This is a genomic window from Tenacibaculum sp. MEBiC06402, from assembly GCF_049239625.1.
Classification (GTDB): domain Bacteria; phylum Bacteroidota; class Bacteroidia; order Flavobacteriales; family Flavobacteriaceae; genus Polaribacter.
The window spans coordinates 115344-173014 of the sequence record NZ_JBMKKT010000104.1; the positions used below are offsets into that span (position 1 = coordinate 115344).

Below are 57671 nucleotides of genomic sequence, written 5' to 3' on the forward strand. Positions count from 1 at the left end.
GGTTTTACTAAGTAATCATCGGCTCCTACAACCAAAGCTTTAAGCTTATAACTAATATCTGATAAAGCGGTAAGCATAAGAACAGGTATATTATAATAGTTTTTCGAGTTCTTTAGCTTTTCCAACAACGTAAATCCATCCATAGCTGGCATCATAATATCTGAAATAATTAATTTAATATTAGAGTTGCTTAACTTAGCAAGAGCTTCTTTACCATTATTTACAATTATTACCCTGTAATACTTCTCTAAAATCGAAGTAACATACTCCTGCATTCCTTTATGATCCTCCACAAGCATTAAAGTTTCCTTTGAATTAAATCCGTTTCTTTTATTTCCAAAAGCTATATCATCAAGTGAGACTGTATCTTTTATTATTGGAAAGTCCATATATTCTTTCTCCTCATTTTCAAGAGAATACTTAACAGGAAAACTTACAGTAAATTGAGTTCCATAATTCAATTTACTTTCTACCTTTATAGTTCCTTTCATAAACTCAACTAATTGTTTTACCAGGTTAAGACCAATACCAAAACCTCCTTCAAGCGGTTTATTCTCATCTTTACTTTGAAAATACTTTGAAAATATATGTGGTAGGTCTTCTTTAGAAATTCCAATTCCAGTATCTTTTATTTTTAACTTGAACATATCGTCGCTTGTAACCTCTCCAAAGACAGATATTGTTCCGTTTTCATTTGTGTTTTTTACAGCATTAGATATAAGATTTGTAAATATTTTTTCTAGCTTTTCTGCATCAATAGTAACAATATATTCTTTTAAATTTTCAAAATTATAAACAAAGACTATATTTTTTTGCTCCATTAATAATGTGAAATCCTGAATCATATTATTGAGGACTAAATAAAGTTGAATACTCTGATTTTTAAGTTTTATCCCACCATCTTTTAATTTAGCCAAATCTAAAATATCATTTACCAGTTTTCTCAATGAATTCGAATTTCTAATCGCCATTTGTAATTTTAAACGACTACTTTCATTTAAACTATCTCCATCGATTTCTAGTATTTGAGTTAATGGACCGTAAATTAAGGTTAACGGTGTTTGCAACTCATGAGTAATGTTTTCAAAGAAATTAGATTTGGTTTTATCTAATTGCTCTAGTTGTCTATTTTTTAGGGATATTTCATTTTTTAATTTGATTTTCTTTTTACGATCCTTATAGACGTGTATAGCAAATAATATTGTTAAAAGAAAAAAAACACTCGTAAACATTAATACTTGATTTATAAAATTCTTTTCCTTTTCTACCAAAATTATAGTTTCATTACTCTGTTTTAGTTCAGATAACATCTTTTCTTTAAATGCAGTGATATTGAACAGTTGACCTTCTAATGATTTAACAATCTCCAAAAAAGCTAAAGCTTTTTCAAATTGTTTATTTTTTTTATAGGCTTCGTATAATAATTTCGCAACCATAATATGTTGTGAATTAACTTGTTCTGAAACCAAAAGATTAAAAGCTTGTTTTGCATTTAAAATTTTTTCAATAGTATTATTTTTAGCATCGTATATAAGTGCTTTTATATAGTAATATTTAGATAGAAGTGAAGTATATCTGTCATATTGCTTTATAATATAGTATGCTTTTTCCAAAAACATATTTGCCCTTTCTAGTTCAGATAATTCAAGGTATAATTGAGCTAACTCCAAGTAAACAAGTGCTTCTCTAATAATTATTTTATTTCTCTTAGCAGTTAAAAGCGCTCTATCTAAATATTCTAAAGCAGTTTTAATATCGCCTTGTTTCCTAGTAAAATTCGCATACCTTAGGTAAACTATTGAAGATATTTTCGAAGGATTGATTTGTTTTTCTTTAACATATTCGAAAAATGAATCGTAAGTCTTTAATGCAAGCACCAAATCGTTTTGTTCATCATGAATTTTAGCTATATTCGTTGTAGCATTTTGTCTGATTAAAAAAAAGCTCTTTGGAATATAAGTTTTATCTGTAATGTCAATAATCTTATTGAAATAATCAAGAGCTGTAATATAGTCTCCTAAATTTTTATAAGCAGTTCCAATCGCAACGTTTGCCTGCAAAAATTCATATAAACCAGACTCAGCTTTTTCGTTTCTTGTCTTTAAGATAGCTCTATTACTAAAATTAATAATACTATCATAAAACGGGAACTTTAAATAATAACTAGATTCGTAGTATATTCTACTTATGGAGTTATAAACTCTAGCTGAATCAACATTATTACTCGCGATACTTAAAGATTTATATTGGTTATTTAATTCGCTTTTGTGTGACGGAAGTAAAAAGGTTCTTAGTTCTTTATTTTTCATTACAATAATGGAGTCCTGAGAGAGAACTGGGAAAGTATTATAAAATATGAAGATATAAACACCTAAATAAAATCGTCTTAACATGTTCTTTTGAAAGTTATTGTTTTTACTGATGGGAAGGTAATTTCAACTAAAAAAGAATAGTTAAAAATTTAAATAATAAATTAGCCTCAATAAAATTGAACAATATTATAATTTATCCAAACTCGTAATAATTGCACTAGAGGTTTTATCTAATTGTAATCCAAAGAATCCCGCACCTAATATTGATATTGGCATACTTATGAAATCAAACAAGAAAAGCCATTGAGGGATTTCATGGTAAAAACTAAGTAAAAAGAGTCCAGGAAAAAATAATAACCAACTAAAAATCTGTATTACAAAAAAAATATTAAAACAATTTAAAAGTATTCTTCGTGAGTAAATACTTCTGACTTTTTTTTCAGGAAATAATAATAGATAAACCCCAAAAATTATTAAAGGAAGACTTATTGCTATCGGTGTACCCTCTCCTGCTCCAAATAAAAAAATACCTGAGGAAAATACAGAAAATAACAATAAACCTTTAAAATTTAATGTAAAAAATCTAGCTGAAAACACAATCATTACTGTAGATATAAAAATAGCAAGAAGACCTAAAACATAATGAGGTATATCCGTAAGAATCGAATATACTGGTGCTCCTTTCATTAAATTATAAAATTCGAAATTGGGCCAATTATAAGGCAAAGCTTCAACAGAATTATACTTGATTAATTCCGAACCTTTGAGAAGTTCAGCACAACCATGAAGAATACCTACGATTCCCACAATGACACCAAATATCACAAAACACGATTTAATTTTACTATTCTTAAAGTTTTCCATAAAAGATTATATTTGTTACACTAAGTTACTATTTATAATTACTTTTAGTAACAATTAATTCAATTTAGATAAAAAAAGTAGTTACCTAACGGTAACAATAATCTTAAAATAAATATCATGAACATGACTAAATGCCCTTTAACAGCTGCTTTAAAGGTTGTAGGCGGAAAATGGAAACCTATTATCATTTTAAATTTACGAAAGTCCTCTAAACGCTTCGGACAACTTGATTTCGCTATTCCAGGTATTTCAAGAAAGGTTCTAACCTCTCATTTATCAGAATTAGTTCGTGATAATTTAGTTATTCGAGATTCCTATGCAGAAACTCCCCCCCGTGTTGAATATAGATTAACAAAGAAAGCTGAAGAACTAGTTCCTATTTTTCAAGAATTAGGTAAATGGGGCACATATTTAATTGAGATGGATCTAGATGAATAAGCAATTCGCTAGTAATAAAATTATTTAAAAACACAATATTAACCATTTCGTAAATGTGTTAAATCTATATTAGACAAGTTTAAAAAGCTCACCCTACATTTAATTTACTTTTTTAAATTTCACATATAAAAAAACCCTCTCGACTGAGAGGGTCTTGAAGGGTGAAAGACCGGGTTCGAACCGGCGACCTCCGGAACCACAATCCGGCGCTCTAACCAACTGAGCTACAATCACCATTTAACTAGCGGGTGCAAATATAATTCTTTTATCAAATATGACAAAACATTTTTTTATTTTAATTTACTTAAATTTTCTACCGCAACGTAACGTTCTGTAGTAAAGCCCTCTGCATACTCCACTCCTATTAGCCTCCCAAGATCTTTTGCTCGATATTCTATACTTTCAATAAAATTTTTGCTCGTAATAGGCGTTTCAGGCTCATTACTTTTAGGATCGAAAAACTGAGAACTGTATGCCATCACTGAGTCTATCTTTTTATCCATAAACCCCGTAACGTCCACCACAAAATCTGGCTCAATGTTTTTCCATTGAATGTAATGATACACAACTTTTGGTCTCCATTTTTCTTGTTTTTCACCATCAAGTTCTGTTTCAACCTTTATCAATCCACTTAAAAAACAAGCATCAGAAACTACCTTGCTTCCTTTTTGATGGTCGATATGACGATCATCAATAGCATTACACAACACAATTTCAGGTTTGTACTTACGAATCATTTTTATGATTTCTAACTGATGCTTTTTATCATTCACAAAGAAACCATCAGCAAAACCTAAATTTTCACGAACTGACACTCCCAAAATATTTGCTGCATTTGTAGCTTCTTTATCTCTTAGTTCAGCAGAACCACGAGTTCCAAGTTCTCCTCTTGTTAAATCTACAATCCCAACTTTTTTTCCTAAAAAAATTTCTTTCGCTATAGTTGCAGAACAACCTAATTCTACATCATCTGGATGTGCTCCAAATGCTAATATATCTAGCTTCATTGTTTACTTTTCTTTAATTTTATCCTTTTTTAATCATACTTCCTAAAAACATCATTTTTCCGTAAATCGTATGATTCTATTTTTAAAATTGTGTCGCGCAGAAATAACAATATAAACAGGATGCATTTCTCCCCTACCACGTGGTGTAATCCTTAATGAATCAACACCGAACCCTATTAATTTCTTCCGAACAATCGCTGCTCTTTTTTTTGTCAACTCCAAATTATACATTTCTCCACCCTCTGTGCATGTATGACTATCAACAAAGTAAGACTTATTATTTTTATTTATATAGGTTGCAACATCCTTAATTTTTTCTAATGAACCTTCCTCAAGAATAGTATCCTTGTATACAAAGAGAATATCATTCCCAAGATTATTTAAAACCCTATCATACTTAGATTGACCGATCATCTGATATATAGACAATACCGTTAGAGAAAGAAAAAATAATTTAGACCTCATATTATAAATTAGAAATAGCTTGTTCAATATCAGCAATTAAATCTTCTACTTCTTCGATTCCTACTGAAAAACGAATTAATCCATCTTTAATTCCTTGTTTTGCTCTTTCTTCTGGAGACAATAAAGCATGGGATGTTTGAGATGGGCTTAACAACGTGCTTTCAACTCCAGCCAAACTCATAGACGGTTTAATTAGTTCTAGATTACGTTGAAATTCCATAGAATCAATTCCTTCTTTTAATTCGAAAGACAACATACCTCCAAAACCTTTCATTTGCGCTTTCGCTAGTTCATGATTCTCATTAGAAGCTAAACCAGGATAATACACTTTATCAACATTCGGATTTTGCTCTAAATAGTTTGCCATTTTCAACGCGTTTTCATTTTGGCATTTCACACGCAAATTCATGGTTTTAATACTTCTTTCTAACATCCAAACTGTAAAGTCACTCAAACTTCCTCCAAAGTTCTTCGCTATATTCCAAATCTTATCAATATGCTCGTTAGATGCAGCAACTGCTCCAGCTAAAATATCTGAATGTCCTCCCATATATTTTGTAGCCGAATGAATCATAATATCAATCCCAAAATCAATTGGAGTTTGATTAATTGGAGAAGCGAACGTGTTATCAATCATGGTAATAATCCCATTTGCCTTTGCTAAATCTGCAACCGCCTTAATATCAACTAACTTCAATAAAGGATTCGATGGCGTTTCTATAAAAATCACCTTTGTATTTGAACGAATCGCTTTTTTGAAGTCTTCTATTTCTAAACTATCAGTGAATGTATATTCAATTCCGAATTTATCGAATTCTTCAACTACTAAATTATACGTTCCACCATATAAGGTTTCTTGCAACACTACATGATCTCCTTTATGTAAAAAAGCCATCAAACTTGTGCTAATCGCTGCCATTCCCGAACCAAAAATCAATGCATTTTCAGTTTTTTCTAGTGCAGCAATTTTCTTACAAAGTGCTTCTTGATTTGGCGTATTGAAATAACGCGGATACCTTTTTACATCAACATCATAAAACTGATAAGAAGAAGACAAATAAATTGGAGAAACAGCTCCTTTAAACTGTTCATCTTTTAATTCTCCAACATGGGTACAAATAGTATTTATTCCGTATTTATTTTTTGAATCCATAAACGGTTTTTAGGTTTGTAGATAAAGAAATGATTGGTAGCTAAATTACAAAAAGTCAACTATACCTGAACTGTTTTCCACCTTCCTTTTTTAAACTGCCAAATACCAATTACTGCTATTAAAACTTCTGCTACAGTAATTGCCCAAAATACGCCTTGCGGGCCAAAATCTAAGACTATTGCCATGATATAAGCAAAAGGCAATTGCACTAACCAAAAACAAACCAAATTTATAATGGTTGGTGTTTCTGTATCTCCTGAACCATTAAAAGATTGAATTACAACCATACCATATGCGTACGCTATATAACCAGCTGCCATAATTTGTAAACAAAGAGAACCGTATTTTATCACAGTAGCACTTTCAGAGAACCAAGACAAGAAAGTTGGCGCAAAAGCAATATAAATTATTGAAACTAGGCCCATGAAATACGCACAATATTTACCCGTAATCCAAACAGATTTTTCAGCTCTTTCAGGTTGATTAGCACCTAAATTTTGTCCGACTAAAGTTGCCGCAGCATTACTCATTCCCCAGGCAGGCATTAAGGTAAACATCATAATTCTAATGGCAATTGTGTATCCCGCTAACACTTCACTACCAAACTCAGACATGATTCGCATTAAGAACACCCAACTTGATGTTCCAATTAAAAACTGTCCTATTCCTCCTAAAGAGACTTTTATAATGTCAAAAATCAGTGCTAACTTTAAAACTAAATCCTTTAGCATTAATTTAATTTTTCCACTTCCATAAAATAAAACTAGTAATTGCGTTACCACTGCTGTACCTCTACCAATTGTAGTTGCTATTGCTGCTCCTTCTACTCCATAAGCTGGAATTGGTCCTAATCCGAAAATAAAAACTGGATCTAAAATAATGTTTAATCCATTTGATAAAATTAACGTCCACATTGCTATAGATGCATCACCAGCACCTCTAAATATGGCATTGATTAAAAACAGTAGCATTACCGTTATGTTTCCTCCTAGTAAAACTCTTGTATATCCGTAACCTTCCTCAATTAATGCTGGCTCTCCTCCCATTAATCCGAGAATTTCCTTTGGAAAAAGTATACCAACAACACTAATACCTACAGATATTAGAATTCCAAGAAATATTACTTGAACAGCAGTCTCTTTTGCTTTTTCTATATTCTTTTCTCCTACTCTTCTAGCGACCAAAGCTGTTGCCGCCATACTTAAACCAATGGCTAACGCATAGACTAAAGTTAATACGGATTCCGTTAATCCAACAGTTGCTACAGCATTAACACTTACTCGAGAGACGTAAATGATATCTACCAACGCAAATATTGATTCCATAAGCATTTCTAATATCATTGGAATCGAAAGCATGAAAACTGCTTTTTTAATACTTCCTTGAGTGAAATCTTGTTGCTTACCTAAAACAGCTTCTTTGAAGAGTTGAATTATATTTTGTTTTGAAGTTTGATTGTTTGTCATTGTAATTGTATTAATAAATGAATCCTCTAAAAGACTAAAGGATATTACTTAAATTATATGTCCTAAGGGTAGACTTAAACAATCATGTAACAAATATGCACAAAATTAACGAATAGCTTTCGATAAAATTCAATAAATTCGCTATCATGATATCTGTTGTATTACTTGGAGGAGGAAACGTTGCGCATCATTTGACTGAAGCTTTTTTAGCTTCTAAAGATGTTATTTTGAAACAATTATATGCGCGAAATGTTAAATCTATTAGCCATTTTCAAAATAGAATTTCTTTAACAGATGATTTAAACTTGTTAGAAGATGCAGATGTATACATTATTGCTATCTCAGATGATTCCATTAGTGAATTATCAAATAAATTACCTGGAAATAAATTAGTAACGCATACTTCTGGAAGTGTTTCTATGGATTCTTTAGAAAACGATGGTCGAAAAGGGATTTTTTATCCGCTTCAAAGTTTTTCGAAAACAAAACTTGTAGATTTTAGTAAAATTCCATTGTGTATTGAAGCTGAGAATACTAAAGACCTAATTTTATTAGAAAAACTTGCTCATTACATTTCTCCAAAAGTTTATAAAATATCATCTGAACAACGAAGTAAACTGCATGTTGCTGCAGTATTTGTAAATAATTTCACCAATCATATGTATAAAATTGGGAATGATATTTGCAACCAATACGATGTTCCTTTTGAAGTATTGCTGCCTTTAATAAAAGAAACAGCTTCGAAGATTGAAGAAGTTTCACCAAACGAAGCGCAGACTGGTCCTGCAAAACGTAATGACCAAGAAACGATAAAAAGACATTTAAATTTACTGGATATCAAACAAAAAGAAATATATCAACTCATAACAAAATCAATCCAAAATGGATAAAAGCTATAAACAACTTTTTAACGACGTAACAACATTTATTTTTGATGTTGATGGTGTACTTACCAATGGAATCGTAACTGTTTTTCCTAATGGAGAATTGGTTCGACAAATGAATATTAAAGACGGGTATGCTTTAAAAGCTGCAGTCAAATCAGGATACCGTGTTTGTATTATATCCGGAGGAAAAAACGAAGGAGTTCGTAAACGTTTAGAAGGTTTAGGAATTACCGATATTTACTTAGGAGCCCACACAAAAATAGATCAGTATAAAGAGTTAGTTGAAAAATACGATTTAAAAGCAGAAAACGTTTTGTACATGGGTGATGACATTCCAGATTTACCAGTAATGGAAAAAGTTGGAATTCCTTGTTGCCCTAATGACGCTGTCAGAGAATTACAAGCAATATCAGTTTATATTTCAGATAAAAAAGGTGGCGAAGGTTGTGCAAGAGACGTTATTGAACAAGTAATGCGTGTTCAAGAGAAATGGCAAGATAATTTTGACGCACAGTACGATTAATAAGAACAAATTAAATTTACATATATGAGAAAAGTAGTATTTACATTTTTATTAGTTGCATTTGCAACAACTGTAGGTGCGCAAAGCATTTTCGGAAAATGGGAAAATCGAGACGACGAAACTGGTAAAGTAGATAGTGTAATTGAAGTGTATGAAAAAGACGGAAAAGCATATGCTAAGATTATAGAGATAAAAGATCAGAACAGACAAGATGCTGTTTGTGATAAGTGTAGCGGAAAAAACAAAGACAAGAAAATATTGGGAATGAATATTTTAACTGGACTAGAAAAAGATGGCGATGAATGGTCTGGTGGAAAAATTTTAGATCCTAAAAATGGAAAAAAATACAAGTGCTACATTCAACTTATTGAAGCTGATAAATTAAAAATTAGAGGATATATTGGTTTCTCTTTACTTGGAAGAACTGCTTACTGGTTCAGAAAAAAATAAATATTCTTTGAAAGAATTATATTAGAGATTGTCGATTTTGGCAATCTCTTTTTGTTTTTAGTGAATTCGTATTCGTTATATTTGAGTTATGCGTTTCACTCAATATCAAATCTTTTCACTCTTTGTTTTACTATTTATTTTCTCCTGCTCTCAACAGAAAGAAAAACATACGAATAGTTTAATACATGAATCAAGTCCTTATTTATTGCAACACGCGCATAATCCAGTAAATTGGTTTCCGTGGGATACTAAATATTTAGAAAAAGCAAAAAGGGAGAACAAACTTGTTTTGCTATCTATAGGTTATTCTTCTTGCCATTGGTGTCATGTTATGGAAGAAGAAACTTTTGAAGATGAAGAAGTAGCAAAGTTCATGAATGAGAACTTTATTAATATTAAAATTGACAGAGAAGAACATCCTGATGTTGACAAGACTTACATGACTGCTGTTCAAATTATGACAGGTAATGGAGGATGGCCTCTAAACTGTGTAATTCTCCCTAATGGCAAACCTGTTTGGGGAGGAACTTATTTTGAAAAAGATGAATGGTTAGAAAACCTGAAAAACATACAATTATTTTATACTAATAATCCAGAAAAAACTGATGACTTTGCAGAAAAATTAGCTAATGATATGAAATCACTTCAAGTGGTTGACAAGAATAATTCAGAAACCAATTTCTCTAAAGAAACATTGGATAAAAACATGAATTTATGGTTTGAAAAATTGGACACAATTAATGGTGGCTTAATAGGTTCAAATCAATTCCCTCGACCAAATAACTATCAGTTCTTATTGCGTTACGCTTATCAAAACAATGATTCAAAGCTTCTTAATTTTGTGACTAAAACATGAGATAAAATGGCTCTTGGTGGTCTACATGATCATTTAGAAGGAGGATTTGCCAGATATACTGTTGATAACAAATGGCATATTCCACATTTCGAAAAAATGCTATACGATAATGCTCAACTTATCTCATTATATTCTATTGCTTATCAAATTACCAAGAAACCTTTATATAAAGAAATTGTATACAAGACTATTGAATTTATTGAGAAAGAATTCCATACAAATGGATTGTATTATTCTTCTTTAAATGCTGATAGTTTTAATGAAAATAATGAATTAGAAGAAGGAGCATATTACACTTGGACAAATGAAGAGTTAACAGCAATAATTACTCAAAACAAAGACCTTTTTGATTCATACTACGGAATTAATGAAATGGAAAAAGTTGAAGGTAAATCAGCATTGGTCAAAAGAGTTCCTGATTCTGAGTTTGCAAAAGCAAACGATATTTCAATTCAAGAGCTTAAAAACCTAGTTATGAATTGGAATAAACAACTTTTAGAAGCAAGACTCAAAAGACAAAAACCATCTTTAGACACGAAAATTCTAACTTCTTGGAATGCACTTTTATTACAAGGTTATGTGAATGCTTTCAAAGTTTTTGGAGAAGAAAAGTTTAAAGAAAAAGCCATTAAAAATGGAAAAGCACTACAAAATGAAGCTATTGATAAAGCTGGAAATGTTTTAAGAACAATTGGAAAAGGTAATAAAAGGATCGACGGTTACTTAGAAGACTACGCATTATTAATTAACGCATATATTTCATTGTATCAAATTACACTAAACGAAGATTGGCTAACTATTTCGAATACATTATCTAAAGCAAGTTTTGATAATTTCTTTGACGCAGAACAGGAGCTTTTTAAATATTCAACTAAAAAGAATTCTGGTTTAATAGTTAATAACTTTGAAATTGAAGATATCGTTATTCCTTCTTCTAATTCTGTAATGAGTAAAAACCTACTCTTTTTAAGTCATTATTTTGACTTTATATATTAAACCAAAAGAAAATCCTTTTACACATTGGGGGTGTAAAAGGATTTTTAATCAACCAAATAAATCTAAAAACCTTCAATTTTATGAAGTGGTTTTTCAAAAATGAAAAAACAAAACTTTGTACTTAAATGTATTTTAATATTTAAATACACTTCAAATATACTATCTACTCTGCTTACATCGTTTAAATTTCGTTAACCGTGCTTGGTACTATAGATTATTGGTTTCTATTTATCGATAAATAGAAATCTTAAAGGTAACCGAAATGTTTTTTGGGTATAAAACTAAAAAAAGAAAAAACCCAATTGCACAAAGAAGAGCGGCAAAAGGGTTCTTAATCAACCAAATAAATCTAAAAACCTTTAATTATTTTTTCTTTTTAATATGGTTAAAAATGAAAAAAAACTAAAACTTAACTACGCTTCAAATATACATCACAATTAAACCCAAAAAGTCTATTATTCGTTATATCTAAACAGTATCGTAGACCAATAGTTACAATAGGTCGATAAGCTGTAAAACTGAAATAAAAAGGGGAAATTAGGACAAAAATAAAACCCTTTCAATTTTGTAGAAGTGTATGAAAGGGTTTATATTAATCAACCAAATAAATCTAAAAACCTTCATTTTTTTTAAGTTGGGGAACTCAAAAAATGAAAAAAACTTTTTTCAAAGTGTACTTTATGTATTTAATACTTTCAATCTTAAATACACTACAAAGATAAGGTCAAATAAAGGTTTGATTTGAAAGTATTCGTTATACCTCCTTTTTGTATAGATTAAATGGTAATTTATATCGATAAATGGAAAAAGTAAAAATATATCTTATAAATGAGCAGCTACAATAAGTTTAATCTTTTCATAAGTTCAGACCTATTAGATCTACTCACAGGAACAACATCTTTGGCAATTAAAACACTATTATCCTCAATATCTATAATTCTCTTTAGATTGATGATATAAGACCTATGCACCTTTAAAAATAAATCTTTCGGCAGTTTTTCCTCAATTTTCTTTAATGTAGAATGAACAGTGTAATTTTTTGTATCTGTTTTTATTAAAATATAATCGCCTTTAGCTTCTACAAGATAAATACTTGGTATTTCAATCTTAATAAGTCTGCGATCAATGTTAATATACAATTGAGATTCCTCTTCTTTGCTTTCTCCATTGGAACTTGCAGCCGTCTCTTGATTTACCGGTTTTTTAATGGTAAATTTTTTCGCCTTCTCAATGGCTTTCTGAAATCTCGGTAATGTAATTGGTTTTACCAAATAGTCAACGATACACTCGTATTCAAAAGCATCTATAGCAAACTTCGCATCTGATGTTGTTAAAATTATTTTAGGAGGATTCTTTAAGGTTTGTATTAAATCAAAACCAGTAAAATCAGGCATATGTATATCGAGGAAGATTAAATCAACCTCATTTTGATTTAAATATTTAATCGCCTGTATTGCATTGGAAAACTGATCAATAACAGTTAAAGTTCCTTCGTTTTTACATAACTGCTCTACAATTGCTCTTGCAGCAGATTCATCATCAATAATTAAACAATTCATTTAAGATGTTTTTATTTATTTGGTCAAAAAATCAGACATTGTATTTAATATCTTCAAAAAATCTTCATGCTTACTTTTATTACCCTCAAGTAGTTCTTTTTCGTATTGAATTGTGAACTGATAAGATTTTTCCAAGCCTAAAATACTAATTTTATGTTTAATTTTATGAACGATTTCTGCAGTTTGTTGTAAATTATTGATTTTTAGTGTATTTAAATACGTTTCTATCTCGAAAGGAAGCTCCTTCTTCAAAATAGACATCATTTTTTCTTCAAATTCTATATCTCCACCTGACAACTGTTGAATGTAGTTTATATTTGGTTCTTCGTTCATGGATCTATTATTTTTTAAATTCTATAAAGAAAGTGGTTCCTTTTCCTTCTTCACTTTCCAACCAAATTTTCCCTTCATAAATATCAACAATTTTTTTAACGATGGACAAACCGATTCCAGTTGAATCTTTATGATCTCCTAGCGACTCAAACACTTTAAATATTTTATCGTGATACTCTTTCGCTATTCCAACTCCATTATCTTCAACAGAAAACAAGTGATGTTTCTTCTTCTCTTGATAATTGATATTAACATAACCCTGTTCTTTATCGGAATAATTAACAGCGTTACTTATTAGATTTTGAAACAGCTGCTGAATTCTAACTTTATCAGCTTTAATAACAGGTAAATTTTTATCAATATTTATCTTTATATGCTTAGGAACTAAAATTAGCTTTTCAATATCTTGAATAAGCTCATAAAGATCCACCTCTTCTAATTCTCCCGATTTTTCTTTAATGCTTGAATAGTTCAATATATCATTAATCAAAGCTTCCATCTTCTGAACCACCTCTTGAATCAAATTGATATTTTTTAAACCATCTTCCCCAATATTATCTCCATAATCTTCCTTCAGCCAACTGGTTAATGCAGAAATACTTCGTAAAGGAGATTTTAAATCATGAGAAACAATGTGAGCATATTCCTCTAGCTCTACATTTCTCATCTCCAAAGTTTTTAATAATTCTTCTTTTTGTGATTCTAATTTTTTGATATGAGTAATATCTAAAATGATTCCTATTGAACCGATCATTTCTCCTTTAATACTATAACTCGGAGCTGCACTAACTAAAAGAATCTTTTCTTCATTAAAATTGTTAATAAACTTCAGTTCGTAAGAACCTGTCTTCCCTTCTCTTTTACCTTTGTTTCTTTGTTGAATAAGATCTTTTATTCGCTCTTTTCTAAACAAACCTCTTAAACTCTTTCCTAGCAATTCTTCTTCTTCGAATCCCGTCATTTTAACAAAACTCTTGTTCGTTGAAAGAATTTTGCCCTCTCCACTTAATTCAACTAAGCCTAGTTTTAAATTCGCAATAATGTTACTGTATCTCTTTTTCTGCGTTTCCAGGTTTTTTCTATAATTTCGAGATAGCGTAACATCACGATAGGTCCATAAATGTCCTTTATACTCACTATCCTGTCCGATTGGGATATAATCTCTTTCTAAGATTCTTCCATCAATTAATCGAAGTTCATCACCTAGAATAACTTTTTTATCCTTTATTAGTTTATTAATTCTCGTTTCTAACTTATGTGGTTCTTCAAAATATGTTTTAGCTTCTTTTAAAAGCTTCACACAATCTTTTCCCACAAGCGCATCTGGAGAAATTGGTAAAGAGAAAATATCACAGAATTTCTTATTTACGATAGAGATTTCTCGTTTCTCGTTTTCCAATAGCACACCGCTATCTAAATTAGATATTAGAGAAGATAATCTATTTTCAGACTCAATTAACTTTTCTTTAGCCAGTTTGTTTTCTGTAATATCCTCAACAATCGCAACCTGAAACTTTACTTTCCCTTCTTTATCTTTTACAGAGTTCACGACAGTTTTAGCCCAGACAACTTCTCCATTTTTTTTGACATATCGTTTTTCTATGTTGTAATTATCTATTTTTCCTAAAGACAATCTATCACGATATCTCTGCGAAATTTTTCTATCATCGGGATGGGTGAATTGGTTAACTGTAACCTCTTTCATTTCCTCCATAGTATAACCAAGCATATCACCTATAGCCTTGTTTATAAGCAGAAAATCATCATCTCTTTCCTTAGAAAGTACAATTCCAACAGGTGAATTATCAAAAATTATATCTAATTGCTTTTTCTGCTGTTCTAATAGCTCCTGAACTTCAATTTCTTGCGTAACATCTCTAGCAATACCAAGTGCTCCAGTTATCTCTCCATTTTTATCCCGAACTAAACTACAATTAACTTCAAGTGTTTTGATTGAGTCATCTAAAGCTATTATTCTTGATCTATACTTTGAATAACGACCAGTTTTTAATAGTTTTTTAAAGGCCTCTAAAGTGTATTTGTAATCTTTAGGATGCACTAATTTCATCAAATTCAAGGTCTTACCATTGACCTCATAACCGAACATTTCCTCGGCTATTTTATTCATTTTTAGCACATAACCATTTAAGTCAATTAACACAAACGCATCATTGACATTCTCATAAATACCTTTAAATTCAGACTCTTTTTGAAGTAAACTTTCCTCTAGTTTAGCGTATTTCTGTTCAGCTAATTTTCTCGCAACACGTTCTTCTTCTAAAGCCTTTTTTAAACTCAAAATTTCATTCTCGTCCATAAACTTCAGTTTTAGAATTTGATTAAATTCTATTCTTAAAACACTTATGTTTTTGAAATGAAAAAATTAACAAGCTTAAATTCTGGCAATTAGCCACAAAGTTTGGTAGCGACTTTAGTGTTTAAACTGTAATCAATTCATTAACGCTCCAGTAAGATAATAATTTTATTAGTTTATTTTTATAATCTTCGTACTTTAATGGTTTAACTAAATAACCAGCTATACCAATTTTATAACATTCGAAGATATCTTTATAATTGTTTGATGTGGTTAAAACAATTGTAGGTATATATTTTAGCACATCGTCATTCTTTAAAATCTTTAAAAACTCAATACCGTTTACTTTAGGCATATTTAGATCTAAAAGAATAATACTTGGTAGATTTTCTTTTTTTAATAAGTAATTTAAAGCCTCTTCCCCATTATTAGCTTCAATCACATTATGATTCATTTCCATTTTGGATAAAATCCGATTGAATTTCATAACTTCAATCTGATCGTCTTCAATTAACATTATTGTTAATACGTTTTGCATTCCTAAAATAATTTAATCCCTAATTCGCAAGTTAGCTCATAATAATTTAATCATCAAATACTTTAGTTTAACATATGTTATTATCCGATAAAAGGTTTAAAAGTATAGACGAACAGAATTACTTAACAGACGAAAGGCTTAAAAGTCCGCTTGAATATTTATATTTTTAGGTTTAAAAAAAACTACAGTACCAAATAGCACTGTAGTTTTATAGTTATGAATCTATGAGTTATTCTAGCTCAAATCTTCAACAGACGCGTCAGGAGCATTCTTTTTTACCGACTCTACTCCGTTTTCCATTGCACTATTTGACGAATATTTTTCACTGGTTCCAATTACTTGACCATTTGAAGCTTTTAAATTAAAATAAGGTGAACCATCTTTTGACTCTAATCTTTCAAAACTTGCATCGTTTTTAGAATTCTTTTTTACTGATTCTATTCCGTTATTACACGAGGCTTTTGATGCATAACCTTCACTTGCTAAAATAGATTGACCATTTCCTGCTTTCAATCTAAACCTAAACTCACCTCTTTTGTCTTTGTAAATTTCAAATTTTCCCATTCTATAAATGTTTTAATGTTCGTTATAAATATATATTTTAATTATTATAAAACAAAAACCAGCTATTTCGCAGACATAAAAAGTCTCACTAAAATTAGTAAGACTTTCTTAATGAAAAGATATTTAATCTGATTCCTTAATTTCAATCATATGAAACAAACACAATTAGTGAGTATCTTCACTTGCTTTCACATCTCCTTTTAAACTCATTTCCATTTCATGATCATATTTACAACAACCTGGTAAGTTTTCATAAGCGGATGTATCTCCCATTACTTTATCAGTATCATAACCTGACGCCGCAATTGCATTGTGGATAGCATCAATATTTGTCTTAGATTCATCAAAAGAAACCTTAATCTCCTTTCTTAACTTATCCCATTCCGCCTTACTTACTCCATCAACACCATTTGCCGCTGTTTCAATTGTATTCTTGCACATTCCACAGTTACCTCTCACTCCGAAAGTGCTTTCCTTTACTGCAACTGCTGTATTAGTTGTTTGTTCTGTTTCAGTAGTAGTTTCTTTTTTTGCTTCGTTTTTACAGCTTACTAAACCTACTGTTGCTACTAAAGCGATACTTAAAATTACTTTTCTCATGATTATATATTTATTTACTTGTTATTAATTGTTTCTTTTACCTCACCACATTTTAGCATCATATCTCCAAAATAAGGATTCAGCACTTTATCTTCTTTACTTAACCAAAACCCACCTTTATCATTATCTGCCATAGGACAAAATTGCTTATACGTTGTTTCTGTAATTCCAAAGGATTCTACAGCTGTAATTAAATGGTTAGATAACGGTTTAAATTCTTTTCGTTGTATTTTTAAATCCTTGGATTGACCAATATTTTCACTCTTTGTATTCATGGTTTTAAACAAAACAATCCATTTTTCATAGGCTTTCTCATTCGTCAACAATTTAGCGTCAATTTCCGCTAAACTTTTATTGAGTTTTTTAGCCTCTATACTCGCTGTATTTTTATCTGACTTAATCAATGCGTCTTTCAATAGGATATAATTTTCATACACCTTTTGAAGTTGGTTTTTAAAATTAGTGGAGACATCAAATATTTCATTCTGTAAATCAGTATTATTCATCATTGACTTTTTTCCTGATAATTGAGCCGAAGCATCTATAGTAAAAGTTCCATTCGTTACTATTTCTTCACCTGATTTCAGTCCGCTTAGAATTATATAATTACTTCCTATTTTATTTCCTAAAACCACTTCTCTCATTTCAAAAACGGGGGTATCTGACTTTACTTTTACGTAGACTATTGAGCGTTTTCCCGTCCACATTACTGCAGAAGCTGGAATATTTAATTCATTATTTCTTTCCTTTTTAACTGCATCTGCTTTTCCTACTACAAACATCCCTGGTTTAAACTTCTCATTTTTATTATCCAAAACTACTCTTAAGTTAGTTGTTCTTGTAGCAGTATTCATAACAGGATCAATAAAATCAATTTTAGATGCAAAAACTTCATTTGGAAAAGCGTTAGTCGAAACTACAATTTCTTGTCCCTTTTTGAAATACTGAATTTGATTTTCATAAACATCAAAATTTGCCCAAACTTTAGATAAATTAGTAACTTTTAACAAAGCTTCCCCTTGCTTTACATAATCACCCTGAGCTACCATTTTTTCAATAACCACACCAGAAACAGTAGCAAAAATTGGTAAATTTTCCTGCACTTTTTTAGCACTTTCAATTTGGTTGATTTGTGTCTCCGACAGTTTCCAGAATTTTAATTTATTTCGTACTGCATTGTACAATTCTGGCTGACTATCTTTTAAACTTGACGCTGTTAATAATTCTTGTTGAGCTTTTATCAATTCCGGAGAATAAATTGTAGCCAACAACTGGCCTATTTTAATTTTTTCACCAGTAGAATTAATATATAATCGTTCAATTCTACCATTAAAATAACTAGCCTGTACTAAATTCATTTCCTCATTTTCAACTACTTTCCCAGAAAGAGTAATTATATTTCCTTCATCTAAGTTTGTTCCGATTACAGTAGTTTGCACATTAGCAAGTGCCATTGCATTCTTTGTTAATTTAAATTGATCAGCAGACAAACCTTCAGATCCAGATTCTGCTGGAATTAAATCCATTCCACAAATAGGACAATCACCTTCATCAGGTTGCATAATTTGAGGATGCATTGAGCAAGTCCACATTTGTTTCGTTGCACTTTCTTTAGAATGATTGTGAGAAGATATATTATCATTAGAACCACCAAAAAGTAGCCAACCCAATAATAAGCCGACTATTAATGTTACTAAGTAAGCTAAATACTTTTTCATATTATTTATTTTTTCTTTGAACTAACTTTCTTACTGTTGGAGACGAAGTGTACCATAGTAAAAATCCACTTAAAACGGTAATCAATCCAAGTAAAGAAAATACTCTTAAAATAGTTGTATTGAAATCATCTCTACCTTCATAATCCATTGTGTGTGTCATCCATAAAAAATCAAACCACCTCCAACTTTGATGTCTAACTGTTTGAAACTTTCCATCTACAAGTGAAACATATGCTTTTACAGATTCACTTGTTTCATAAGAAATGACGTAAGCAGGTAACAATTTTTCACGATATTCATGATGTTTTCCCACTTCTTTAATTAACTCAATAGAAGCAACTTCTAAATCAGATTTCATATTATTCTTTGAGATATATAATGCCTCATCTTTGGTTATCCCTTCTTTTTTATTTCCGTTAAAAGCATTATATAAGTGACTTTTATTAATCCAATAATGCGGAGTATTATTAATATCTCTTAACTCTATTGTTTTAATCCCTTCAGAAATTTGAAGTTGTGATGGACTTATTAAACTATCAAAAGCTTGAGGTTGATAATTTAAGTTTTTGAAATGATCTCCGTGAATTTCATCAATATCTGTCCAACTAAAGTACAAACCACTTATAGTCCATAATAAAAACTGAACCCCTAAAAACAAACCTAAGTATCGATGTGCTTTTCTTATTTTAATTGCTGTTTGTCGTTTTACCATTATTCTTAATTTATCAACATTATTACTGCCATTACAATCATAATTGCATTTTCTATAAAAGTAGCCTCTGTCATAGGTAGTTTTAGAGCTGTACCTAAACAAGCACAACGAATTGCCTTTTTATCTAAAAGTGTTTTCGTAACTCCTACTGTGGTAATTCCAAGAATTATTAAGGTTAAAATTAAAGCAATTTTCACCTCAAAACGTAAAAGAAACATTAAACCAAGAGCTGTTTCTATAAACGGATAAATTTTAGCATAAACTGGAACTTTTTTTGCCAAAGAATCATACATTCTAAAAGAATCGGGAAAACCTTTTAAATCTAGCATTTTGAAAAAGCTAAATACGATATAAAACAGTCCCATAAAATCGAGCATAAACTCATTCCAACTCCAATTATCTTTATGAATTAAAACACTTGCTGTTGTAATATAAAACAAGATTAAAAACAATGGTTTTAACTGCTGAAACTTACTCTCTTCCTCGTCAAACAAATCATTAGTTGAATACGATTCTTGAGTGTTTTTTGTGGTTTCTGAAATTTGATATTTATCTAATAATGCATTTTGAAGCTCTGATAATTTTATATGATGACTCATATTTATCTCTACTTCACTACTCTCTAAATTAACAGTTACATCTTCAATACCTTTAATGGATTTTAAACTATTTTCAACCGAGGCTTTACAACCTCCACAGGTCATTCCAGTAACTTTATATATATGATTCATTTTTTACTCTTTTTTAGTTATTAAATAATTAATCAAAACACTTTGATTATAAAAGGAAACCTTTGAGTTTATCATATTCATTTGAAACTTTAATTGTAACTCTTGAATATCTAAAACATCATTAAAATCAATTGTTCCTGTTTCATAACTTTTGATCAAAATTTGTTGAGCATTTTTAGCTTGATTTAAATTCTTTTGCTGGGTTTTATAATTTATAAATGCTACATTTCTATTGGAAACAGCCTTTTGTAATTTTGCTTCCAATGCGTTAAAACGTTGTTGTTTTTGACTTAAAACCTCATCCTGTTGTAACTTATTTTGTTTACTTAATGAAGTATATTTTTTATTAAAAATAGGAATCGACAAAGAAAGCATTGGCATTAAAATATCTTTCCCGTTATCATCAAAAGACATGTTAGGCCTTTTTTCAACGTTAATATAATCTACACCAAATCCTAACATTGGCTTGCTCTGCTTTTGATTAAGCAATTCTGATTTTTCAACAGAAGCAAACAAACGATCAAATTTTATCAACTCAGGATGAAACTTTACATCATCGGAATTAAACGATAGAACTTCGTTTGGCATTTGCAAACGACCAACTAACGAAATAGCATTATCTACCTCTCTATTTAATAATTTATTAAAAACAGCTTGTTCACCTAAAAACTGTTCTTTCAAAACATCCTTATTCTGCTCTAATTCGTTTTGCCGAATTTGAAGCTTTAGTACATCAACAGCAGAGGCTTTTCCAACTTCAACAGAGGTTAATGCTGATTTTTCATAAGTAGATAGTAACTTGATATTCTCTTCTAAAACAATTTGCTTGGCTTTAATTTCATACAGTTTGTAGTATGATTGAGAAACCTTTGCTATCAGTTTTCTTTTCTTAATAACAATATCCTGGTACGAGATATCTGCTAGTGACGAAGCATAATTTTCTCGAGCTGTGATTGTTCCGAAAAATGGAATCATTTGCTTCACTGACACTTTAAATATTTGTGCCCCAGTTCTTGTTTCAGGAGAACTTGCAAAAAACCCTACTCCAAATTCAGTATTTGGAAGTGTATTCACCTCATTCTGTTTTTCAGAAATACGTTGGTACTTTAATTCAAATTGCTGTATCTCAGGATTATTCTCTAAAGCTTCATTTATATACGATTGTAATTCCTGCGCATTTATTTTAGACGATAAGAAAACAGAAACTACTAACAGAAAACATTTTATATAAAACTTATTCATACTTACTTAATTCTTCTTTTTAATAAAAACTCTTCTCTCATACTAAACAATACTGGTACAATGAAATAAGACGTAATATCTATTATCATTCCTCCAAAAGCAGGAATTGCCATTGGAATCATAATATCACTTCCTCTTCCAGTTGATGTCAATACAGGTAACAAAGCTAAAATAGTAGTCGCTGTAGTCATTAAACAGGCTCTAATTCTTTTATTCCCTCCATGTAAAGCGGCAGCCCTTATTGCTTCGATTGATGATGGCTTTTCTTTCTCAAACGTTTGTTTTAAATAGGTTGCCATAACCACACCATCATCAGTAGCAATACCGAATAACGCAATAAAACCAACCCAAACTGCTACACTCAAATTAATAGGATGCATCTGAAAAAGTTCTCTTAAGTTTTTTCCAAATACACTGAAGTTCAAGAACCAATCCTGACCATATAACCACATCATGATAAATCCCCCTGCAAATGCAACTGCAATTCCTGTAAAAACCATTAATGATGTGGAAATAGACCTAAACTGGAAATACAGAATTAAAAAGATAATGATTAACGCCAGAGGTACTACAACCGACAATGTTTTCTCTGCTCTAATTTGATTTTCATAAGTTCCAGTAAACTGATATGATATTCCCTTCGGGACAACTAACTCACCAGAATTGATTTTTTGTTGAATAGCATCTTGAGCTTTTTCTACAACAGCTACCTCAGCAAAATCTGACAACTTATCAAAGAGCACATAACCAATTAAAAAAGTATCCTCACTTTTAATTACTTGCGCACCCTTTTCATATCGTATAGAAGCTAATTCACTTAATGGAACATAATTACCTTTAGAAACAGGAATGTAAATATTTTGCAAATCAGTTGGATTTGAACGCAACTCTCTAGGATATCTAACACGAATTCCATAACGTTCTCTTCCTTCAACAGTCTGTGTAATTTGCATTCCTCCTACTGCAACTTTTAATTCATCTTGAACCGTTTGTATTGAAACTCCGTATCGAGCTAATTTTTCTCGATTTATATCAATTAACAAATATGGCTTACCTACAATTCTATCAGCAAAAACAGCTTCTTTTTTAACACCTTCAACTTCTTTTAAAACATTTTCTAACTGAATTCCAAAAGCTTCAATCTGTTTTAAATCTTGACCTTTCACTTTAATTCCCATAGGTGCTCTCATTCCAGTTTGCAACATCACCAAACGAGTTTCTATTGGCTGTAACTTAGGAGCAGATGTTACTCCTGGCAACTTGGTAACCTTAACTATTTCATTCCAAATATCATTTGGCGACTTAATTGTTGGTCTCCAAGCCCTATAAAATTCACCATCTACATCTTCAATAAGATCATTTTCATTTACTTCATAAAAAATCATTTTAGATGTTTGACTTGACACATTTGGATTAGCCACAACTTCACCATTTTTCAAAACAAACAACCCTTCTTTATTAATCTTAAAACGTTGACGCTCTCCTTTAGTGTTTAACAAATATTCTGGTTTGTATAGAATTACATTTTCATACATTGACATAGGAGCTGGATCTAAAGCTGACTCCACCCTTCCTGCTTTTCCAACTACAGTTTTTATTTCAGGAATATTCGCCACGGCCATATCTAATTGCTGTAATACACGCTTGTTTTCATCTACTCCAGAATGTGGCATTGAGGTTGGCATCAAGAGAAAAGAACCTTCATTTAAAGATGGCATGAACTCTTTTCCTGTATTCTTGAATATTAGAAAACCACATATCAACACCGTTATAGGAATGGTAAAAAACAACAATTTGTGCTGTAAGGCCCATTGTAATATTTGACTGTAATACTTTTGAAAAATTGAAAAGAATCCTAATAATCCCAAACAAATAATTGCGACGAAAAGAATATTTAATAAAACACTTTTATCAACTCCTAAAGGTCTCCAATAAGTAGCTAATAATCCAATAATAGCTGTTGCAGAAATAATGATATTAATAAGATTTCCTCTTTTTGAAGAAATTTTATCAAACTGAATTAAAAAACCTGCAACTCCAAAACCAATTAAAACTATTCCCAGTAAATTTCCGTAAAAGACTCCTATCAATCCACTAAAAATAAGTAACGTGTTTACTACATATTTTAATCTTACTGTGAGTTCTTTCTTTTTAAAAATGAAAGCTCCAAATGGTGGAATGATAAACAACGCTACAATAATAGCCGCTATCAAAGCAAAAGTTTTAGTAAAAGCTAACGGACGAAACAGCTTTCCTTCTGCACCAATCATGGTAAACACCGGAATAAAACTAATTACTGTAGTCATTACGGCCGTAATAATTGCTCCTGAAACTTCTGAAGTTGCATTATAAACAATAGTATTCATTGACTGCTTGTTACTACTTGTTTCAATATGTCGAATAATATTCTCGGCTAAAATAACACCGACATCTACCATTGTTCCAATAGCAATAGCAATCCCTGATAAAGCTACAATATTCGCATCTACTCCGAAGGCTTTCATCGCTACAAAAACCATTAACACAGCTACTGGTAATAACCCCGAAATAAGTATGGATGCTCTCAAATTAAACACCATTACTATGATTACCAAAATAGTAATCAGTATTTCTAAAGTTAAAGCTTCATTAAGTGTATGCAGCGTTTCTTGAATCAACTCAGTTCTATCATAAAATGGCACTATGGTTAACTGAGAAGTTCTTCCATCTTTAAGGACTTTAGTGGGTAAACCTGAGCTTAATTCTTTTATTTTAGATTTTACATTATTAATAACCTCTAAAGGATTCGCTCCATAACGAGATACTACAACTCCTCCAACAACTTCAGCTCCTTCCTTATCCAATATTCCTCTTCTTGCTTTTGCTCCTAGCGTAACTTTTGCAATATTCTTAACTCTAAGCGACGTATAATTTTTAGATGTTATAACCGCATTCTCAATGTCTGAAATACCTTTTATATAGCCCAAACCTCTGACTAAATACTCAGCTTGATTAATCTCTATAGTTTGCGCTCCAATATCCTGATTACTAAACTTGACGGCCTTTACTACCTCTTTTAAGCCTATATTATATTGACGTAAGAGTTCTGGGTTAACATCGATTTGATATTCTTGCACATAACCTCCAATTGAAGCAACCTCAGATACACCACTTGCAGATGAAAGAGCATACTTGACGTAGTAATCTTGAATACTTCGCAGTTCATGTAAATCCCAACCGCCTGTTACTTTTCCGTTTTCGTCTCTTCCTTCTAAAGTATACCAAAAGATTTGTCCTAAACCTGTTGCATCTGGTCCAAGTGAGGGACTAACTCCTTCAGGTAATAAATTACTGGGTAATGAATTTAGTTTTTCCAGAATACGAGACCTACTCCAGTAGAAATCGACATTCTCATCAAAAATGATGTATATACTTGAAAATCCAAACATCGAAGAACTACGAATTGTTTTAACACCAGAAATCCCTAACAAAGATGTTGTTAATGGATACGTTATTTGATCTTCAATATCTTGTGGAGACCGACCATCCCACTTTGTAAAAACTATTTGTTGATTTTCTCCTATATCAGGAATAGCATCAACTGCTACAGGGTTATTAGGTAAAAAACCAACATCCCAACTAAAAGGTGAAGTTACAACTCCCCAACCAATGAATAGCAGCAGTAACAATACAGCTACTAACTTATTTTCTATTAAAAATTTAATGCTTTTTTTTAGCATAAAATATATTTTATATGATTAAACTTAGGTGACTAATCACCAATCACTAAAGCATACAAAGTTCATACGCTTTAACTGCTTTATCGTTTAAATCATATTAAATATACCTCATGAAGAACCTGAATATCCTTTACAATGAGAGGTGGTGAATAATATTTAAAAGGAGTTACCTTATTATTAAGCGCACTAAAAAGATTATAGTACGAATAATAAAATGAAGCTATAAATAATTGTTGCTCCAGTGCTAATGAATCAAAAGAAGTCTTTTTTAATACATCCTGACCTTTGATTAAATCTACGGTATCTTTACAACAATTTTTCTTGGTGATAGAACATTCCTCTAAAGAATTATTAGAAGTCATTTCCATTCCGCATGATTTTGCTTTTCCAAAATAACTCACACCTACTAGGTAATCACCACAATAGTGACTACTAATAGTAAATGACATTGTAGAAAATAATACTACAAATGTCATTAGAACAGCTGTTATTTTAGTTAAAACATTTTTCATTATTAAAAACAAAGTTACAAAATTTTAAAAACCTCTAATAATGATAAAACTTTTGGATATAAATTAACTAAAATCTTGTTCCCTCCATTTTACAATTTCCACTAATTCTTCAATTTTACTTTTAATAAAATCAGAAAATGATTCTTTGTCTAATTTAGAAACATCACCACTTGAATCAATTGATACAACATTACATTTGTTTTTAAAATCAAATGCATAAGAATATTCACTCATATTGTTAGCGAAAATATATAAATGTTCTAGATGCTTTCGATCTTTTCCAAAAATTTCAAAACTGTTTATCGGAGCATCTTCTATAAAAAATGAATCATCCAATTCTCCAAAACCAATATTTTCTAAAAAATAGTAATAGTTTGATAAATATTTATTTTCAACAAGATCTTTAGAAACTCCAGACTTTAAAAGTATAGACTTTGAAATAGTATCCCCAAAATCGCCTTCATATAAAGACGAAGAAGTTATAATCTCAATGTTTTTTTTAATTTCAGATATTTCTACTTCTGTTATTGTTTTCATTTGTTTTTTTAAATGCATTTAATCAGACTAATTATATTACTCCAAAAATATATTTTATCTGTTAATTTTAAATTTATTTGTCTTATGAAAAATCATAAAATAAAACTCATTTCATCTATAATAATGCTATTCCGTTTTATTTAATCATATTTCACTTTATGAATTAAACAAAACTTACAAAGAACAGTTTTCTTCTAAAATTAGTTTAGTAAGGGAACTTCTTGTATATAAACCAACGAGAAATAACGACTTACTGAAAAACAACAAAAAAGCCTTACTAAAACTAGTAAGGCTTATTGTGATCGCGACAGGATTCGAACCTGTGACCGTCTGCTTAGAAGGCAGATGCTCTATCCAGCTGAGCTACGCGACCAATAACTATTTTTTTGTCGGGGTGGCAGGATTCGAACCTGCGACCTCCTGCTCCCAAAGCAGGCGCGATGACCGGGCTACGCTACACCCCGAAAATGGTTATCTACAATTTTTTTGCGGAGAGACCGGGATTCGAACCCGGGCATCGAAAAACGATGACAGCTTAGCAGGCTGCTGCATTACCACTCTGCCACCTCTCCTCAACTCTTAAAGAGTTAAAAATTGCGAGTGCAAATGTAACATTAGAAAAACAATCTCACAAATATTTTCGCTAAAAAAAATCACTATTCTGGATATTCAATTCGTAAATGATAGATATTCATTAATTTACCTTTTATCACTTTTTTAATTTTTTCAATTTCCCTAAACGTAATATTCGAATTTATAAACTGATTATTGGCTTTTTGTCCTTCTACTATTTTATCTATTAACTCATCTATTGATTGCGCCGAAGGATTTTGTAAACTTTTAGACGCAGCTTCCGCTGCATCGCATATCATCAATATAGCTGTTTCTTTAGAAAAAGGAATTGGACCACGATATCGAAACTTTTTTTCCTCAACTTCCACATTCGGATTTCTCTCTTTTTCTTTCATATAAAAATAATACACCAGACTTGTTCCATGGTGAGTTCTGATAAAATCAATAATACGGTCAGGAATATTATTTTTCTTAGCTATTTCAATACCGTTTATAACATGATCTAAAATTATTCGAGCACTATCTCCTGGAGACAAATCGTTATGTGGATTTACACCTGTAATCTGATTTTCAGTAAAAAACTTAGGGTTTTTCATTTTACCAATATCATGATATAATGCTCCAGTTCGAACCAACATCGAATTAGCTCCAATTTCATTTGCGGCTGCCTCTGCCAAATTGGCTACTTGCATCGAATGCTGAAAAGTTCCAGGTGCTTTTTCATTTAACTCTCTTAATAATTTTGAATTTGTATTAGATAGTTCAAGTAAGGTAACATCGGATACTAAACCAAAAACTTTTTCATAAAAATAAATAAAGAACACGGCTAAAAAAGAAAGCAAGCCGTTCACCGCAAATAACCCGAAATATTCCCATTTTATATTGCTAATATTCCCCTCTTTTATAATGGAAAAAGCAAAATAGGTAACCATGTAAATCAATGTAATTTGCGCTATGGATATAAATAAACTCGCTCTTTTGTATAACTCAGTAACAGATAGAATCGTCACAATACCTGCTATAATATGTAAATAAATGAACTCAAAACTATTTGGCACTATAAAACCTAGCAATAAAACAGTAAGCACGTGTGTAAAAAGACCTAATCTAGCATCAAAGAACGCTTTCAGTACTATAGGTAAAATACTTAATGGAATTACATACAAAAAGTCTGAATTATACTTTACCATTACGGTCTGAGCGAAAATCATCAACAATACATTAGAAAAAATAAAAGTAACCTTCGTATTGTCTAAAAATATCTCTCTCCTGTATCGATCTAAAAATAACAATAGCATTAACAATGCTAAAGAGACTAAAAGAGTATACCCCAATACTAACCAATTGTAATTAGACTTTGTCCATATTAGTGATTTGGAAGCTTCTTTAAATGATTTTAATACACTCAAACTTTCTCCTTCCACAATATCTCCTTTCTGAATTATTAAAGCATCTTTCGTTACCATTCCTTTGGTGTAAGAAATGTCATTTAAAACTTCATCTAACTCTTTTTGAGTATACTTTGCATCAAAACTAACGTTGGGTTGAATCAATTCTGATAATAACTCAAAAACGTAACTTTTACCCTGAGAGTTTTTAAAAGAACTAAACTTATCATTAATAGCTGTTAATATATCTTTTGATTGAATAAAATTTTGAAAGGAAATTTCTTGAATAAAATCATTTTTTCTAAGAATCACAATAGCATTATCATTAATCTTATTCTTGGAAACATCATCTATAAAACCGTACTTATAAATATCCTGAATAAGTTGAATTCCTTTTTTAGAAAGCTTTTTTATTTCGTCTTTTGTTAGATTATCAGAAGACTCAAGTTCTTTCATCTTATCGATAAAACTTTGCTCTATTTCTTTAGTTTTTTCAGTATCGTATAAAAAATATTGCTTTGATGAAGAAGTGATTTCAGCTATTTCGTCGTTAATCTCTTTTTCTGATTTTTGTATAGCAAAATCAAAAGGAGCATATAAATTATCATACTGCCATGGTTTTCCTTGAGAAAAATCATATCGAAACTTCCCTCCTTTTGGAAAGAAATACACAATTGCAAAAGCGGTAATAATAAATAATAAAACCTTATAAACTATAGAATTATTTCTATATAAATAGCTTATTAATCTCTTCATTTCATCTTGTTTCTTAGCGTAAATATAACCTTTTAGTATTATTTGAGTTCTAAGTATAAAATGGTTATTTTCGCATATCATTATTTAACAAATAAACATAACATGAAAGAAGTTGTAATTGCATCTGTAGCAAGAACTCCAATAGGAAGTTTTTTAGGAACATTATCGAGTATTCCTGCACCTAAACTTGGAGCTGTTGCCATAAAAGGTGCTTTAGATAAAATAAATTTACAACCAGAGATGGTTAATGAAGTTTTTATGGGAAATGTAGTTTCAGCTGGTTTAGGACAAGCTCCTGCGAGACAAGCTGCTATTATGGCTGGTATTCCGGATACTGTTCCTTGTACAACTGTAAACAAAGTGTGTTCATCAGGAATGAAATCAATCATGTTAGGAGCACAAGCTATAGCTTTAGGTGATGCTGATATCGTAGTTGCTGGTGGTATGGAAAATATGAGTATGATTCCTCACTACCAACATGCCAGAACTGCTACAAAATTTGGTCCTGTAAAAATGGAGGATGGAATGCAAAAAGATGGCTTGGTAGACGCGTATGAGCAAGTTGCAATGGGAGTATGTGCTGACGAATGTGCTGTGGAATACAACTTTTCAAGAGAAGATCAAGATGCTTTTGCAATTGAATCATATAATCGTTCTGCGAAAGCTTGGAGTGAAGGAAAGTTCGCTGACGAAGTAGTACCTGTTGAGATCCCACAACGAAGAGGAGAACCAATTATCTTTAGTGAAGATGAAGAATACAAGAATGTAAAAATGGAGAAAATTCCAGCTTTACGGCCTGCATTTACAAAAGAAGGTACTGTTACTGCAGCAAACGCTTCTACTATCAATGATGGTGGTGCAGCTTTAGTACTAATGTCTGCAGAAAAGGCTGAAGAATTAGGAATTCAACCATTAGCAAAAATTAGAGGATATGCAGATGCTGCACATGAACCAAAATGGTTTACTACGGCACCAGCAAAAGCATTACCTAAAGCTCTAGCAAAAGCAAACGTTCAGATAGAAGATGTTGATTATTTTGAATTAAATGAGGCGTTTTCTGTAGTTGGTTTAGCGAACACAAAAATTCTAGGAATTTCTGGAGATAAAGTTAATGTAAATGGTGGAGCTGTTTCTTTGGGTCATCCTTTAGGAGTTTCTGGTGCAAGAATAATCATGGCACTAACATCTGTTTTAAAGCAAAATAACGCCAAAATTGGTGCTGCTGGAATTTGTAATGGTGGTGGTGGTGCTAGCGCAATGGTAATCGAAAGAATTTAATCATTAAAATAATTATTGTTTGTTCGGAATCTGTAATTTAAGTATTGTTCCTTTACGTTTAGAAGCTAATGATGCCTCTGAAATGGTAAGTCAAGTTATTTTTGGAGAGCATTTTCATATTCTTGAGAAAACTAAGAAATGGAGTAAAATAAAATTGGCTTTTGATGGTTACGAAGGATTCATTGACAATAAACAGTACGAAGAAATTTCTGAGGATTTATATCATCAACTTGAAAAGGAAGAAAAAACTTATTCAGGTGATTTGATAGATTTCATTACAGATTCCGAAAACAATTTAACTACAATTCCAATTGGCGCTCGATTGCCTTTTTTTAAAGACAGTTCTTTTAAAATTAATAATACTTCTTATAAGTATGAAGGAAAGGTAAATGGTAAAAAATTATCTAAAAATGCCATTGTAGAAACTGCCTATTTATTCCTAAACTCTCCTTATTTCTGGGGAGGTAAGACTCCATTTGGTATTGATTGTTCTGGTTTTACACAGACTGTTTACAAACTATGTGGATATAATTTACTCAGAGATGCTAAAGAACAAGCTACACAAGGTGAAGTTTTAAGCTTTATTGAAGAATGTGAACCTGGAGATTTAGCTTTTTTTGATAACGAAGAAGGTGTTATTACACATGTTGGAATAATAATGAATGACTACAATATTATTCACGCGCATGGTAAAGTAAGAATTGATAAACTTGATCATAGTGGTATTTACAATATAGACACTCATCAACATAGTCATCGTTTAAGAGTAATAAAAAAGATGATATAAATAAAAAAGACGCTTTAAAAAGCGTCTTTTTTATTTATATATACTAGAAATTTATTTCATTGATTTGTATAAATCTCTAAACTCTTTAGCTTTTCCTTCCATCTCTAGAACTTCATAAATACTCATTAAAGACTTAACAGTATCAATAGTTCTATTCAGGTTATCAGCTTTCTCTAAATAAGGTAAAGCCTCTTTATATACCTCTTTTTGTTTAAGAGCTAACTCGTCATACTTCTTAAAGTTCGATAAGTTCTTGTTCATCTCTTCAACAATCGCTTTCTCCTTATCTAAAATTACAACTGATAAGTTCATGTATGCATCAGAATAATCAGGTTTAAGCTCAATTGCTTTTTTGTAATATTTAGCAGCTTCTTCAGCTCTTCCTTGATTGAAGTTTACAACTCCTAAGTTGTAATATAAAGTAGGGTTATTAGGGTCTAAAGCAACAGCTTCTGCCATTAAATCACCAAACTTATCCATCTTACCTAACTCAATATATAACTGTGCTTCGTTTAAGATTAAGTTTAAATCATTCTTATTTGCTTTTCTTGCTTCAGAAATTGCTTTGATAGCCTCGTCCGTTTTCCCTTGCTCTTTTAAGATTAAAGCAAAATTCTTCATAATAGAAGCAGTTCTACCTTCAGTAGTTTTTTCCGAAGGATTAGAATACTTTCCAGATTTTACCATTAAATCTCTTTGTGTCTTACTACCTAAATTCTCTTCTTTACCAGTAGACTTGTTCACTGCAAAATACTGAACCTCTTTACCTGTGTATCCAATTTGAATTAACTCTTTGTAATAATCAATTGCAGCGTCATAATCTTTAGCTTGAGTAGCACTTACTGCCGCGTTGTAAGCAAACGCAGTGTCTCTTGGACTTAACTTGTAAGTTAAATAAAAGTACTTTGAAGCATCTTTATAATTCTTATCATTATTATAAAGACCAATTGCTTTTTCAGAAACTGATTGGATTAATTTATCTAGTCTAGGTCTTGCTTCTGCCGAGTAACGCTCTTTTCCAATTTTCTTTTCAAAATCCATCAATTGGTTAAACGCATCTGCAGCTTTTTGGTATTCTTTCTTACCTGCAAAAGCTTGTCCTTTTAAAAAGTAGTATTTAGACTTATACTTATCATCTGCACTCTCAATCGATTCATTTAATGAATTTACGATTGTTAAAGCTCCAGTAAAATCATTATTTTTAAGTGCCTTCTCAATAGATTTAAGCTCCTTCTTTTGAGCAAAAGAACCTAATGTTAATAAACCTAAAGAAATCGCTAAAACTTGTTTTCTCATCTTAGTTAATATTTGTTATTTTATAATGTATTCTTAATTTACACTAGTTTCGTTTTCAATTTCCGTGCCATTTTCTTCGTCTTCCTCATGCATTACCTTCGCAACCGCAGCAATACTATCATTATTTTTAATATTGATTAGCTTCACTCCTTGTGTTGCTCTACCCATAACTCGAAGGTCTTCAACTGCCATTCTTATGGTAATTCCTGATTTATTTATAATCATTAAATCATTAGAATCATCCACATTTTTTATGGCTACCAAATTACCTGTTTTTTCTGAAATATTCAATGTTTTCACACCTTTTCCTCCACGGTTGGTAATGCGGTAATCTTCTAGCTTAGATCTTTTTCCATATCCTTTTTCAGAAACCACCAAAATATTACTATCCATATCGTTAACAGATACCATTCCTACAACCTCATCATCTTCATGCTGCAAAGTAATTCCTCTTACACCAGAAGCTGTTCGACCCATAGGTCTAGTTTTCTCCTCTTCAAAACGAATAGCTTTCCCTGAACGCAATGCTAGCATTACTTGACTATCTCCAGTAGTTAATTTAGCTTCTAAAAGTTCGTCATCTTCTTTAATAGTAATTGCATTGATTCCATTGGCTCTTGGTCTAGAATACTGCTCTAAAGGTGTTTTCTTTACTTTACCTTTTTTAGTAGCCATAATTACATAATGATTATTGATGTACTCTTCATCTTTTAAATCATCCGTAACTAAAAACGCTTTTACCTTATCATCTTGTTCAATATTAATAAGGTTTTGAATTGCTCTACCTTTAGTATTTTTGCCTCCTTCAGGAATTTCAAAAACTCTCATCCAAAACACTTTCCCTTTTTGAGTGAAGAACAACATATGCTGATGATTTGTTCCAACAAATAAGTGCTCTAAGAAATCTTCATTACGAGTTGTAACTCCTTTTTGACCTCTACCTCCTCTATTCTGAACCTTGTACTCATCTAAGTTCGTTCTCTTCACATACCCTGCATGAGATATTGTAACAACTACTTTTGAGTTAGGAATCATATCTTCAATACGCATATCTCCTCCAGCGTATTCTATAACAGAGCGACGTTCATCACCATATTTATCACGAACTAACTCTAATTCGTCTTTTATAATCTGGTATCTTCTAGGCTCGTTAGATAAAATATCTTTTAAATCTGCAATTGTTTTTACAATTTCATCATATTCCGCTCTTAACTTGTCTTGCTCTAGTCCTGTTAACTGACGCAAACGCATTTCAACAATCGCCTTTGCCTGAATTTCCGTTAACTCAAAACGTTTCATCAAGCTTTCTCTTGCTTCATCTGCATTTGCAGAACCTCGAATAATTGCAATTACTTCATCTATGTTATCTGAAGCAATAATCAAACCTTCAAGAATGTGTGCTCGAGCTTCAGCCTTCTTTAATTCAAATTCTGTTCTTCGAACAACTACTTCATGTCTATGTTCAACAAAATAATGAATCAACTGCTTTAAGTTAAGTTGTTCAGGACGTCCCTTAACCAAAGCAATATTGTTTACACTAAAAGAGGTTTGTAATTGAGTATACTTGAATAATTTATTTAATACAATATTAGGAATAGCATCTCGTTTTAAAACATAAACAATTCGCATCCCTTTTCTGTCAGACTCATCACGAATACTTGCAATTCCTTCTAGTTTTTTATCATTAACCAAATCAGCAGTCTTTTTAATCATGTCTGCCTTGTTAACTTGATAAGGAATCTCTGTAACGATTATACACTCGCGTCCTTTAACTTCTTCAATAGTCGCTTTCGCACGCATAACAATACGACCTCGACCTGTATGAAAAGCATCTCTTACACCATCATACCCATATATTATACCTCCAGTTGGAAAATCTGGTGCCTTAATATGTTGCATTAATTCATCGATTTCAATATCTCTGTTATCGATGTATGCAATTGTTCCATTAACAACTTCTGTTAAATTGTGTGGTGCCATATTAGTAGCCATACCAACCGCGATACCAGATGCTCCGTTAACCAATAAATTTGGAATTCGAGTTGGAAGTACTGTTGGCTCATGAAGCGTATCATCAAAGTTTAACTTGTGATCTACTGTATCTTTTTCAATATCAGAAAGCATTTCCTCTGATATCTTTTGCATTCTAACCTCTGTATAACGCATTGCTGCGGGGCTATCTCCATCGACAGAACCAAAGTTTCCTTGTCCATCAATCATCATATAACGCATACTCCAGTTTTGTGCCATACGCACCATCGAGTCATAAACAGAAGTATCCCCATGTGGATGGTACTTACCTAACACTTCTCCTACTACTCTTGCCGATTTTTTATATGCGCCTGTAGATTTTATTCCTAATTCATGCATTCCATATAAAACCCTTCTATGCACAGGCTTTAAACCATCTCTTACATCTGGTAAAGCTCTAGAAACAATAACTGACATCGAATAATCAATGTAAGCGGATTTCATTTGTTCTTCGATATTAATTGGAATTAACTTTTCCCCGTCTGCCATATATCTCAATTTAAATCATTAATACTCTTTTCGTTAAAAAAGTGAATTTTACAACTAAAATTCACTCCTTTTAAAATACATCCTTGTATTTATTATTACAAACAGTGCAAGATATCATTTTAACAACAAACACCCAAGTTTTAACGTTTCATTTTCACTTAATTTATCAACAATTACGTAAGGTTTTTTAACATCTTTCTACTTATACCTTAAACTGCCTTTTTGTCTTATTGTTTTACTGGCATCGTTTTTGTAATTTTCATTAAAATTCTTAGTAACTTTACAACAAAGAAATTATTTATGGACGAAAATTTTTCACCAGGAGTTAGAGATGTTATAACTTTTAGCAAAGAAGAAGCCTTAAGACTAGGGCATGACTTCATTGGTACAGAACATCTCCTACTTGGTTTAATAAGAAAAGGAGACGGAAAAGCAATTGAGATTTTAACCACTTTTGATATAGATTTAGATTTAGTTAGAAATAAATTAGAAAAATTAAATCCTACTGAATCTTTGATTGAAGCTAATCAAAAGAAAAATTTGCATTTGACTCGTCAGGCTGAAAAAGCTATTAAAACCACGTTCTTAGAGGCTAAGTTATACCAAAGCGATGCCATTGATACTGCGCACTTACTTTTGTGCATTTTGAGAAACGAGAATGATCCAACAACGAAACTTTTACAAAAGTACGATGTAGATTATGATCAAGCTAAGGCGTTATATAAAGAGCTGAATATTGATGATGGTAGCTTACCAATCAATCCCATAGCTGAAAATCAAGACGATGAATTTGCAGAGGAAAAATCTGGACCTTATGGACAGCAGCAATCCTCTCAAAGAAGTAAAACAAATAAAAAATCTAAAACTCCGGTTTTAGACAATTTTGGTAGAGATTTGACAGCACTTGCCGAGAACGGTAAACTAGACCCTGTTGTTGGTCGACTTAAAGAAATAGAACGTGTTTCTCAAATACTAAGTCGTAGAAAGAAGAATAACCCAATGTTGATCGGTGAGCCTGGAGTTGGTAAGTCGGCAATTGCAGAAGGATTAGCCTTACGAATAGTAAACAGAAAAGTTTCAAGAATACTATTCGATAAGCGAATTATTTCACTTGATTTAGCAAGTTTAGTAGCTGGAACAAAATACAGAGGTCAGTTTGAAGAAAGAATGAAGGCCTTGATGAATGAGCTAGAAAAGAATGATGATATTATTCTTTTTATTGATGAAATTCATACAATTGTTGGTGCTGGTGGAGCTACAGGATCTTTAGACGCTTCAAATATGCTTAAACCTGCTTTAGCAAGAGGAGAAATTCAATGTATTGGAGCGACTACCTTGGACGAGTATAGAACAAACATAGAAAAAGATGGTGCTTTAGAGCGTCGTTTTCAAAAAGTAATGGTTGACCCAACTACTGTTGAGGAAACAACTCAAATTCTTCATAATATCAAAGGAAAATATGAAGAGCATCATAATGTAGAGTTTACAGACGAAGCTATTGAGGCTTGTGTGAAACTTACAAACAGATATATGACCGATCGTTTTCTTCCAGACAAAGCAATTGATGCTTTAGATGAAGCCGGTTCTCGTATTCACATCACAAATATTGTCGTTCCGCAACAAATTTTAGAATTAGAATCGAAATTAGAAGAAATTAGAGAACGCAAAACAAAGGCTGTAAGCGGACAAAAATATGAAGAGGCAGCAAAGCTTCGTGATGACGAAAAAAACTTAGAAGCTGCTTTAGATTCAGCTCAAAATCAATGGGAAGAAGACTCTAAATTACATAGAGAAACTGTAACTGAAGATAATGTTGCAGAAGTGGTTTCTATGATGACGGGAATTCCTGTAAACAGAGTTGCGGAAGCTGAAAGCCATAGGCTAGCAGAATTACCAAGTTTAATTCAAGGAAAAGTTATTGGTCAAGATGAAGCCGTATCAAAAGTTGTTAAGGCAATACAGCGAAATAGAGTTGGTTTAAAAGACCCTAACAAACCTATTGGATCGTTTATTTTCTTAGGATCTACTGGAGTTGGTAAAACTCAATTGGCAAAAGTTTTAGCCAGAGAATTATTTGATTCTGATGAATCTTTAATCAGAATTGACATGAGTGAGTACATGGAGAAATTTGCAATTTCTAGATTGATTGGTGCGCCTCCGGGATATGTAGGTTATGAAGAAGGTGGACAATTAACTGAAAAAGTTCGTCGTAAACCATACTCAGTTGTACTATTAGACGAAATTGAAAAAGCACATCCTGATGTATTCAATATGCTGTTGCAGATTTTAGATGATGGACATATAACTGATAGTTTGGGAAGAAAAATTGATTTCAGAAATACCATAATCATTATGACTTCTAACATTGGGGTTAGAAAACTAAAAGATTTTGGTGGCGGAGTTGGATTTGGAACACAATCTAAAAAAGAACAGGAAGACGCAAATGCTCGTGGAATTATAGAAAGTGCATTAAAAAAATCTTTTGCTCCTGAATTTTTAAATCGTATTGATGATGTTATTATTTTCAATTCTTTAGAAAGAGAAGACATCCACAAGATTATTGATATTGAATTAAAGAAATTATTGGATAGAATTGCAGATTTAGGATATCACTTAAATCTTACTGAGAAAGCTAAAGATTATATCGCTGATAAAGGTTTTGACAAACAATACGGTGCAAGACCTCTAAAGAGAGCTATCCAAAAATATATTGAAGACGCATTAGCCGAGGAAATAGTTAATGCAAAACTCGATGAAGGCGATTCTATTTTTATGGATTTGGATGATGAATCTAGACAGCTTACCATAAAAATCGAGAAAGGTGAAAAACCAACAGAAACACGAACAGAGTTTGATGAAGAATAATTAAACATAAAAAGCCGAGTTGATAACTCGGCTTTTTTTTATTAAACCCTATTTATTAGCCGTTTTACTCTAATTAAAAAATTACACCTTATATTTCTTGTTATTTCATAGCTTTGCGATAATGAAATTAACACAACATTCTCGTTACTTTTTTCTATTCTTTGGAATATTTCTTTTTTTAGTTAACCTAATTCAAGGATTTACTACAGAATTAATCTCGGATGAAGCCTACTACTGGACTTATAGTAACAAACTTGACTGGGGATATTTTGACCATCCTCCTATGGTGGCAATTTGGATATCTATTTCTAAATTTTTCTTTGCTGCAAGCGAGCTTAGTGTCCGCTTTTTTTCAAGTATAACCTTACCTCTAAATTTTTTTATCGTTTGGAATTTGATTGAAAACCCAAAGAAAAATGAATACAAATGGCTTTTCGTTTTACTTGCTCTTACGACATCACTATTTAATGTCTATGGATTCATAACAGTTCCAGACACACCTTTGATGTTTTTTACAGCATTGTTTCTATTAGGGTATAAGAAATATTTAACTGAAAAATCAACACTAAGTTATCTGATACTTGCCTTTTCTATGGCTTGTATGTTATATAGCAAATATCAATCTGTATTAGTCATTGCTTTTGCACTATTATCAAATTTGAAGGTTTTAAAAGATGGCAAAATTTGGCTCACTGCATTACTTACTATTGCACTATTTTCCCCTCATTTGATTTGGCAGTTTGAAAACGATTTCCCTTCTGTCAAATATCACTTGTTTGAAAGAAAAGAAAACACAGTATATAGATTTAGAGATACTTATATGCATTTTATAAATACTATAGTAATATTTGGTTTTACTTTCCCTATAATATATAAAGCTTTTTTTAAAAATTTAAAAAACAAAGACCTCTTTCAAAAAGCTTTAAATTTTATAGTTATCGGTTTTATTTCCTTTTTCTTTATTAGTACTTTTAAAACACACGCACAAGCTCAATGGATCGTTCCAATATCAATTCCACTGATAATAATTCCTTTTAACTATTTGGTAGCTAACACAGAAGATATCAAACTTTTTAAGGTCCTAGCAATAATAACTTTAGTCGTGACAACCTTTTTGAGATTCGCCATGGCAAATGATGGAATTTTACCAAAGCAATTTGAAATGCATGGTAATAAAAAATGGACTCTAACACTTAAAGAAAAATTAAAGGATAAATCTCCACTTTTTTACAATTCTTATCAAAACACCTCGATATATTGGTTTTATGCAGGAGAAAGACCTCATCAATTAAACTCTTGGGACAGTAGAAAAAACCAATATGATCTGTATGATTTCAACGAAGAATTTACAATTTCAAATGCCGTTTTAGTAGGTATCAATAAACGAAAATTTCCAAGCGACTCCTTACTGAAGAAAAATACTGGGAAAATTTATTTAAAACATATCAATAATTCATTCTACAAAAACAGTAAGTTAAATGTTGATTTTTCTGATGATTTAGAAATTAAGGAGTCACAAAAAAATACCATTAAACTAGAAATTCAGGAGTCACAAAAAAACACAATTAAATCGCTAAAACTAGCCGTTGCTCTAAGATTCGGAAAAGATAAAAGAGTTTTTCCTGCTGAGTTGAAAAATAACACTCTTGAATTCGATTTACCTCATTTCAACAATACATTTACACCAAATAAAATTCAAATTATAGGAACCTCAAATTTAGAAGTTAGTTATACTCGTCTGAGCCCTGTTAAACAGATCCAATTTAAAAATGAGAAATAAACCTTTCCTAGTTTTAAGTCTTTTAATTATATGTGTTACAATCTTAGGCTTTCCTTTAGACATGATGCCTCCAGATGCCGCATTATATGGTTCCATTGCTAAGGAAATGCATTTGAATAATGATTTCATTAATTTGTATTCATTAGGAGAAGATTGGTTAGACAAACCTCATTTACCATTCTGGTTAACAGCAATTTCATTTAAAATTTTTGGAGTTTCGAATTTTGCATACAAGCTTCCTGGCGTCTTAATTTTCTTTTTAGGAGTTTGGGCAACTTATAAGTTCACCAAAAAAAGTTACAATAAAGAAACCGCTCTAATTGCTGCTATTATTTTAGCAACTTCATTACATAGTGTTATTTCTAATTTTGATGTAAGAGCAGAACCATATTTAACTGGTTTTATTATGGCTAGTTTATACTGGTTTTATAAATACATTCAACAAAAAAGATGGCAAGACTTACTTGTTGCAAGTTTGTTCTGTGCATTCGCAATAATGACAAAAGGTATTTTCGCAATGATCCCTCTTGTAGCTGCTTTAGGTGGACATTTCATAATCACAAAACAATGGAAAGAAATTTTAAATCCGATGTGGTTGGTTGCATTGGTATTTATTATAATCTTCATTATTCCAGAGCTCTATACTTTATACGTTCAATTTGATATGCATCCCGAAAAGATTGTGTTTGGAAAAACAGAGGTGTCTGGAATTAAATTCTTTTTATGGGACAGTCAATTTGGTAGGTTTTTCAATACCGGCCCAATAAAAGGACATGGAGATCCATTCTTTTTTGTTCATACAATTTTATGGGCATTTTTACCTTGGTCGATTTTATTCTATATAGCAACATTTTTGAAAGTTAAAAGGAATATAAAAATAGTTAACAAGAATGAGGAGTTTTATACACTATTTGGAACATTAGCTACAGTCCTAGTCTTTTCATTAAGCAAATTTCAACTAGCGCACTACACAAATATTGTATTTCCTTTTATGGCAATTATAACTGCTGATTTTATTGTTAAACTAAAAAATAAATATCAGCATCTTGTAAAAACATACACCATAACTCAGTATTTTTTAATAACAATTTCAGTATTAGCCATAATAGCACTGAGCATTGTCATGAAACCTGAATTTAATTATTGGATTCTACTTATTTTACTTTTATGCGGAAGCGCTATTTACTTAGTATTTAAGACCAAACAAGAAAAGATAAAACGAATTTTATATTTATCTGCGATTTCTTTCTGCTTCTTGTACGGATTTATGCTTTCTCACTTCTACCCTACTTTATTTAAATATCAAGGAGGAGTTCATGCGGCAAAGTATATTAACAAAAATGATTTTAAAGATATTAATCTACTCAAAAACAATAGTTATAACTTCGGTTTTGAATTTTATTGTAACAAACCTATAAATAGAATAAGCATTGAAGATCTTTCAAATAGTCAAAACAAAATGAATATGAACTTCTTCGCTACCAAAAAAGATTTGACTCTATTCTCTGAGAAAAACATATCGTTCTCGATAATAAAAGAATTTGATTACTATAGAATCACTAAACTAAAAGGGAAATTTTTGAGTCCTAAAACAAGAGAAAAAACTCTGAGTAAAAAATACCTTATTAAACTAAACTAGTTTTTCTTTAAAGATTTTTTCGAAAAGTATACAGTAAAGTTTATAGAATAAAGTTCCAAAAAGTATCCCTGAGAGATAACCAACTGAAATATCTCCAGGATAATGAACACCTAAATAAACTCTGCTATATCCGAAAATTAAAGGAAATAAGAACAATAAGTAAATAAACTTAAATCTACTTCTCAACAAAAAGATAATGAAAACTGTGAACGTGGTTGACAAAGAAGCATGACCCGACCAAAAACTATAACCTCTTGGTTTATACGAAAATTGTCTTAAGTACTCTTGCAACCAAGCAGTATTGCAAGGACGCAACCTCTCAGTTGTATTTTTTATGAGGTTTGTAAACTGATCGGAGAAAGCAACTAAAACCACAATAAATAATAAAGAAAAAATCGTTTTCCTTAATCCGAATCTCACATAAATTAAAACTAAGATTATAACAAAAAGTGGAATCCAATTGAATTGATTCGTAATTGTAAGCCAAAATGAATCCCACTTCTCGTTACCTAAATTATTCAGAAAAATTAATAATTCGGCATCTTTTGTTTTAATAATATCTAAAAAACTATTTTCCAACTTTTAATATTTCTATTTCAAAAATTAAATCGGTATTTGGTTTAATCACTGGTAAACGACCAACCTCTCCATAACCTAAATAACTTGGAATAAACAATCGAGCTTTTTCACCTTCATACATCATAGAAGCTCCTTCTTTCCATCCAGCAATTAATGGGTAATTAGCATCATTAATTGTAAAAGTAAATGGTGTTTTCTGATCTAAACTAGAAGCTATTTTATTTCCTAAATCATCATATAAAGTATAATGCACAGTTGTTGGTAAATCAGGATTCACCTTTTTACCTGTACCTTTTTGAAGTTGTAAAAAGTGTAAACCAGAACTCGTAACTTTAGAGCTATAATAATCCATTTCTTTTCGAATCTTTTCTTTTGCAATAGCTATTTTTCTTTTACGTTCTTTGCGACGTTCTTCTGCATTTTCAAGTTCTTGTAAAAAAACATTTGGTGCATTGAATTCTTTTGCTGACTCACCGACTCTAATAATCTCTACTTTATTAATTACATCATTTTGAACAATTGTATCAACAACATTTTGTCCGTAAGTTACCTTTCCGAAAACGGAATGCTTTCCATCTAACCAAGGAGTTGCTTTGTGAGTAATAAAAAACTGTGAAGAATTGGTAGCAGGTCCTGCATTTGCCATTGATAAAACACCCGCTGAATCATGCTTGTAAATTAACTGACCTTTTTCGTTTAGTGGAAACTCGTCATCGAAGGTATATCCAACTCGACCACCACCTTTTGGCTGACCTCCTTGAATCATAAAATCCTTTATTACTCTATGAAATTTCACTCCTTCGTAAAAAGGCTTTCCTTTCATTGAATCTACCATTTTAGGATTATTTCCTTCCGCTAGAGAAACAAAATTAGCAACCGTCATCGGAACAATATCCGAATGTAACTTAATCAATATATCTCCTTTATTAGTTTGTATATCAGCATACAAACCTTCAGCTAAATCAGGGTATTTAACAGTTTTACAAGACACTATTAAAAGCGAAAAAGCAATAATTAATTTAACAATTTTCATAAATATGATTTAAAAAGAAACAAAAAGCATCAACACTTGTTGATGCTTTTAAATTACATTATTTTTTATTAATGATCTTTATGATCATCTCCAGTATGATCTGTATGACCATCAGCAGCTGGTTTTACAGCAGACTTTACTTCTAATAATTCTACTTCAAAAACCAACGTAGAAAAAGGCTTGATTTGAGGTAATCTACCTTGAAATCCGTACGCCAACTCTTGAGGGATGAAAAATTTATATTTAGCTCCTTCTTTCATTAACTGTAAACCTTCTGTCCAACCTTTAATTACTTGAGTAACTCCAAATTCAGATGGTTCTTTTCTTTCTACAGAGCTATCGAAAACTTTACCATCTATGGTAGTACCAGTGTAATGTACCTTCACATAATCTGCAAGCTTAGGAGAAGATCCGTTACCTTCTTTTAAAACCATGTATTGAAGTCCACTTTCTGTTGTAATAACTCCGTTTTTTGTTTTATTCTCAACTAAAAAAGCCTCATTTTCTTTCTTGTAATCACCATATTCTTTCTCAGTTTTATCTTTCATTTCTTTTTGCCTTCTTTCCATATCTTCCATTTGCTTTTTCTGAGAATAAGCTCTAATAATTAACATAGCATCCTCAGGCTTCATCAAAAGATTCGTAGAATCAGCTCCATTATAAAAACCTTGCACATATAGGTCTGGATTAATTTCTTTTGCATTTTCACTTGCTCGCATTCTTGCTCCTACATTTAATCCTAATGCATAACTAACAGAATCTAATTCAGTTTCTAAACTTTTTTTAGTTTCCATTTGTTTACCACATGATACTACTGCTAATCCTAAAGCCGTAATTGCTAAAAACTTATTTAATTTCATTATTCGGTTTTTTAATTTCTATTAATGTTACTATACTCTTTAATGTTTGATTCATTCCAATTTTATTTCCGTCTCCAGTAACTCCATACGCTCTGTAAGAAGGAATGACAAATGTAATAGTTTCTCCTTTTTTCATCAACTTTATTCCCTCTCGCAGTCCTGGAACGAAATCTTCCTGATCTATTTTATACTTTCTTGTTTGATAATCGTAAATTGTATTATCGTTAATTGTTGTGATATTATAATTTAAAGTAACTTCATCTCCTTTAACAGGAGTTTGAGAAGTTAACGTATCTTTCTTAATATAGCTATACCAAAAACCATTTGCAGAGGATATATAATTAGTAAGTGTATCCTTCTTTAAAAGTGATTGAATTGCTCTCGTTTCTAATGCGTTTAGTTTTTTGTTCTCAGCGACCACTTCTTCATAGAAGTTTTTTGTAGAATGTTCTTTTGGTCTTCTCGCCTCTAACTCTTTACAACCTACAAAACTCAATAAAACAATTGTAAAAATTAAAAAACTACTCTTCATAAGATACTAGTATGTCTTCTTTATAGTTTGATAATAACGATTTAAATTCCGCTACGGTTTCGTCTAATGAAGTTGTTGATCTTCCACCAGCTGCATTGTCATGTCCTCCTCCATTAAAATGAGCACGTGCAAATTTATTAACTGAGAAACTTCCTTTTGATCTAAACGAAATCTTTACAATCCCTTGCTCTATATCCTCAATAAAAATGGCAGCAAATACAATTCCTTTTAAAGACAACGCGTAATTCACAACTCCCTCGGTATCCCCTTTCTCATAATTGAATTTATTCTTCTCTTCCTGAGAAAGTGTTATAAAAGCAGTTTTATAATCTGGTAAAACCTGTAAATTACTCAGAGATTGACCAAGAAGTTGTAATCTACTAAACGTATTTGCGTCGTAAACTTTACTGTGAATCCTATCATTTTCCGCTCCTTTGTCAATTAAATCCGCAATAATCCTATGAGTTCTACTTGTTGTTGATTTAAACCTGAAAGAACCGGTATCTGTCATTATTCCTGTATACAAACAAGTAGCAATGTTTTTATCTATCAAATCTACATCTCCCATCATTTCTATAAAATTATATACCATTTGACAAGTTGAACATATTTCTGTGTCAGAATACATGTATTCAAAATCATCTGGTTGCTGATGATGATCAATCAATGCAAAATCATTTTCGTACTTCTCCAACGTATTTTGCATATCATCTCCTACTCTATGCAAAGCATTGAAATCTAACAAGAAAATAATGTCGGATTTTTTCAACGCTTTCACACTCTGATTATTTTGTCGATCGAAACGATATACGGTTTCAACTCCAGGAATCCAATGCAAAAAATCAGGAAATTCATTTGGCATTAAAACTTGGGCTTTATGACCTTTAAAATCTAAATAATGTTTTAATCCAAGAGTTGATCCTACAGCATCACCATCGGGGTTTTTATGACCGATGATTACAATATTTCTAGGTATTTCTAAATACGCTTTAAGCGCTTCAAAGTTCTTTAAAATCATAAAGGGCGAATATACAATTTAATATTCTTTTGACTAAATATTATCGAAAATGTTAATTCCATGAAATACCCACAAAAAAACCACTCTAACAATCTCTATTTGAACACTTGACAACAACATTATTAAATATCCATTCGAACTATTTTTAAAGATAAGTATGAACCCAAATTAATACTTAACTTGTTAGTAACATTAAAAAATGTATTTTTGCGCGAAATTATAATAAGATTAAAATACAAATGGCAACAAATAGAACTTTTACAATGATTAAACCAGATGCTGTAGAGAATGGACATACTGGTGCTATTTTAGAAAAAATTAATGCTGCTGGTTTTAGAATTGTAGCAATGAAAAAAACACACATGACGAAGCGTGATGCAGAAACATTTTATGCAATTCACAGTGAGCGTCCGTTTTTTGGAGAATTAGTTGAGTTTATGACTCGCGGTCCTATTGTTGCAGCTATCTTAGAAAAGGAAAATGCAGTTGAGGATTTTAGAACTTTAATTGGTGCTACCAACCCAGCTGAGGCTGCAGAAGGAACAATTAGAAAACTTTATGCAACTTCAATCGGAGAGAATGCAGTTCATGGTTCTGATTCTGATGAAAATGCAGAAATTGAAGGAAACTTTCACTTCGCTGGCAGAGAAATGTTTTAATAATTTTCTCACAGAATAATATTAAAGAAACTCGTTGCTTTTGTAACGAGTTTTTTATTTAAATTCGCTTTCATATTTATTTACACAACCACATGAGACATCTATTAATTCTTACTGTTTTAAACATCTTTTTTACAAACTCAGTTATCGCTCAAGATAATAATAGTGATAATGTTCAAGATTTTTCAGTTTCAATTAGTAGAGCTAAAAACCAAACTCCAATCTCTCTAAAAGAGTGGTTCGAATATATAGAAATGGATGCTTCAGTTAATTTTAAGATGAAAGCTTCAAATACCTTAAGTAAGAATTCAACTGATAATTCGTTGATATTTTTAAACTATAAAGATGAGAAAAAAGTTCAATTAAAATTTAGCAATGGTGTTATATCAGTAAAAAAACCTTCAAAAGATATTTTATTTAAAATGTTTTTAATTTCTAAAAGGTTGAATGCGGATATTAAAGATTCAAATGGAAAAATTTACACCAATGATGATTTTTACAAAAATTAAACTAACATAATTTTTTTCACAACATCATCTCCCATCTCTTCGTTAATCATAGTGATGATCTTTTCTTTACCATAACTCAATTCTTCTCTTAAAACAGAAGAATTCAAACGAATAATAAGCGTTCCGTTCTGTAATTTAACTTCACTAGTATATGATGCAACTCCGGGCCCCATCAATTTAACCCAAGCTTCTTCGATATGTATTTTTCTGAAGCCCTTTTCTAGTTTATTTTCTTTAATAAAAGCTCCCATTAAATCCTTAATCGAAAAACTATCATTCTCTCTCTTTCCCATAATTACTGATTAATTTGTTTACTTAAATTAAAAATCTCATAAGGTTTATTACTTTGCTTTACAACAGATTCTGTTCTTTCGAAATGAGTATCTGTAATAAATATTTGTCCGAATTCGTCTTTATTTACCAAATCCACAATCTGCGCAACTCTGTTTTCATCTAACTTATCAAAAATATCATCCAACAATAATATAGGTACAATGTTCGATTGCTCTTTAATGAATTCAAACTGAGCAAGCTTTAATGCTATTAAATATGATTTCTGCTGACCTTGTGATCCAAATTTTTTAACTGGGTACGAACCAATCTCAAAGTTTAAATCATCTTTATGCACACCTACAGATGTATATTGTAATACTTTATCTTTTTCCAAATTATTCTTCAATAACTGATCAAAAGAAACATCATTTAATTGACTCTTATAGTGTAACGCAACCTCCTCTTTTTCATTTGAAATAATTTGATATTTCTCATTAAAGATAGGAACAAATTCTTTTAAAAAAGCTTTGCGCTTATTGTAAATTTCCGTTCCATACTGAATTAACTGCTCGTTGTAAACATTCAAATTTAATTCATCAAAAGTTCGATTAGCAGCAAAAAACTTTAACAGAGCATTACGTTGACTCAACACCTTATTATAAGAAATTAAGGTTTTTAAATACAACTTATCTTGTTGAGAAATTACTCCATCAATAAATTTTCTACGAGTTTCACTTCCTTCAATAATTAAATCCCTATCTGCCGGTGAAATTATAACCAAAGGGAATTGACCAATATGATCCGAAAATCGATCGTACACTTTCCCATTTCTTTTCAGCACTTTTTTTTGTCCTCTTTTTAAAGAGCAAATAATTTTTTCTTGTCTATCATTCACTAAATAATCACCTTCTACAACAAAAAAATCTTGATGATGTTTAATGTTTTGTCCAGCAATCGGATTAAAATAACTCTTCGCAAAAGATAAATAATAGATTGCATCTAATACGTTAGTTTTACCCACACCATTGTTTCCAACAAAGCAATTAATCTTCTTTTCAAAACTAAATGTTTGGCTTTCAATATTTTTAAAATTCACTAAGGATATTTTCTGTAAATACACGTGCAATGTTGTTTCTAGACAGGAAGTGCAAAATAACGAAAAATCGGCTTTTAAAATCCAATTAAAAAAACTATTTTTGCGCCACTAATTTTATAAGAATTATGGCAACATACAAAAAGAGAGGATATAAACCTAAGAAAGAAAAGGTTGTAGATAATACTATTGAAGAAACATTTGACGAGTCACAAAGTGATGTAGCTAAAGCCTTTGAAGGATTAGATCAGGCTGCTAACAAATCTGAAGAATGGATTGAGAAAAATAGTAAACCTCTATTTTACGGTTTAGTTGGTGTGGCTGCCTTAATACTATTGTATTTAGGTTACACAAAGTTTATCTCTGAACCAACTGAATTAGATGCTTCTAATGAATTAGCTTATCCAAGATCATTTTTCGACCAAGCTGAAACTGCTGCAGGAGTAGAAGCTGATAGCTTATATACACTTGGTTTAGAAGGTGGTGATGGAAAATATGGTTTCTTAGATATTGCAAAAACATACGGAAGCACAAAAGCAGGAAATTTAGCAAATTACTACGCAGGTATTTCTTATTTAAAAATGAAGAAATATACTGAAGCAATCGAATATTTAGAGCAATTTGATTCTAATGACGAGTTATTAGGGCCAACTGCTTTAGGAGCTATTGGAGATGCGTTTGCTGACATCAACCAACCAGAGGAAGCATTAGAATATTACGAAAAAGCTGGAAATAAAAAAGAAAATGAGTTTACTGCTCCTATGTTTTTATTCAAAGCTGGACAAACTGCAATGCAGTTGAAAAAATACAGTAAAGCTGAAAGCTTATTTAGAACTATCAAAGAAAAATATGCTACTACGCAAGTAGGTAGAAATATTGATAAGTATATCAATAGCGCTAAATACGCACAATAATTAACTTTAATTCTCGTCATTACGAGGAAGAATGATGAAGTAATCCGCAAAAAGTTTGCTTCACTACATTCGCAATTACTGCTTAAAATGGCAACAACGAATTTATCATATTACGATAAAAACACAATCCCAAATGCGAAGGATTTTCGATTTGGGATTGTTGTTTCTGAATGGAATCCTGAAATCACAAAAAACCTTCATCAAGGTGCTTTAGAGACTTTGATTGATTGTGGCGCAAAAAAAGAAAACATTGTCTCATGGGACGTGCCTGGGAGCTTTGAACTAATCTACGGATGCAAGAAAATGATTGAAACTGAAAAGTTAGATGCAATTATTGCAGTAGGTAATGTAATTCAAGGAGAAACCAAACATTTTGATTTTGTTTGTGATGGCGTAACTCAAGGTATAAAAGATTTAAATCTTCAATATGATGTACCTGTTGTTTTTTGCGTTTTAACAGATAATACACGACAACAATCCATTGATCGTTCTGGAGGAAAACTCGGAAACAAAGGTGTAGAATGCGCAGTTGCAGCAGTTAAAATGGCTGCCATCAAAAATATAGGAAGAAATACCAACAGTGTTGGTTTCTAATTTTTATTCTTAGAATAGTAAATATACGTTTAAAGAAGTCAAGAAGTAACCCTCTTGGCTTTTTTAATTTAGTAAAGTTACTTGATAGCTTGTCATTTATTCCGTAATTTTGGATAACCGTTTTTTGGTGTGGTTTTTGAGCTATGATTAACCTAACTTAAATATTTAATACTATGTTTGGATGGAGTAAAGTTTTAAAGGGAAGATCTTATTACACGTTTGATTATAAACCTCGTTATTACGATGAGCGCAAGGAGCGTTTAGAAAAGATCAAGAAAAAATATGAAAACTCAGATACTACAACTGAAAACGTTTCTGAAGACAACAACGATTACGTAACCATAAAAAAAGGACAACTAAGGAATACATGGAAGAAAACAAAAACTACAGGCGATTATAATTCAACACTTCGAATTGCCATTATTGTAGCTATTCTTTTTGGTATCGCAGCCTATATCCTTAGAGCATAATAGAAAAAATTTAATGTCAGATATAATTCAATTACTTCCTGACCATGTTGCCAATCAAATTGCAGCAGGTGAAGTTGTTCAACGCCCTGCATCAGTGGTAAAGGAACTTTTAGAAAATGCTATTGATGCTGGAGCTGATAACATTACTTTACTATTAAAAGACGCAGGAAAAACCTTAGTTCAGGTAATTGACAATGGAAAAGGAATGAGTACTACGGATGCTCGTTTGTGTTTTGAGCGCCATGCTACCTCTAAAATTAAAAATGCAGAAGACTTATTTAACCTAAACACAAAAGGTTTTAGAGGTGAGGCGTTAGCGTCAATCGCAGCAATCGCTCATGTAGAGTTAAAAACAAGACAAGCTGATGAAGAATTAGGTACTTGTATTAAAATTGAAGGTAGTAAAGTTATATCTCAAGAAGTTACTTCTACTCCACAAGGAACGAGTTTAGCTGTGAAAAATTTGTTTTATAACATTCCTGCCAGAAGAAATTTCTTAAAATCTGACACTGTTGAAACTCGTCATATTATCGATGAATTTCAACGTGTAGCATTAGCACATCCTGCGATTTCTTTTGTACTTCATCATAACAACAATGAAGTTTATAATCTTAAAAGCAGCAATTTAAGAAAGCGAATTGTTTCTATTTTTGGATCTAAAACGAATGAAAAATTAGTTCCTGTTAATGAAGAAACTGATATTATTTCAATACAAGGATTCGTAGCAAAACCTGAGTTCGCCAAAAAGAAAAGAGGAGAACAATTTTTCTTCGTAAATGATCGATTTATAAAAAGTTCATATCTAAATCATGCTGTAAATAGTGCATTTGAAGGATTATTAGACCAAGGAGCACATCCGACATATTTTATTTATTTTCAAGTACCTCCAAACACCATCGATATTAACATTCATCCTACAAAAACTGAAGTTAAGTTCGATAATGAAAAAGCTTTATACGCGATTATTCGTGCTACTGTAAAACATAGTTTAGGTCAGTATAACGTAGCTCCTATTTTAGATTTTAATAGAGACGCAACTTTAGATACACCTTATGAGTTTAAGGATAAACAACGGGTTTCTACTCCAAAAATTATTGTGGACCCAACGTTTAATCCTTTTAAAAATGATGCTCTTGACAGTAAACCTGTTAAGAAAGAAAATTCTTCATACAGTTCAAGCAGAACAACTTATCAAAGTAACTTTAAGAAAGATGCTGGTAGTTGGGAATCGTTGTACGCAAATTTAGAAATCGAACCACAACAATCATCGAGTTCACAAGAAGAATTATTTGAATCTGAAAAAGAAACTGAAACAGGAAAAACATTTCAAATTCAGAAAAAATATATCTTAAGTTCAATAAAATCAGGAGTTGTATTAATTCATCAAACCTCAGCGCATCAGCGTGTTTTATATGAAGAATATTTGGAGCACATCACGGTAAAAGAAGCCAATAGCCAACAATTATTATTTCCGATTAATATTTCGTTTTCTCAAACAGATATTGAAATGATAAAAGGAATGAAAGCTGATTTAGAAAGTGCCGGTTTTGTGTTTAATGAAATTACGAAAGATACAGTTGTTATTGGAGGTATTCCTACTTCTATTTCTGAAAGTCAAATCACACTAATATTAGAACAGTTGTTAGACGATATAAAATTGGAAGTTCCAGATGCTAGTTTTAGTCATTTTGACGTAATGGCAAAATCGTTTGCCAAATCATTAGCTATTAAAACTGGAACAATTTTATCAGGAAAAGAACAAGAAACATTAGTAAATAATTTATTTTCATGTAAAGAACCAAGTGTCTCTCCTCTAGGAAAACCAACATTTAAAACCTTAACTTTACAAGAAATTGATACTATTTTTAGTAAGTAAAAAATGAATAGACTAACTACAGCTATAAAACACCTAATCATCGTCAATGTAATCTTGTTTTTCGCTCCCAGATTAATGGGAATGGACTTGACAAGACTATTAGCGTTGTATTTTCCAAAGAACGAATACTTTGGATTTTGGCAATACATATCACATATGTTCATGCATGGAAGTGAATTTCATATTCTATTTAACATGTATGGTTTATGGGCTTTCGGAACTCCATTAGAACAAATGTGGGGAAAAAATAAATTCTTGTTTTTTTATTTTTCCGCGGGAATTGGGGCTGGAATAATATACAGTTTAGTTAACTATTATCAATTTAACGCGGCAATGGAAATTTTATTAAATACAGGAGTTTCCAAAAGTGAAATTTTTGAATTATTAGATCCAACCGTGGTTTATAAAAATGAACATTTACAAACTCTAAATCAACTCTACCACACGCCCGCTGTAGGAGCTTCTGGTGCTGTTTATGGTATTTTGGTCGCCTTTGGATTCGCTTTTCCTAATGCAAAATTAGCCCTGATTTTCTTCCCTGTTCCTATAGCTGCGAAATATTTTATTCCTTTTATGATATTAGGAGATTTATTCTTTGGTGTAACTAAATATTCTATAGGAAATATTGCTCATTTTGCACATATTGGCGGTGCCATTATAGGTTTTATTATTGCCTGGTACTGGAAAAAGAATCAATTCAGAATAAATTAAACCCTATGGAGAACTTAAAGCAACATTTTTTAAGAGCCTCAATGTTAGAGAAAATCATTTACGTGAACGTTGCGGTTTTCATACTGGAACTATTGGTTTCCTCATTTACTGGATTGTATAAAACGCAATTAAGTTTTATAGATCAATGGTTTGCTTTGTCTTCTTCTCTTGACGATTATATAACAAAACCATGGTCCATAGTTTCTTATGGGTTTTTGCATGCAGGTTTTTTACACATACTTTCAAACTGCATCTGGTTATATATTTTTGGTCGATTATTTTCTGAATATTTCACACAAAAACAATTGTTAAATTTCTATTTATTAGGAACAATCTTTGGAGGAATATTCTTCTTACTTGCAATGAATTACTTTCCCGCATTTAGAAGTGGAAGTCATATTTTAGTTGGGGCGTCTGCGGGCGTTAGTGCCATTATAATTGGAACAGCTACATATATTCCTAATTACGAATTACGAATACCGTTAATCAACATTTATATAAAAGTATGGCATTTAGCTGCTTTTTTTATAATAATGGATCTAATCAGTTTATCCGGAGGTAATGGAGGCGGGCATTTCGCTCACTTAGGTGGAGCTCTATTTGGTTTTTTATATGTGAACCAGGCTAGTAACAAAGAAATTGAACTATTCTCAACAATAAAGAATTGGTTTAAAAGAGATAAAAAAAATCTAAAAACAGTATACAAATCGAATAATCCTTCCACCAGAAGAAATGACACTTTGCGTAAATCTGATAATCAAAAAAAGATAGATGAGATATTAGACAAGATCGGAAAATCAGGTTACGATGCATTAACTAAAGAAGAAAAAGAGTTCTTATTTAAGCAAGGAAACCCAAAATAATGGCTACGAAAAAACAGTTTAACCTTTTTCAAAAGTTGCTATATTTTATAAATTCTATTGTTGCAACTGTTTTATTACTATCCTATTTTTTGGCTTTTGTTTCACCAAAAACAGTTCCTGTATTTTCTGTTGCTAGTTTAGCTGTCCCTTTCTTAATTGTTTTAAATTTCGCTTTCTTAATTTATTGGATCATAAAGCTAAAAAAGCATTTTATTTTATCAGGAGTCGTTCTGCTTTTTGGCTGGTTATTCTTCCCTCCTTTTATTAAATTTTCAAAGAAAAAAATTGCGTTAAACTCAGATGTTAAAATTATGAGTTACAACGTTCGTATGTTCAACGTCTACGAATGGATTAAAGAAGATGGTGTTGATAGAAAAATAATGACTTTTATCAATGAAAAAGAACCTGATATCATTGCCTTACAGGAATACTGCAATACTGAAAAAGTTACGTTTAAGCATCCATATAAATACGTTGTACCTAAATCAAAAAAAAATAATTTTGGACTCGCTATTTTTTCCAAATATAAAATTATAAACAAAGGATCTTTAGACTTTAAAAACAGTGCTAATAATGCAATTTTTGTAGATATTATTAAGAATAAAGATACTGTACGGATTTACAATCTTCATCTTCAATCTTTAAAACTGAATCCTCAAAAAGAAAATTTTGGAGAGGTCAATTCCGAAAAATTAATTGATCGATTAAAAACGGGATTTATAAAACAGGCTTCGCAAGTAGAAACCTTTTTAGCACACGAAAAAAAATGGAAAGGAAAAAAAGTGATTTGTGGAGATTTTAATAACACCTCTTATTCTTGGGTTTATCGGCAAATAGCCAAAAACAAAAAAGATGCGTTTGAAGTTGCAGGAGGAGGACTAGGTAAAACATTTAATTACTTCTTCCCTATTCGAATTGATTTTATCTTAACAGATGAAAACACTAAAATTCATAATTTCAAAACCTACTCGGAAAAATTATCAGATCACTTTCCTATAATGTCAAGAATAAATTTTGAATGACATTTCTCCTTATTCATCAATAAAGGAAACTAATCTGAATCAAACAAAGTAAAAAACGTTTTAAAAAATACTCTATAACAACTAAATCACTCTGTACTGAAAGTACAGAGGTTTATTATACTGGGGACTAAAAGTCCCCTTTTTCATTCTAATATAAAATTAGAATTATCCGAGTTCGGTTTCCTATGATGTTCTAAATACTCATTAACCATTTCATCTGTGATATTACCTGTACTCCAAACACCATAGCCAACGCCCCAAAAATGTTTTCCCCAGTAAAGATCACTTAACTTTCTAAATTCTTGTTGAAGCTTACGAGAACTTCTACCCTTTAGTTGCTTTACTAAATAGCTAATACTTTGTTTAGAAGCATATTCTATATGCATATGGATATGATCTGAACTAACTACTCCTTTTAAAATCGATACGTTCTCTGCATCGCAAATTTGTATTAGAAGTTCTCGACAACGAAATTGTATATCGCCTTTCAATATCTGATAACGATATTTTGTAACCCAAACTATATGACAGGTTAACCTACTTACTGTATGAGAGCCTTTGCGTAGTGATCTTTCCATATCTGAAAGGTATTAATTTTTCATATAACTGAAAGTGCTGCAATAAAATTGCAGGGTTTTAGACCCAAAATTGTGACCAATAACTAGTATAAAAAAAGACCATTTAAAAATGGTCTTTTTTGTTTTTATCTCAGAATTGTTCTTCCTACTTTTCCTTCTAATTGTTTCTTATTCTTATCTTCTATAATTTCGAGCTTATGATTAAATACATGAATCAAACTTGTATCATATCTGTTATAATTTAACAAAACCTCTCTTTTTGAATCTATGCAATTTGAATCTAAAACCCAACTACTGCATGTTGCTGGAAATCGTTGCATTTCAATATATCTGATAAGAAAAGATTTTCTACTATTCGGCTTAATTCGAATTTTGTAATCTTTCTTACCTTCAATTAAAACACCATCGACTATTCCTTCTAATAACACCGGGTAATCATAATCGTTGATAAATTCAATCTTTGCATATCGACCTCTGTTAACAGATGCGATATGATACGATATTTTAGTATTTGCTATACTTCCTCTCTTGAAAGCTGCAGATTTAGTAGAGACATTTTTAACTATTTTACATTCACTCTCATTAGACGGTGAAACAAACATACTAATTGCAAAAACACATGATAATAATAACTTCATAACTTTCTCTTTTTAAATTACACTTTTAAGATACAAAATATTAGCTATATATTATGCTTTCAGTATATTAAAATTATTTATCTATTTCATAAGTGCATTTGACCTATGAAAAAAGATTATAAGATATGATTTAATAGTCTTACCCGTTTTAAGATAATCCAAATTCTATTTTTTGTATTGTTAACATTTTCAATTTTACGCTTTTAAATAAATTTTCATTACAATTTATACTGTTTGAGTTAAAAACTATTAGAACTAATGCTTTTTTATCAAAAAGCTTATTATATTTAAGCTGTAAGTTTTTCCCTAAAAAACATCCATTGAAAAAAAAGACATTTGTTTTAACAGTAATTGTTACTGCCCAATTTCTATGTACATCACTCTGGTTTGCAGGTAATGGTATTATAAATGACTTGATTGATGCGTTTAACCTGAACGAAGATTCTTTAGCCAACTTAACATCCTCTGTTCAACTAGGATTCTTAGTGGGAACATTACTTTTTTCATTATTAAATATTGCAGATCGATTTTCTCCGTCTAAGGTTTTCTTTTTTTGTGCCTTGACAGGAGCTTTATTTAATTTGGGAATTGTTTACAGCTCAAATACTTTTTTCAGTTTGCTTGTATTACGATTTTTTACAGGCTTTTTTCTAGCTGGAATTTATCCAGTAGGTATGAAAATTGCCTCTGATTACTTCAATAAGCAATTAGGTAAATCTTTAGGTTTTTTAGTAGGAGCTTTAGTTCTGGGAACTTCGTTACCTCATTTATTAACAGCATTAAAAACTTCTTTACCTTGGGAATCTGTTATTGCAGGCACTTCTATTCTAGCAGTTCTTGGCGGTGGTGCAATGTTAATTTTAATTCCTGACGGACCTTTTCGTAGGAGTACAGATAAACTTAAATTAAGTGCAGTTGTAGATGTTTTTAAAACCAAACCTTTTCGTGCTGCTGCATTTGGTTATTTTGGTCATATGTGGGAGCTTTATACTTTTTGGGTATTTATCCCTTTAATTTTAAAAACATACAGTACCATACATCCTGAAGTTTCATTTGACATATCTTTATGGTCCTTCATTATTATTGCTATTGGAAGTTTTGCCTGCGTAGCAGGAGGCTATTTATCTTTGAAATTGGGTGAACAACAAACAGCTAAAATTTCTCTGATAGTATCAGGAGTTTGTTGTTTAATTTCTCCAACGCTGTTTTTATTTAATGAATCTTGGTTATTTCTTTTACTGCTAATTTGGGGATTTGCTGTAATCATGGATTCTCCACTTTTTTCAACATTAGTTGCTAAAAATGCTCCTGTTCAAATTAAAGGAACTGCTTTGACTATTGTAAATTGCATTGGTTTTTCTTTAACCATTGTAAGTATTCAAACAATAAATTATTTATCCGACTTTATAAATACTCAATATGTATTTATGTTTTTAGTAATAGGACCTATTTTTGGTCTATTATCATCACAAAAGAAAACAGTTTATTAATCTATCCAATTTTTAAAGTCCTTTACTCGCTCTCTACTCACAATAATTTCTTGCTCATCATAAGAGTGAAGCACTAACTTTAATCTTGAGTTACTGTAAGCAACAATATCCTTAATAGCATTAATATGAACTATGTAAGTTCTGTTTACTCTGAAGAATAACTCTGGATTCAGTTGATCATGCCAATGCTCTAAGGAATGATCTATAAGGTAATTTCGATTTTCACTTGTATGAATGTAGGTAGATTTATTTTCCGAATACAAACACTCAATATTATCGGTATGTATAATTTTAATATGCTGTCCGATTTTTATAGTAAAACGTTTCTTATACTTTCTATCAATCGGATTTATTAAAAGCTTACGAATTTCATCGATATTAACTTGTAAACTACTCTCTGTTGGTTGTTGTTGTTTATACTTATCAACAGCAACTTTTAACTCATCATCGTCAATCGGTTTTAATAAATAATCAATAGAGTTAAGCTTAAAAGCTTTTAAAGCATACTCATCATAAGCAGTTGTAAAAATAATCGCTGACTTTACTGGAATTTCCTCAAAAATCTCAAATGACAAGCCATC

The 57671-nt window shown here is 31.2% G+C and carries 53 protein-coding genes and 4 tRNA genes (2 of these 57 cut by a window edge); 21 read left to right on the forward strand and 36 right to left on the reverse strand.

Translation table 11 applies throughout. From position 1 onward, the window contains the following. Window positions 1-2309 carry the 5' portion of a response regulator gene (locus ACOSP6_RS14750; protein ID WP_422093952.1) on the reverse strand. It extends 493 nt beyond the left edge of the window, so the window shows 2309 of its 2802 coding nt (coding positions 1-2309); its start codon is at window positions 2307-2309; its stop codon lies beyond the left edge, outside the window. A 189-nt stretch (window positions 2310-2498) separates the two neighbouring features. Beyond that, window positions 2499-3176: a hypothetical protein gene (locus ACOSP6_RS14755; RefSeq protein ID WP_422093951.1), complete on the reverse strand. Its 678-nt coding sequence runs from the start codon at window positions 3174-3176 to the stop codon at window positions 2499-2501. 117 nt (window positions 3177-3293) lie between these two features. On the opposite strand from ACOSP6_RS14755, the gene ACOSP6_RS14760 reads away from it, so the two are divergent. Further along, on the forward strand, window positions 3294-3614 hold the full coding sequence (locus ACOSP6_RS14760) for a winged helix-turn-helix transcriptional regulator (RefSeq protein ID WP_422093950.1): 321 nt from the start codon (window positions 3294-3296) through the stop codon (window positions 3612-3614). A 159-nt stretch (window positions 3615-3773) separates the two neighbouring features. Here ACOSP6_RS14760 and ACOSP6_RS14765 read toward each other — a convergent pair. The 5 genes from ACOSP6_RS14765 to ACOSP6_RS14785 all read right to left on the reverse strand — a co-directional run bounded on the left by ACOSP6_RS14765 (window position 3774) and on the right by ACOSP6_RS14785 (window position 7705). Next, a tRNA-His gene (locus ACOSP6_RS14765) sits at window positions 3774-3849 on the reverse strand. Window positions 3850-3904: 55 nt separating this feature from the next. Next, complete coding sequence (gene bshB1, locus ACOSP6_RS14770) at window positions 3905-4621, reverse strand: bacillithiol biosynthesis deacetylase BshB1 (protein WP_422093949.1); 717 nt, start codon at window positions 4619-4621, stop codon at window positions 3905-3907. Between the two features lie 51 nt (window positions 4622-4672). Next, window positions 4673-5035: an OmpA family protein gene (locus ACOSP6_RS14775; protein WP_422095734.1), complete on the reverse strand. Its 363-nt coding sequence runs from the start codon at window positions 5033-5035 to the stop codon at window positions 4673-4675. A gap of 52 nt (window positions 5036-5087) precedes the next feature. Beyond that, window positions 5088-6239, reverse strand: coding sequence for a trans-sulfuration enzyme family protein (locus ACOSP6_RS14780; protein WP_422093947.1), 1152 nt, complete (start codon window positions 6237-6239; stop codon window positions 5088-5090). Window positions 6240-6298: 59 nt separating this feature from the next. Continuing rightward, on the reverse strand, window positions 6299-7705 hold the full coding sequence (locus ACOSP6_RS14785; protein WP_422093946.1) for an MATE family efflux transporter: 1407 nt from the start codon (window positions 7703-7705) through the stop codon (window positions 6299-6301). Between the two features lie 146 nt (window positions 7706-7851). On the opposite strand from ACOSP6_RS14785, the gene ACOSP6_RS14790 reads away from it, so the two are divergent. The 5 genes from ACOSP6_RS14790 to ACOSP6_RS14810 all read left to right on the forward strand — a co-directional run bounded on the left by ACOSP6_RS14790 (window position 7852) and on the right by ACOSP6_RS14810 (window position 11417). Then, window positions 7852-8595, forward strand: a complete 744-nt coding sequence (locus ACOSP6_RS14790) for a Rossmann-like and DUF2520 domain-containing protein (RefSeq protein WP_422093945.1) — start codon at window positions 7852-7854, stop codon at window positions 8593-8595. Further along, on the forward strand, window positions 8588-9115 hold the full coding sequence (locus ACOSP6_RS14795; protein ID WP_422093944.1) for a KdsC family phosphatase: 528 nt from the start codon (window positions 8588-8590) through the stop codon (window positions 9113-9115). Before ACOSP6_RS14790 ends, ACOSP6_RS14795 begins: the two co-directional genes overlap by 8 nt. Before the next feature lie 24 nt (window positions 9116-9139). Next, the gene (locus tag ACOSP6_RS14800; RefSeq protein ID WP_422093943.1) at window positions 9140-9565 is read left to right on the forward strand and encodes a DUF2147 domain-containing protein; all 426 of its coding nucleotides are present in this window, start codon (window positions 9140-9142) and stop codon (window positions 9563-9565) included. 88 nt (window positions 9566-9653) lie between these two features. Then, window positions 9654-10421, forward strand: a complete 768-nt coding sequence (locus tag ACOSP6_RS14805) for a thioredoxin domain-containing protein (RefSeq protein ID WP_422093942.1) — start codon at window positions 9654-9656, stop codon at window positions 10419-10421. Between the two features lie 6 nt (window positions 10422-10427). Next, window positions 10428-11417, forward strand: coding sequence for a thioredoxin domain-containing protein (locus tag ACOSP6_RS14810; protein ID WP_422093941.1), 990 nt, complete (start codon window positions 10428-10430; stop codon window positions 11415-11417). Window positions 11418-12253: 836 nt separating this feature from the next. On the opposite strand, the gene ACOSP6_RS14815 is transcribed toward ACOSP6_RS14810, so the two are convergent. From ACOSP6_RS14815 to ACOSP6_RS14895, 17 genes are all read right to left on the reverse strand, one after another. After that, the gene (locus ACOSP6_RS14815; protein ID WP_422093940.1) at window positions 12254-12976 is read right to left on the reverse strand and encodes a LytR/AlgR family response regulator transcription factor; all 723 of its coding nucleotides are present in this window, start codon (window positions 12974-12976) and stop codon (window positions 12254-12256) included. A 15-nt stretch (window positions 12977-12991) separates the two neighbouring features. Beyond that, window positions 12992-13309: an Hpt domain-containing protein gene (locus ACOSP6_RS14820; RefSeq protein WP_422093939.1), complete on the reverse strand. Its 318-nt coding sequence runs from the start codon at window positions 13307-13309 to the stop codon at window positions 12992-12994. A gap of 7 nt (window positions 13310-13316) precedes the next feature. Continuing rightward, window positions 13317-15626, reverse strand: a complete 2310-nt coding sequence (locus ACOSP6_RS14825; protein WP_422093938.1) for a PAS domain S-box protein — start codon at window positions 15624-15626, stop codon at window positions 13317-13319. Between the two features lie 121 nt (window positions 15627-15747). After that, the gene (locus tag ACOSP6_RS14830; protein ID WP_422093937.1) at window positions 15748-16161 is read right to left on the reverse strand and encodes a response regulator; all 414 of its coding nucleotides are present in this window, start codon (window positions 16159-16161) and stop codon (window positions 15748-15750) included. Between the two features lie 234 nt (window positions 16162-16395). After that, a complete protein-coding gene (locus tag ACOSP6_RS14835) occupies window positions 16396-16725 on the reverse strand; it encodes a YegP family protein (RefSeq protein ID WP_422093936.1) in 330 nt (109 codons plus the stop codon). 165 nt (window positions 16726-16890) lie between these two features. Next, on the reverse strand, window positions 16891-17325 hold the full coding sequence (locus ACOSP6_RS14840) for a heavy-metal-associated domain-containing protein (protein WP_422093935.1): 435 nt from the start codon (window positions 17323-17325) through the stop codon (window positions 16891-16893). Window positions 17326-17339: 14 nt separating this feature from the next. Continuing rightward, window positions 17340-19043, reverse strand: a complete 1704-nt coding sequence (locus tag ACOSP6_RS14845) for an efflux RND transporter periplasmic adaptor subunit (RefSeq protein ID WP_422093934.1) — start codon at window positions 19041-19043, stop codon at window positions 17340-17342. 1 nt (window position 19044) lies between these two features. Continuing rightward, on the reverse strand, window positions 19045-19755 hold the full coding sequence (locus ACOSP6_RS14850) for a PepSY domain-containing protein (RefSeq protein ID WP_422093933.1): 711 nt from the start codon (window positions 19753-19755) through the stop codon (window positions 19045-19047). Window positions 19756-19760: 5 nt separating this feature from the next. Further along, entirely contained in the window at window positions 19761-20486 is a 726-nt protein-coding gene (locus ACOSP6_RS14855) for a heavy-metal-associated domain-containing protein (protein ID WP_422093932.1), read from the reverse strand. 3 nt (window positions 20487-20489) lie between these two features. Continuing rightward, window positions 20490-21728, reverse strand: coding sequence for a TolC family protein (locus ACOSP6_RS14860; protein ID WP_422093931.1), 1239 nt, complete (start codon window positions 21726-21728; stop codon window positions 20490-20492). Between the two features lie 2 nt (window positions 21729-21730). Further along, window positions 21731-25447, reverse strand: coding sequence for an efflux RND transporter permease subunit (locus tag ACOSP6_RS14865; RefSeq protein WP_422093930.1), 3717 nt, complete (start codon window positions 25445-25447; stop codon window positions 21731-21733). 92 nt (window positions 25448-25539) lie between these two features. Then, the gene (locus ACOSP6_RS14870) at window positions 25540-25959 is read right to left on the reverse strand and encodes an HYC_CC_PP family protein (protein WP_422094062.1); all 420 of its coding nucleotides are present in this window, start codon (window positions 25957-25959) and stop codon (window positions 25540-25542) included. A gap of 63 nt (window positions 25960-26022) precedes the next feature. Next, window positions 26023-26496, reverse strand: a complete 474-nt coding sequence (locus ACOSP6_RS14875; RefSeq protein WP_422093929.1) for a hypothetical protein — start codon at window positions 26494-26496, stop codon at window positions 26023-26025. Window positions 26497-26795: 299 nt separating this feature from the next. Next, window positions 26796-26869 (reverse strand) — tRNA-Arg (locus ACOSP6_RS14880). A gap of 16 nt (window positions 26870-26885) precedes the next feature. Further along, a tRNA-Pro gene (locus tag ACOSP6_RS14885) sits at window positions 26886-26960 on the reverse strand. 25 nt (window positions 26961-26985) lie between these two features. After that, window positions 26986-27068 (reverse strand) — tRNA-Ser (locus tag ACOSP6_RS14890). Window positions 27069-27152: 84 nt separating this feature from the next. Next, complete coding sequence (locus ACOSP6_RS14895; RefSeq protein WP_422093928.1) at window positions 27153-29213, reverse strand: HD family phosphohydrolase; 2061 nt, start codon at window positions 29211-29213, stop codon at window positions 27153-27155. Between the two features lie 102 nt (window positions 29214-29315). On the opposite strand from ACOSP6_RS14895, the gene ACOSP6_RS14900 reads away from it, so the two are divergent. Together ACOSP6_RS14900 and ACOSP6_RS14905 are read left to right on the forward strand one after the other, a co-directional pair. Then, window positions 29316-30491, forward strand: a complete 1176-nt coding sequence (locus ACOSP6_RS14900) for an acetyl-CoA C-acyltransferase (protein WP_422093927.1) — start codon at window positions 29316-29318, stop codon at window positions 30489-30491. Between the two features lie 19 nt (window positions 30492-30510). Continuing rightward, entirely contained in the window at window positions 30511-31278 is a 768-nt protein-coding gene (locus tag ACOSP6_RS14905) for an NlpC/P60 family protein (RefSeq protein WP_422093926.1), read from the forward strand. A 51-nt stretch (window positions 31279-31329) separates the two neighbouring features. On the opposite strand, the gene ACOSP6_RS14910 is transcribed toward ACOSP6_RS14905, so the two are convergent. Together ACOSP6_RS14910 and gyrA are read right to left on the reverse strand one after the other, a co-directional pair. Beyond that, window positions 31330-32574: a tetratricopeptide repeat protein gene (locus tag ACOSP6_RS14910; protein ID WP_422093925.1), complete on the reverse strand. Its 1245-nt coding sequence runs from the start codon at window positions 32572-32574 to the stop codon at window positions 31330-31332. A gap of 33 nt (window positions 32575-32607) precedes the next feature. Continuing rightward, window positions 32608-35094 (reverse strand): DNA gyrase subunit A, encoded by a 2487-nt coding sequence (gene gyrA / locus ACOSP6_RS14915; protein ID WP_422093924.1) that lies wholly within the window; start codon window positions 35092-35094, stop codon window positions 32608-32610. A gap of 300 nt (window positions 35095-35394) precedes the next feature. Between gyrA and ACOSP6_RS14920 the strand changes: the two genes are divergently transcribed. The 3 genes from ACOSP6_RS14920 to ACOSP6_RS14930 all read left to right on the forward strand — a co-directional run bounded on the left by ACOSP6_RS14920 (window position 35395) and on the right by ACOSP6_RS14930 (window position 41378). Beyond that, window positions 35395-37959, forward strand: coding sequence for an ATP-dependent Clp protease ATP-binding subunit (locus ACOSP6_RS14920; RefSeq protein WP_422093923.1), 2565 nt, complete (start codon window positions 35395-35397; stop codon window positions 37957-37959). A gap of 121 nt (window positions 37960-38080) precedes the next feature. Further along, window positions 38081-39739 (forward strand): ArnT family glycosyltransferase, encoded by a 1659-nt coding sequence (locus ACOSP6_RS14925; protein ID WP_422093922.1) that lies wholly within the window; start codon window positions 38081-38083, stop codon window positions 39737-39739. Further along, window positions 39729-41378 carry an ArnT family glycosyltransferase gene (locus tag ACOSP6_RS14930; RefSeq protein WP_422093921.1) on the forward strand — a complete coding sequence of 550 codons (1650 nt, stop codon included), beginning with the start codon at window positions 39729-39731 and terminating at the stop codon, window positions 41376-41378. Before ACOSP6_RS14925 ends, ACOSP6_RS14930 begins: the two co-directional genes overlap by 11 nt. Here ACOSP6_RS14930 and ACOSP6_RS14935 read toward each other — a convergent pair. From ACOSP6_RS14935 to ACOSP6_RS14955, 5 genes are all read right to left on the reverse strand, one after another. Continuing rightward, on the reverse strand, window positions 41370-41957 hold the full coding sequence (locus tag ACOSP6_RS14935; protein ID WP_422093920.1) for a phosphatase PAP2 family protein: 588 nt from the start codon (window positions 41955-41957) through the stop codon (window positions 41370-41372). The two genes, ACOSP6_RS14930 and ACOSP6_RS14935, sit on opposite strands and share 9 nt — an antisense overlap. Then, complete coding sequence (locus ACOSP6_RS14940; protein WP_422093919.1) at window positions 41947-42990, reverse strand: peptidylprolyl isomerase; 1044 nt, start codon at window positions 42988-42990, stop codon at window positions 41947-41949. The genes ACOSP6_RS14935 and ACOSP6_RS14940 overlap by 11 nt, the downstream gene beginning before the upstream one ends. A gap of 68 nt (window positions 42991-43058) precedes the next feature. Continuing rightward, on the reverse strand, window positions 43059-43850 hold the full coding sequence (locus ACOSP6_RS14945) for an FKBP-type peptidyl-prolyl cis-trans isomerase (protein WP_422093918.1): 792 nt from the start codon (window positions 43848-43850) through the stop codon (window positions 43059-43061). Continuing rightward, complete coding sequence (gene gldI / locus ACOSP6_RS14950; protein ID WP_422093917.1) at window positions 43837-44382, reverse strand: gliding motility-associated peptidyl-prolyl isomerase GldI; 546 nt, start codon at window positions 44380-44382, stop codon at window positions 43837-43839. Before gldI ends, ACOSP6_RS14945 begins: the two co-directional genes overlap by 14 nt. Beyond that, on the reverse strand, window positions 44372-45400 hold the full coding sequence (locus ACOSP6_RS14955; RefSeq protein WP_422093916.1) for a DHH family phosphoesterase: 1029 nt from the start codon (window positions 45398-45400) through the stop codon (window positions 44372-44374). The genes gldI and ACOSP6_RS14955 overlap by 11 nt, the downstream gene beginning before the upstream one ends. A 239-nt stretch (window positions 45401-45639) precedes the next feature. Between ACOSP6_RS14955 and ACOSP6_RS14960 the strand changes: the two genes are divergently transcribed. Both ACOSP6_RS14960 and ACOSP6_RS14965 read left to right on the forward strand, forming a co-directional pair. Beyond that, a complete protein-coding gene (locus tag ACOSP6_RS14960) occupies window positions 45640-46059 on the forward strand; it encodes a nucleoside-diphosphate kinase (RefSeq protein ID WP_422093915.1) in 420 nt (139 codons plus the stop codon). 92 nt (window positions 46060-46151) lie between these two features. After that, window positions 46152-46568: a hypothetical protein gene (locus ACOSP6_RS14965; protein ID WP_422093914.1), complete on the forward strand. Its 417-nt coding sequence runs from the start codon at window positions 46152-46154 to the stop codon at window positions 46566-46568. On the opposite strand, the gene ACOSP6_RS14970 is transcribed toward ACOSP6_RS14965, so the two are convergent. Both ACOSP6_RS14970 and recF read right to left on the reverse strand, forming a co-directional pair. After that, window positions 46565-46861, reverse strand: coding sequence for a DUF721 domain-containing protein (locus tag ACOSP6_RS14970; RefSeq protein ID WP_422093913.1), 297 nt, complete (start codon window positions 46859-46861; stop codon window positions 46565-46567). The genes ACOSP6_RS14965 and ACOSP6_RS14970 overlap by 4 nt on opposite strands. A gap of 2 nt (window positions 46862-46863) precedes the next feature. Further along, window positions 46864-47961 carry a DNA replication/repair protein RecF gene (gene recF / locus ACOSP6_RS14975; RefSeq protein ID WP_422093912.1) on the reverse strand — a complete coding sequence of 366 codons (1098 nt, stop codon included), beginning with the start codon at window positions 47959-47961 and terminating at the stop codon, window positions 46864-46866. A gap of 101 nt (window positions 47962-48062) precedes the next feature. Here recF and ACOSP6_RS14980 point away from each other — a divergent pair, with 101 nt between their 5' ends. From ACOSP6_RS14980 to ACOSP6_RS15010, 7 genes are all read left to right on the forward strand, one after another. Continuing rightward, a complete protein-coding gene (locus ACOSP6_RS14980; RefSeq protein WP_422093911.1) occupies window positions 48063-48848 on the forward strand; it encodes a tetratricopeptide repeat protein in 786 nt (261 codons plus the stop codon). Window positions 48849-48935: 87 nt separating this feature from the next. After that, window positions 48936-49442, forward strand: a complete 507-nt coding sequence (gene ribH, locus ACOSP6_RS14985; RefSeq protein ID WP_422093910.1) for a 6,7-dimethyl-8-ribityllumazine synthase — start codon at window positions 48936-48938, stop codon at window positions 49440-49442. A 173-nt stretch (window positions 49443-49615) separates the two neighbouring features. Next, window positions 49616-49912: a hypothetical protein gene (locus ACOSP6_RS14990; protein WP_422093909.1), complete on the forward strand. Its 297-nt coding sequence runs from the start codon at window positions 49616-49618 to the stop codon at window positions 49910-49912. Window positions 49913-49925: 13 nt separating this feature from the next. Beyond that, window positions 49926-51788, forward strand: a complete 1863-nt coding sequence (gene mutL, locus ACOSP6_RS14995; protein WP_422093908.1) for a DNA mismatch repair endonuclease MutL — start codon at window positions 49926-49928, stop codon at window positions 51786-51788. 3 nt (window positions 51789-51791) lie between these two features. After that, window positions 51792-52499 carry a rhomboid family intramembrane serine protease gene (locus ACOSP6_RS15000; protein ID WP_422093907.1) on the forward strand — a complete coding sequence of 236 codons (708 nt, stop codon included), beginning with the start codon at window positions 51792-51794 and terminating at the stop codon, window positions 52497-52499. Between the two features lie 5 nt (window positions 52500-52504). Further along, window positions 52505-53362, forward strand: a complete 858-nt coding sequence (locus ACOSP6_RS15005) for a rhomboid family intramembrane serine protease (RefSeq protein ID WP_422093906.1) — start codon at window positions 52505-52507, stop codon at window positions 53360-53362. Further along, on the forward strand, window positions 53362-54384 hold the full coding sequence (locus ACOSP6_RS15010) for an endonuclease/exonuclease/phosphatase family protein (RefSeq protein ID WP_422093905.1): 1023 nt from the start codon (window positions 53362-53364) through the stop codon (window positions 54382-54384). Before ACOSP6_RS15005 ends, ACOSP6_RS15010 begins: the two co-directional genes overlap by 1 nt. Before the next feature lie 143 nt (window positions 54385-54527). Here ACOSP6_RS15010 and tnpA read toward each other — a convergent pair whose 3' ends face one another. Continuing rightward, window positions 54528-54962 (reverse strand): IS200/IS605 family transposase, encoded by a 435-nt coding sequence (gene tnpA, locus ACOSP6_RS15015; protein ID WP_422093904.1) that lies wholly within the window; start codon window positions 54960-54962, stop codon window positions 54528-54530. A 125-nt stretch (window positions 54963-55087) separates the two neighbouring features. Further along, complete coding sequence (locus ACOSP6_RS15020; RefSeq protein ID WP_422093903.1) at window positions 55088-55600, reverse strand: hypothetical protein; 513 nt, start codon at window positions 55598-55600, stop codon at window positions 55088-55090. A gap of 320 nt (window positions 55601-55920) precedes the next feature. Here ACOSP6_RS15020 and ACOSP6_RS15025 point away from each other — a divergent pair, with 320 nt between their 5' ends. Next, the gene (locus tag ACOSP6_RS15025) at window positions 55921-57090 is read left to right on the forward strand and encodes an MFS transporter (RefSeq protein ID WP_422093902.1); all 1170 of its coding nucleotides are present in this window, start codon (window positions 55921-55923) and stop codon (window positions 57088-57090) included. Here ACOSP6_RS15025 and ACOSP6_RS15030 read toward each other — a convergent pair. Next, on the reverse strand, window positions 57087-57671 hold the 3' portion of the coding sequence (locus ACOSP6_RS15030; protein WP_422093901.1) for a LytR/AlgR family response regulator transcription factor. The gene runs 171 nt beyond the window's last position; 585 of the gene's 756 nt are visible here — the last part of the coding sequence; its start codon lies beyond the right edge, outside the window; its stop codon occupies window positions 57087-57089. The genes ACOSP6_RS15025 and ACOSP6_RS15030 overlap by 4 nt on opposite strands.

What these genes read in the sequence shown, in the direction of transcription:
- ACOSP6_RS14755 (WP_422093951.1), bottom strand. Translation starts at nt 3,176, where the DNA reads ATGGAAAACTTTAAGAATAGTAAAATTAAATCGTGTTTTGTGATATTT.
- ACOSP6_RS14760 (WP_422093950.1), top strand. Translation starts at nt 3,294, where the DNA reads ATGAACATGACTAAATGCCCTTTAACAGCTGCTTTAAAGGTTGTAGGC.
- bshB1 (WP_422093949.1), bottom strand. Translation starts at nt 4,621, where the DNA reads ATGAAGCTAGATATATTAGCATTTGGAGCACATCCAGATGATGTAGAA.
- ACOSP6_RS14775 (WP_422095734.1), bottom strand. Translation starts at nt 5,035, where the DNA reads ATGATCGGTCAATCTAAGTATGATAGGGTTTTAAATAATCTTGGGAAT.
- ACOSP6_RS14780 (WP_422093947.1), bottom strand. Translation starts at nt 6,239, where the DNA reads ATGGATTCAAAAAATAAATACGGAATAAATACTATTTGTACCCATGTT.
- ACOSP6_RS14785 (WP_422093946.1), bottom strand. Translation starts at nt 7,705, where the DNA reads ATGACAAACAATCAAACTTCAAAACAAAATATAATTCAACTCTTCAAA.
- ACOSP6_RS14790 (WP_422093945.1), top strand. Translation starts at nt 7,852, where the DNA reads ATGATATCTGTTGTATTACTTGGAGGAGGAAACGTTGCGCATCATTTG.
- ACOSP6_RS14795 (WP_422093944.1), top strand. Translation starts at nt 8,588, where the DNA reads ATGGATAAAAGCTATAAACAACTTTTTAACGACGTAACAACATTTATT.
- ACOSP6_RS14800 (WP_422093943.1), top strand. Translation starts at nt 9,140, where the DNA reads ATGAGAAAAGTAGTATTTACATTTTTATTAGTTGCATTTGCAACAACT.
- ACOSP6_RS14805 (WP_422093942.1), top strand. Translation starts at nt 9,654, where the DNA reads ATGCGTTTCACTCAATATCAAATCTTTTCACTCTTTGTTTTACTATTT.
- ACOSP6_RS14810 (WP_422093941.1), top strand. Translation starts at nt 10,428, where the DNA reads ATGGCTCTTGGTGGTCTACATGATCATTTAGAAGGAGGATTTGCCAGA.
- ACOSP6_RS14815 (WP_422093940.1), bottom strand. Translation starts at nt 12,976, where the DNA reads ATGAATTGTTTAATTATTGATGATGAATCTGCTGCAAGAGCAATTGTA.
- ACOSP6_RS14820 (WP_422093939.1), bottom strand. Translation starts at nt 13,309, where the DNA reads ATGAACGAAGAACCAAATATAAACTACATTCAACAGTTGTCAGGTGGA.
- ACOSP6_RS14825 (WP_422093938.1), bottom strand. Translation starts at nt 15,626, where the DNA reads ATGGACGAGAATGAAATTTTGAGTTTAAAAAAGGCTTTAGAAGAAGAA.
- ACOSP6_RS14830 (WP_422093937.1), bottom strand. Translation starts at nt 16,161, where the DNA reads ATGCAAAACGTATTAACAATAATGTTAATTGAAGACGATCAGATTGAA.
- ACOSP6_RS14835 (WP_422093936.1), bottom strand. Translation starts at nt 16,725, where the DNA reads ATGGGAAAATTTGAAATTTACAAAGACAAAAGAGGTGAGTTTAGGTTT.
- ACOSP6_RS14840 (WP_422093935.1), bottom strand. Translation starts at nt 17,325, where the DNA reads ATGAGAAAAGTAATTTTAAGTATCGCTTTAGTAGCAACAGTAGGTTTA.
- ACOSP6_RS14845 (WP_422093934.1), bottom strand. Translation starts at nt 19,043, where the DNA reads ATGAAAAAGTATTTAGCTTACTTAGTAACATTAATAGTCGGCTTATTA.
- ACOSP6_RS14850 (WP_422093933.1), bottom strand. Translation starts at nt 19,755, where the DNA reads ATGGTAAAACGACAAACAGCAATTAAAATAAGAAAAGCACATCGATAC.
- ACOSP6_RS14855 (WP_422093932.1), bottom strand. Translation starts at nt 20,486, where the DNA reads ATGAATCATATATATAAAGTTACTGGAATGACCTGTGGAGGTTGTAAA.
- ACOSP6_RS14860 (WP_422093931.1), bottom strand. Translation starts at nt 21,728, where the DNA reads ATGAATAAGTTTTATATAAAATGTTTTCTGTTAGTAGTTTCTGTTTTC.
- ACOSP6_RS14865 (WP_422093930.1), bottom strand. Translation starts at nt 25,447, where the DNA reads ATGCTAAAAAAAAGCATTAAATTTTTAATAGAAAATAAGTTAGTAGCT.
- ACOSP6_RS14870 (WP_422094062.1), bottom strand. Translation starts at nt 25,959, where the DNA reads ATGAAAAATGTTTTAACTAAAATAACAGCTGTTCTAATGACATTTGTA.
- ACOSP6_RS14875 (WP_422093929.1), bottom strand. Translation starts at nt 26,496, where the DNA reads ATGAAAACAATAACAGAAGTAGAAATATCTGAAATTAAAAAAAACATT.
- ACOSP6_RS14895 (WP_422093928.1), bottom strand. Translation starts at nt 29,213, where the DNA reads ATGAAGAGATTAATAAGCTATTTATATAGAAATAATTCTATAGTTTAT.
- ACOSP6_RS14900 (WP_422093927.1), top strand. Translation starts at nt 29,316, where the DNA reads ATGAAAGAAGTTGTAATTGCATCTGTAGCAAGAACTCCAATAGGAAGT.
- ACOSP6_RS14910 (WP_422093925.1), bottom strand. Translation starts at nt 32,574, where the DNA reads ATGAGAAAACAAGTTTTAGCGATTTCTTTAGGTTTATTAACATTAGGT.
- gyrA (WP_422093924.1), bottom strand. Translation starts at nt 35,094, where the DNA reads ATGGCAGACGGGGAAAAGTTAATTCCAATTAATATCGAAGAACAAATG.
- ACOSP6_RS14920 (WP_422093923.1), top strand. Translation starts at nt 35,395, where the DNA reads ATGGACGAAAATTTTTCACCAGGAGTTAGAGATGTTATAACTTTTAGC.
- ACOSP6_RS14925 (WP_422093922.1), top strand. Translation starts at nt 38,081, where the DNA reads ATGAAATTAACACAACATTCTCGTTACTTTTTTCTATTCTTTGGAATA.
- ACOSP6_RS14930 (WP_422093921.1), top strand. Translation starts at nt 39,729, where the DNA reads ATGAGAAATAAACCTTTCCTAGTTTTAAGTCTTTTAATTATATGTGTT.
- ACOSP6_RS14940 (WP_422093919.1), bottom strand. Translation starts at nt 42,990, where the DNA reads ATGAAAATTGTTAAATTAATTATTGCTTTTTCGCTTTTAATAGTGTCT.
- ACOSP6_RS14945 (WP_422093918.1), bottom strand. Translation starts at nt 43,850, where the DNA reads ATGAAATTAAATAAGTTTTTAGCAATTACGGCTTTAGGATTAGCAGTA.
- gldI (WP_422093917.1), bottom strand. Translation starts at nt 44,382, where the DNA reads ATGAAGAGTAGTTTTTTAATTTTTACAATTGTTTTATTGAGTTTTGTA.
- ACOSP6_RS14955 (WP_422093916.1), bottom strand. Translation starts at nt 45,400, where the DNA reads ATGATTTTAAAGAACTTTGAAGCGCTTAAAGCGTATTTAGAAATACCT.
- ACOSP6_RS14960 (WP_422093915.1), top strand. Translation starts at nt 45,640, where the DNA reads ATGGCAACAAATAGAACTTTTACAATGATTAAACCAGATGCTGTAGAG.
- ACOSP6_RS14965 (WP_422093914.1), top strand. Translation starts at nt 46,152, where the DNA reads ATGAGACATCTATTAATTCTTACTGTTTTAAACATCTTTTTTACAAAC.
- ACOSP6_RS14970 (WP_422093913.1), bottom strand. Translation starts at nt 46,861, where the DNA reads ATGGGAAAGAGAGAGAATGATAGTTTTTCGATTAAGGATTTAATGGGA.
- ACOSP6_RS14980 (WP_422093911.1), top strand. Translation starts at nt 48,063, where the DNA reads ATGGCAACATACAAAAAGAGAGGATATAAACCTAAGAAAGAAAAGGTT.
- ribH (WP_422093910.1), top strand. Translation starts at nt 48,936, where the DNA reads ATGGCAACAACGAATTTATCATATTACGATAAAAACACAATCCCAAAT.
- ACOSP6_RS14990 (WP_422093909.1), top strand. Translation starts at nt 49,616, where the DNA reads ATGTTTGGATGGAGTAAAGTTTTAAAGGGAAGATCTTATTACACGTTT.
- mutL (WP_422093908.1), top strand. Translation starts at nt 49,926, where the DNA reads ATGTCAGATATAATTCAATTACTTCCTGACCATGTTGCCAATCAAATT.
- ACOSP6_RS15000 (WP_422093907.1), top strand. Translation starts at nt 51,792, where the DNA reads ATGAATAGACTAACTACAGCTATAAAACACCTAATCATCGTCAATGTA.
- ACOSP6_RS15005 (WP_422093906.1), top strand. Translation starts at nt 52,505, where the DNA reads ATGGAGAACTTAAAGCAACATTTTTTAAGAGCCTCAATGTTAGAGAAA.
- ACOSP6_RS15010 (WP_422093905.1), top strand. Translation starts at nt 53,362, where the DNA reads ATGGCTACGAAAAAACAGTTTAACCTTTTTCAAAAGTTGCTATATTTT.
- tnpA (WP_422093904.1), bottom strand. Translation starts at nt 54,962, where the DNA reads ATGGAAAGATCACTACGCAAAGGCTCTCATACAGTAAGTAGGTTAACC.
- ACOSP6_RS15020 (WP_422093903.1), bottom strand. Translation starts at nt 55,600, where the DNA reads ATGAAGTTATTATTATCATGTGTTTTTGCAATTAGTATGTTTGTTTCA.